Source organism: Microbacterium sp. AK009, assembly GCF_013410955.1.
Lineage (GTDB): Bacteria > Actinomycetota > Actinomycetes > Actinomycetales > Microbacteriaceae > Microbacterium.
In genome coordinates this window covers 341894-396593 of record NZ_JACCCG010000004.1, presented here as the reverse complement: position 1 = coordinate 396593, position 54700 = coordinate 341894, and the positions used below count along the sequence as shown (strand labels likewise).

General features: G+C 69.8%; 58 protein-coding genes and 1 riboswitch (2 of these 59 cut by a window edge). Of the genes, 29 read left to right on the top strand and 29 right to left on the bottom strand.

Going from position 1 to position 54700, the window contains the following annotated elements; genetic code table 11:
* A protein-coding gene (locus HDC37_RS11015) for a DUF4307 domain-containing protein (RefSeq protein WP_179560428.1) crosses the window boundary here: on the bottom strand, positions 1 to 235 show its 5' portion. The gene continues 158 nt to the left of window position 1, outside the view; 235 of the gene's 393 nt are visible here — the first part of the coding sequence; its start codon is at positions 233 to 235; its stop codon lies off the left edge, out of view.
* A gap of 66 nt (positions 236 to 301) precedes the next feature.
* On the opposite strand from HDC37_RS11015, the gene HDC37_RS11010 reads away from it, so the two are divergent.
* Positions 302 to 541, top strand: coding sequence for a hypothetical protein (locus tag HDC37_RS11010; protein WP_179560427.1), 240 nt, complete (start codon positions 302 to 304; stop codon positions 539 to 541).
* Between the two features lie 5 nt (positions 542 to 546).
* On the opposite strand, the gene HDC37_RS11005 is transcribed toward HDC37_RS11010, so the two are convergent.
* Positions 547 to 1236: a hemolysin III family protein gene (locus tag HDC37_RS11005; RefSeq protein WP_179560540.1), complete on the bottom strand. Its 690-nt coding sequence runs from the start codon at positions 1234 to 1236 to the stop codon at positions 547 to 549.
* Between the two features lie 136 nt (positions 1237 to 1372).
* On the opposite strand from HDC37_RS11005, the gene HDC37_RS11000 reads away from it, so the two are divergent.
* Both HDC37_RS11000 and HDC37_RS10995 read left to right on the top strand, forming a co-directional pair.
* Positions 1373 to 2152, top strand: a complete 780-nt coding sequence (locus HDC37_RS11000) for an isoprenyl transferase (RefSeq protein WP_179560426.1) — start codon at positions 1373 to 1375, stop codon at positions 2150 to 2152.
* 213 nt (positions 2153 to 2365) lie between these two features.
* Positions 2366 to 3721 (top strand): PhoH family protein, encoded by a 1356-nt coding sequence (locus HDC37_RS10995; protein WP_374939170.1) that lies wholly within the window; start codon positions 2366 to 2368, stop codon positions 3719 to 3721.
* A 178-nt stretch (positions 3722 to 3899) separates the two neighbouring features.
* On the opposite strand, the gene HDC37_RS10990 is transcribed toward HDC37_RS10995, so the two are convergent.
* The 7 genes from HDC37_RS10990 to xseA form a co-directional block, all read right to left on the bottom strand.
* Entirely contained in the window at positions 3900 to 4556 is a 657-nt protein-coding gene (locus tag HDC37_RS10990; RefSeq protein WP_179560425.1) for a response regulator transcription factor, read from the bottom strand.
* Positions 4553 to 6025, bottom strand: coding sequence for a cell wall metabolism sensor histidine kinase WalK (locus HDC37_RS10985; protein WP_179560424.1), 1473 nt, complete (start codon positions 6023 to 6025; stop codon positions 4553 to 4555). The genes HDC37_RS10990 and HDC37_RS10985 overlap by 4 nt, the downstream gene beginning before the upstream one ends.
* Before the next feature lie 66 nt (positions 6026 to 6091).
* Entirely contained in the window at positions 6092 to 7486 is a 1395-nt protein-coding gene (locus tag HDC37_RS10980) for an aspartate ammonia-lyase (RefSeq protein ID WP_179560423.1), read from the bottom strand.
* 70 nt (positions 7487 to 7556) lie between these two features.
* Positions 7557 to 8174, bottom strand: a complete 618-nt coding sequence (locus HDC37_RS10975; RefSeq protein ID WP_179560538.1) for a carbonic anhydrase — start codon at positions 8172 to 8174, stop codon at positions 7557 to 7559.
* 32 nt (positions 8175 to 8206) lie between these two features.
* Positions 8207 to 8851, bottom strand: coding sequence for a DUF4245 family protein (locus tag HDC37_RS10970; RefSeq protein ID WP_179560422.1), 645 nt, complete (start codon positions 8849 to 8851; stop codon positions 8207 to 8209).
* Positions 8851 to 9096: an exodeoxyribonuclease VII small subunit gene (locus HDC37_RS10965; RefSeq protein WP_374939169.1), complete on the bottom strand. Its 246-nt coding sequence runs from the start codon at positions 9094 to 9096 to the stop codon at positions 8851 to 8853. The genes HDC37_RS10970 and HDC37_RS10965 overlap by 1 nt, the downstream gene beginning before the upstream one ends.
* Entirely contained in the window at positions 9093 to 10415 is a 1323-nt protein-coding gene (xseA, locus tag HDC37_RS10960) for an exodeoxyribonuclease VII large subunit (protein ID WP_179560420.1), read from the bottom strand. Before xseA ends, HDC37_RS10965 begins: the two co-directional genes overlap by 4 nt.
* Positions 10416 to 10473: 58 nt before the next feature.
* Here xseA and HDC37_RS10955 point away from each other — a divergent pair, with 58 nt between their 5' ends.
* From HDC37_RS10955 to HDC37_RS10940, 4 genes are read left to right on the top strand one after another with little or no spacing between them, the layout of a single operon-like run.
* The gene (locus HDC37_RS10955) at positions 10474 to 11535 is read left to right on the top strand and encodes a 4-hydroxy-3-methylbut-2-enyl diphosphate reductase (protein ID WP_179560419.1); all 1062 of its coding nucleotides are present in this window, start codon (positions 10474 to 10476) and stop codon (positions 11533 to 11535) included.
* A complete protein-coding gene (locus HDC37_RS10950; RefSeq protein WP_179560418.1) occupies positions 11532 to 12098 on the top strand; it encodes a DUF6264 family protein in 567 nt (188 codons plus the stop codon). The genes HDC37_RS10955 and HDC37_RS10950 overlap by 4 nt, the downstream gene beginning before the upstream one ends.
* Positions 12095 to 12835 (top strand): formylglycine-generating enzyme family protein, encoded by a 741-nt coding sequence (locus tag HDC37_RS10945; protein WP_179560417.1) that lies wholly within the window; start codon positions 12095 to 12097, stop codon positions 12833 to 12835. Before HDC37_RS10950 ends, HDC37_RS10945 begins: the two co-directional genes overlap by 4 nt.
* 28 nt (positions 12836 to 12863) lie before the next feature.
* Positions 12864 to 13412 (top strand): MOSC domain-containing protein, encoded by a 549-nt coding sequence (locus tag HDC37_RS10940; RefSeq protein ID WP_179560416.1) that lies wholly within the window; start codon positions 12864 to 12866, stop codon positions 13410 to 13412.
* A gap of 20 nt (positions 13413 to 13432) precedes the next feature.
* Here HDC37_RS10940 and fbaA read toward each other — a convergent pair whose 3' ends face one another.
* Complete coding sequence (gene fbaA, locus HDC37_RS10935; protein ID WP_179560415.1) at positions 13433 to 14464, bottom strand: class II fructose-bisphosphate aldolase; 1032 nt, start codon at positions 14462 to 14464, stop codon at positions 13433 to 13435.
* Between the two features lie 219 nt (positions 14465 to 14683).
* On the opposite strand from fbaA, the gene glpX reads away from it, so the two are divergent.
* Both glpX and HDC37_RS10925 read left to right on the top strand, forming a co-directional pair.
* Positions 14684 to 15673, top strand: coding sequence for a class II fructose-bisphosphatase (gene glpX / locus HDC37_RS10930; RefSeq protein WP_179560414.1), 990 nt, complete (start codon positions 14684 to 14686; stop codon positions 15671 to 15673).
* Between the two features lie 159 nt (positions 15674 to 15832).
* Positions 15833 to 16036: a UDP-N-acetylmuramyl pentapeptide phosphotransferase gene (locus HDC37_RS10925; RefSeq protein WP_179560413.1), complete on the top strand. Its 204-nt coding sequence runs from the start codon at positions 15833 to 15835 to the stop codon at positions 16034 to 16036.
* A gap of 3 nt (positions 16037 to 16039) precedes the next feature.
* On the opposite strand, the gene HDC37_RS10920 is transcribed toward HDC37_RS10925, so the two are convergent.
* Positions 16040 to 17344 carry a DNA recombination protein RmuC gene (locus tag HDC37_RS10920; protein WP_179560412.1) on the bottom strand — a complete coding sequence of 435 codons (1305 nt, stop codon included), beginning with the start codon at positions 17342 to 17344 and terminating at the stop codon, positions 16040 to 16042.
* A gap of 57 nt (positions 17345 to 17401) precedes the next feature.
* A complete protein-coding gene (locus HDC37_RS10915; RefSeq protein ID WP_179560411.1) occupies positions 17402 to 18019 on the bottom strand; it encodes an exonuclease domain-containing protein in 618 nt (205 codons plus the stop codon).
* A gap of 82 nt (positions 18020 to 18101) precedes the next feature.
* Between HDC37_RS10915 and HDC37_RS10910 the strand changes: the two genes are divergently transcribed.
* Positions 18102 to 18848: a class I SAM-dependent methyltransferase gene (locus tag HDC37_RS10910; protein WP_179560410.1), complete on the top strand. Its 747-nt coding sequence runs from the start codon at positions 18102 to 18104 to the stop codon at positions 18846 to 18848.
* Between the two features lie 42 nt (positions 18849 to 18890).
* Positions 18891 to 19964 (top strand): redox-regulated ATPase YchF, encoded by a 1074-nt coding sequence (gene ychF, locus HDC37_RS10905; protein ID WP_179560409.1) that lies wholly within the window; start codon positions 18891 to 18893, stop codon positions 19962 to 19964.
* Here the strand turns inward: ychF and HDC37_RS10900 are convergent.
* Complete coding sequence (locus HDC37_RS10900) at positions 19916 to 20563, bottom strand: DUF4386 domain-containing protein (RefSeq protein WP_179560408.1); 648 nt, start codon at positions 20561 to 20563, stop codon at positions 19916 to 19918. The two genes, ychF and HDC37_RS10900, sit on opposite strands and share 49 nt — an antisense overlap.
* Before the next feature lie 69 nt (positions 20564 to 20632).
* Between HDC37_RS10900 and HDC37_RS10895 the strand changes: the two genes are divergently transcribed.
* Positions 20633 to 21301: a TetR/AcrR family transcriptional regulator C-terminal domain-containing protein gene (locus HDC37_RS10895; protein ID WP_179560407.1), complete on the top strand. Its 669-nt coding sequence runs from the start codon at positions 20633 to 20635 to the stop codon at positions 21299 to 21301.
* Positions 21302 to 21318: 17 nt separating this feature from the next.
* Here HDC37_RS10895 and HDC37_RS10890 read toward each other — a convergent pair whose 3' ends face one another.
* Positions 21319 to 21984, bottom strand: a complete 666-nt coding sequence (locus tag HDC37_RS10890) for a class F sortase (protein ID WP_308472180.1) — start codon at positions 21982 to 21984, stop codon at positions 21319 to 21321.
* Positions 21981 to 22694: a CHRD domain-containing protein gene (locus HDC37_RS10885; protein ID WP_179560406.1), complete on the bottom strand. Its 714-nt coding sequence runs from the start codon at positions 22692 to 22694 to the stop codon at positions 21981 to 21983. Before HDC37_RS10885 ends, HDC37_RS10890 begins: the two co-directional genes overlap by 4 nt.
* A 225-nt stretch (positions 22695 to 22919) precedes the next feature.
* On the opposite strand from HDC37_RS10885, the gene HDC37_RS10880 reads away from it, so the two are divergent.
* The 3 genes from HDC37_RS10880 to HDC37_RS10870 all read left to right on the top strand — a co-directional run bounded on the left by HDC37_RS10880 (position 22920) and on the right by HDC37_RS10870 (position 24779).
* Positions 22920 to 23432 (top strand): sigma-70 family RNA polymerase sigma factor, encoded by a 513-nt coding sequence (locus HDC37_RS10880; protein WP_179560405.1) that lies wholly within the window; start codon positions 22920 to 22922, stop codon positions 23430 to 23432.
* On the top strand, positions 23432 to 24142 hold the full coding sequence (locus HDC37_RS10875; protein ID WP_218869582.1) for a hypothetical protein: 711 nt from the start codon (positions 23432 to 23434) through the stop codon (positions 24140 to 24142). The genes HDC37_RS10880 and HDC37_RS10875 overlap by 1 nt, the downstream gene beginning before the upstream one ends.
* A 73-nt stretch (positions 24143 to 24215) precedes the next feature.
* Positions 24216 to 24779 carry an alpha/beta fold hydrolase gene (locus tag HDC37_RS10870; RefSeq protein ID WP_179560403.1) on the top strand — a complete coding sequence of 188 codons (564 nt, stop codon included), beginning with the start codon at positions 24216 to 24218 and terminating at the stop codon, positions 24777 to 24779.
* Between the two features lie 11 nt (positions 24780 to 24790).
* Here HDC37_RS10870 and HDC37_RS10865 read toward each other — a convergent pair whose 3' ends face one another.
* Entirely contained in the window at positions 24791 to 25183 is a 393-nt protein-coding gene (locus HDC37_RS10865) for a PPOX class F420-dependent oxidoreductase (RefSeq protein WP_179560402.1), read from the bottom strand.
* A 98-nt stretch (positions 25184 to 25281) separates the two neighbouring features.
* Here HDC37_RS10865 and HDC37_RS10860 point away from each other — a divergent pair, with 98 nt between their 5' ends.
* Both HDC37_RS10860 and HDC37_RS10855 read left to right on the top strand, forming a co-directional pair.
* The gene (locus HDC37_RS10860; RefSeq protein ID WP_179560401.1) at positions 25282 to 25509 is read left to right on the top strand and encodes a hypothetical protein; all 228 of its coding nucleotides are present in this window, start codon (positions 25282 to 25284) and stop codon (positions 25507 to 25509) included.
* A gap of 92 nt (positions 25510 to 25601) precedes the next feature.
* Positions 25602 to 25931 (top strand): hypothetical protein, encoded by a 330-nt coding sequence (locus tag HDC37_RS10855; protein ID WP_179560400.1) that lies wholly within the window; start codon positions 25602 to 25604, stop codon positions 25929 to 25931.
* Here the strand turns inward: HDC37_RS10855 and HDC37_RS10850 are convergent.
* Positions 25928 to 26290, bottom strand: a complete 363-nt coding sequence (locus HDC37_RS10850; RefSeq protein WP_179560399.1) for a hypothetical protein — start codon at positions 26288 to 26290, stop codon at positions 25928 to 25930. The genes HDC37_RS10855 and HDC37_RS10850 overlap by 4 nt on opposite strands.
* A 57-nt stretch (positions 26291 to 26347) precedes the next feature.
* On the opposite strand from HDC37_RS10850, the gene HDC37_RS10845 reads away from it, so the two are divergent.
* Together HDC37_RS10845 and HDC37_RS10840 are read left to right on the top strand one after the other, a co-directional pair.
* Entirely contained in the window at positions 26348 to 27196 is an 849-nt protein-coding gene (locus HDC37_RS10845) for an Fpg/Nei family DNA glycosylase (RefSeq protein WP_179560398.1), read from the top strand.
* A gap of 41 nt (positions 27197 to 27237) precedes the next feature.
* Positions 27238 to 27378: a hypothetical protein gene (locus HDC37_RS10840; protein WP_179560397.1), complete on the top strand. Its 141-nt coding sequence runs from the start codon at positions 27238 to 27240 to the stop codon at positions 27376 to 27378.
* Between the two features lie 37 nt (positions 27379 to 27415).
* Here the strand turns inward: HDC37_RS10840 and HDC37_RS10835 are convergent, their stop codons facing one another.
* The 3 genes from HDC37_RS10835 to HDC37_RS10825 all read right to left on the bottom strand — a co-directional run bounded on the left by HDC37_RS10835 (position 27416) and on the right by HDC37_RS10825 (position 29918).
* Positions 27416 to 27964 carry a type 1 glutamine amidotransferase domain-containing protein gene (locus HDC37_RS10835; RefSeq protein ID WP_179560396.1) on the bottom strand — a complete coding sequence of 183 codons (549 nt, stop codon included), beginning with the start codon at positions 27962 to 27964 and terminating at the stop codon, positions 27416 to 27418.
* 88 nt (positions 27965 to 28052) lie between these two features.
* Positions 28053 to 29570 carry an MDR family MFS transporter gene (locus HDC37_RS10830; protein ID WP_308472179.1) on the bottom strand — a complete coding sequence of 506 codons (1518 nt, stop codon included), beginning with the start codon at positions 29568 to 29570 and terminating at the stop codon, positions 28053 to 28055.
* Between the two features lie 138 nt (positions 29571 to 29708).
* Positions 29709 to 29918 carry a hypothetical protein gene (locus tag HDC37_RS10825; RefSeq protein WP_179560394.1) on the bottom strand — a complete coding sequence of 70 codons (210 nt, stop codon included), beginning with the start codon at positions 29916 to 29918 and terminating at the stop codon, positions 29709 to 29711.
* A 57-nt stretch (positions 29919 to 29975) separates the two neighbouring features.
* Between HDC37_RS10825 and HDC37_RS10820 the strand changes: the two genes are divergently transcribed.
* A complete protein-coding gene (locus tag HDC37_RS10820; protein ID WP_179560536.1) occupies positions 29976 to 32021 on the top strand; it encodes an ABC transporter ATP-binding protein in 2046 nt (681 codons plus the stop codon).
* A gap of 21 nt (positions 32022 to 32042) precedes the next feature.
* On the opposite strand, the gene HDC37_RS10815 is transcribed toward HDC37_RS10820, so the two are convergent.
* From HDC37_RS10815 to HDC37_RS10790, 6 genes are read right to left on the bottom strand one after another with little or no spacing between them, the layout of a single operon-like run.
* Entirely contained in the window at positions 32043 to 32984 is a 942-nt protein-coding gene (locus HDC37_RS10815) for a glycosyltransferase family 2 protein (RefSeq protein ID WP_179560393.1), read from the bottom strand.
* Complete coding sequence (locus HDC37_RS10810; protein ID WP_179560535.1) at positions 32981 to 34120, bottom strand: cysteine desulfurase family protein; 1140 nt, start codon at positions 34118 to 34120, stop codon at positions 32981 to 32983. Before HDC37_RS10810 ends, HDC37_RS10815 begins: the two co-directional genes overlap by 4 nt.
* A 17-nt stretch (positions 34121 to 34137) precedes the next feature.
* Positions 34138 to 35004 (bottom strand): carboxylating nicotinate-nucleotide diphosphorylase, encoded by an 867-nt coding sequence (gene nadC / locus HDC37_RS10805; protein WP_179560392.1) that lies wholly within the window; start codon positions 35002 to 35004, stop codon positions 34138 to 34140.
* On the bottom strand, positions 34998 to 36608 hold the full coding sequence (gene nadB, locus HDC37_RS10800; protein WP_179560391.1) for an L-aspartate oxidase: 1611 nt from the start codon (positions 36606 to 36608) through the stop codon (positions 34998 to 35000). The genes nadC and nadB overlap by 7 nt, the downstream gene beginning before the upstream one ends.
* Positions 36605 to 37924: a quinolinate synthase NadA gene (gene nadA / locus HDC37_RS10795; RefSeq protein ID WP_179560390.1), complete on the bottom strand. Its 1320-nt coding sequence runs from the start codon at positions 37922 to 37924 to the stop codon at positions 36605 to 36607. Before nadA ends, nadB begins: the two co-directional genes overlap by 4 nt.
* Complete coding sequence (locus HDC37_RS10790; protein WP_179560389.1) at positions 37921 to 38613, bottom strand: NUDIX domain-containing protein; 693 nt, start codon at positions 38611 to 38613, stop codon at positions 37921 to 37923. Before HDC37_RS10790 ends, nadA begins: the two co-directional genes overlap by 4 nt.
* Before the next feature lie 135 nt (positions 38614 to 38748).
* On the opposite strand from HDC37_RS10790, the gene HDC37_RS10785 reads away from it, so the two are divergent.
* From HDC37_RS10785 to gcvP, 4 genes are all read left to right on the top strand, one after another.
* A complete protein-coding gene (locus tag HDC37_RS10785) occupies positions 38749 to 39930 on the top strand; it encodes a MarP family serine protease (RefSeq protein ID WP_218869581.1) in 1182 nt (393 codons plus the stop codon).
* Between the two features lie 89 nt (positions 39931 to 40019).
* A riboswitch (glycine riboswitch) is annotated at positions 40020 to 40116 on the top strand.
* Positions 40117 to 40268: 152 nt separating this feature from the next.
* A complete protein-coding gene (locus tag HDC37_RS10780; RefSeq protein ID WP_179560387.1) occupies positions 40269 to 41423 on the top strand; it encodes a glycine cleavage system aminomethyltransferase GcvT in 1155 nt (384 codons plus the stop codon).
* Positions 41420 to 41800, top strand: a complete 381-nt coding sequence (gcvH, locus tag HDC37_RS10775) for a glycine cleavage system protein GcvH (RefSeq protein WP_179560386.1) — start codon at positions 41420 to 41422, stop codon at positions 41798 to 41800. Before HDC37_RS10780 ends, gcvH begins: the two co-directional genes overlap by 4 nt.
* Positions 41800 to 44679: an aminomethyl-transferring glycine dehydrogenase gene (gcvP, locus tag HDC37_RS10770; protein WP_179560385.1), complete on the top strand. Its 2880-nt coding sequence runs from the start codon at positions 41800 to 41802 to the stop codon at positions 44677 to 44679. The genes gcvH and gcvP overlap by 1 nt, the downstream gene beginning before the upstream one ends.
* Positions 44680 to 44749: 70 nt before the next feature.
* Here the strand turns inward: gcvP and HDC37_RS10765 are convergent, their stop codons facing one another.
* Both HDC37_RS10765 and HDC37_RS10760 read right to left on the bottom strand, forming a co-directional pair.
* A complete protein-coding gene (locus HDC37_RS10765; RefSeq protein WP_179560384.1) occupies positions 44750 to 45742 on the bottom strand; it encodes a hypothetical protein in 993 nt (330 codons plus the stop codon).
* 231 nt (positions 45743 to 45973) lie between these two features.
* Positions 45974 to 46834: a CPBP family intramembrane glutamic endopeptidase gene (locus HDC37_RS10760; RefSeq protein ID WP_257021433.1), complete on the bottom strand. Its 861-nt coding sequence runs from the start codon at positions 46832 to 46834 to the stop codon at positions 45974 to 45976.
* A gap of 166 nt (positions 46835 to 47000) precedes the next feature.
* Between HDC37_RS10760 and HDC37_RS10755 the strand changes: the two genes are divergently transcribed.
* The 3 genes from HDC37_RS10755 to HDC37_RS10745 all read left to right on the top strand — a co-directional run bounded on the left by HDC37_RS10755 (position 47001) and on the right by HDC37_RS10745 (position 51741).
* Entirely contained in the window at positions 47001 to 48836 is a 1836-nt protein-coding gene (locus HDC37_RS10755) for an ABC transporter family substrate-binding protein (RefSeq protein WP_179560383.1), read from the top strand.
* Between the two features lie 185 nt (positions 48837 to 49021).
* Complete coding sequence (locus HDC37_RS10750; protein WP_179560382.1) at positions 49022 to 50539, top strand: ABC transporter permease; 1518 nt, start codon at positions 49022 to 49024, stop codon at positions 50537 to 50539.
* Entirely contained in the window at positions 50539 to 51741 is a 1203-nt protein-coding gene (locus HDC37_RS10745; protein ID WP_179560381.1) for an ABC transporter permease, read from the top strand. The genes HDC37_RS10750 and HDC37_RS10745 overlap by 1 nt, the downstream gene beginning before the upstream one ends.
* Positions 51742 to 51750: 9 nt before the next feature.
* Here HDC37_RS10745 and HDC37_RS10740 read toward each other — a convergent pair whose 3' ends face one another.
* Complete coding sequence (locus HDC37_RS10740) at positions 51751 to 52359, bottom strand: PH domain-containing protein (protein ID WP_179560380.1); 609 nt, start codon at positions 52357 to 52359, stop codon at positions 51751 to 51753.
* Positions 52360 to 52391: 32 nt separating this feature from the next.
* Here HDC37_RS10740 and HDC37_RS10735 point away from each other — a divergent pair, with 32 nt between their 5' ends.
* Together HDC37_RS10735 and typA are read left to right on the top strand one after the other, a co-directional pair.
* The gene (locus tag HDC37_RS10735) at positions 52392 to 54161 is read left to right on the top strand and encodes an ABC transporter ATP-binding protein (RefSeq protein WP_179560379.1); all 1770 of its coding nucleotides are present in this window, start codon (positions 52392 to 52394) and stop codon (positions 54159 to 54161) included.
* Between the two features lie 105 nt (positions 54162 to 54266).
* A protein-coding gene (typA, locus tag HDC37_RS10730; RefSeq protein WP_179560378.1) for a translational GTPase TypA crosses the window boundary here: on the top strand, positions 54267 to 54700 show its start. 1480 nt of this gene lie beyond the right edge of the window; only the first 434 of its 1914 coding nucleotides appear in the window; its start codon is at positions 54267 to 54269; its stop codon lies beyond the right edge, outside the window.

Genomic DNA, 54700 nt, shown 5'->3' with positions numbered 1-54700 from the left:
CGACCCCGCGCCCGGCGGGCGCCGTGACCTGGAAGTCGATGCGGACGGAGGTGTCGTCCACGAGCTGGAATCCGGTGGTGCGGACGTCGACGTCGTCCAGAGCGCCTGCCACCGTCATCCATCCGGCGCCGATGACCACCGCGGCAGCTACGCCGATGCCCGCGGCGATCAGCCAGCGCGGCGCGCGGGAACGGGTGCGGCCGTAGCGTTCGTCGAGGATCTGGTGAGTCGTCATGTCCTTCTTCGGGGCGTCTAGGCTGGTGATCCCAGGCTAAGCGCTCCCACGCCCCGAGAGGACATCATGCAGCACGCTCTCGTGACGCTCGTCGCGGCCGCCACCCCCTCGCCGGTTCCGACGGTCGATCCCGACCTCGTCACTCCCGGCCCGGTGGGTTTCGCGGTGATCGCGTTCATCGCGCTCGCGGTCGTGTTCCTGGTCTGGGACATGATGCGTCGCATCCGCCGAGCGCGGATCCGCGGTGAGATCAACGAGCAGCTCGATGCCGAGGAGCAGATGCGCGACGACGACGGCCGGGCCTGAGCGCCTCAGGCGTGGTAGGCCGGCGCCAGCGCGATGAGCAGGCACGCCGTCCAGTGGCAGAGGAAGGCCAGCACCGTGCAGACGTGGAAGATCTCGTGGAACCCGAAGTGCCCGGGCCAGGGGTTGGGGCGTTTGAGGGCGTAGACGACGGCACCGGCGGTGTAGAGCAGACCGCCCACGACGACGAGCACCATCATGGCGGCGTTGGCGGCGAGGAGATCGACGAAGTACATCACCGCCGCCCAGCCGAGCACCAGGTAGAGGGCGACGTACAGCCAGCGCGGAGCGTGGATCCAGAACACCCGGAACAGGATCCCCAGGATCGCTCCGCCCCAGACGAGGGAGAGCAGGAGGACCGCCTTCCCGGTCGGCAGCGCCAGGACCGCGATGGGGGTGTAGGTGCCGGCGATGAGCAGCAGGATGTTCGCGTGATCGATGCGTTTGAGTACGACCTTCGTGCGCGGTGACCAGTCGAAGCGGTGGTAGAGCGCGGAGTTGCCGAAGAGCAGCAGTGAGGTGGCCATGAAGACGGCGGAGGACCACTTGGCCGCCGCGCCGTCGGCGAGGACGATGAGAAGGATGCCGGCGGCGATCGCCACCGGGAAGGTTCCCGCGTGGATCCAACCGCGCCAGGTCGGCTTCACCTGGGTGTGGGCGTCGACCGCTGCGGCGTCCAGCAGGGGCAGCTGCGGCATGTCCGGTCCGTCGGGCGAGAGGTCGGTGTCCGGGCTGGGGGTCATCCTCCCAAGGGTACGGCGCTGCGCATGCCGTCGGACGCACGAGAGCGCAGGGCGGGCACGAACGGCGCGATCTCGGGAGTAGCGTAGATGTGTGAGTGCGACGGACGAGGGGCGGGGGCCGCTCTACCGGCTGTACATCTCCCGGCTGCGTCGCAGCCTCACACCCGATGTCGTGCCTCATCACATCGCGATGATGATCGACGGGAACCGGAGGTGGGCGCGGCAGCTCGGGTACGACTCCGCGGCCCACGGCCACCGTGCCGGAGCGGCGAAGATGCGGGAGTTCCTGCGCTGGTGCGACGATATCGGCGTCAAAGTCGTCTCGCTCTACCTGCTCTCCACCGACAACCTCCGCCGGCGCGACTCCCGCGAGCTGACCGATCTGCTGGAGATCATCGCCGAACTCGCCCACGAGCTCTCCCACGAGCGCGACTGGCGGGTGCAGCACGTCGGTCGCGCTGATCTGCTCCCTGCCGAGCTCGCCGACGTCCTGGGGCTGGCCGAGGAGCGCACCCGCGGCCACGGGGGTCTGCACGTGAACCTCGCCGTCGGCTACGGCGGGCGCAGCGAGATCGTCGACGCCGTGCGCTCCATCATCGCCACGCACGATCGCGAGGGCGGATCTCTGGAGGAGCTGGCGGCGAGCCTGACCCCCGAGCAGATCGGCGAACACCTCTACACCGGCGGGCAGCCCGATCCCGACCTGGTGATCCGCACCTCGGGTGAGCAGCGCCTGAGCGACTTCCTGCTGTGGCAGAGCGCGCACAGCGAGTTCTACTTCGTCGAGGCCCTGGGTCCCGACCTCCGCGAAGTCGATCTCCTCCGAGCCGTGCGCGACTTCGCCCGCCGCGATCGGCGCTTCGGTCGGTGAGCGGAGCGGTCGCCTCCTCACCGCCGGCGCGTTCGCAGAACTTCATCTGCCCGTAACCCACCGACAGCGTGTCTGCGACCCGCAGGCCCCGGAACCGTCGTACCTTCATCTCACCGGGCAAGGTGCCCGGTCGGGTCGGCCTTTCGGATCGCGACTCGTGACCCACGGTCGACTCGAGACTGCCGGGTGACACGCCCGGGGCAGGAGTGGGTTGTGACCACACGAGCACCGCACGACCAGCGCCGCGAGCAGTACATCGACGAGGACACGCTGTCGCAGGATCTGCGCACGTACGTCCTGGACACGTCGGTGCTGCTGAGTGATCCGCGCGCGTTCTTCCGGTTCGCCGAGCACAGCATCGTCATCCCGGTGGTGGTGATCACGGAGCTGGAGAAGAAGCGTCACGATCCCGAGATCGGTTACTTCGCCCGGCAGGCGCTGCGCCATCTCGACGAGCTGCGCATCGAGCACGGGCGTCTGGACTTCCCCGTTCCGGTGGGAGCGGGAGGAACGCTCCGGGTGGAGCTGAACAACACCGATCCGACGGTCCTGCCCTCGGGAATGCGCCTGGGCGACAACGACACCCGCATCCTCGCCGTCGCCATGCATCTGGCCCAGGACGGTCAGGATGTCACCGTCGTGTCCAAAGACCTCCCGATGCGCGTGAAGGCCGCCTCGCTCGGCATCGTGGCGGAGGAGTATCTCGCCGAGCAGGCCGTGGACTCCGGCTGGACCGGCATCGCCGCCATCGACCTGTCCGGCGACGAAGTCAGCGACCTCTACGAGAGCGAGGTCGCCACCGCCGACGCCGTGCACGGGCTGCCCGTCAACACCGGGCTCATCATCCACTCCGAGCGCGGCTCCGCCCTCGGCCGGGTGACCGGCGACGGGGCCTTCCGGCTCGTGCGGGGCGACCGCGACGCCTTCGGCCTGCATGGGCGATCGGCCGAGCAGCGGATCGCGATCGACCTGCTTCTCGACCCCGACGTGGGCATCGTGTCGCTCGGAGGGCGAGCGGGAACGGGGAAGTCCGCGCTCGCCCTGTGCGCGGGACTCGAGGCGGTCCTGGAGCGTCAGCAGCAGAAGCGGATCATCGTCTTCCGGCCCTTGTTCGCCGTCGGGGGCCAGGAGCTGGGCTACCTCCCCGGCGACCAGGCGGAGAAGATGAACCCCTGGGGTCAGGCGGTGTTCGACACCCTCGGTTCCGTCGTGTCGTCGAATGTGATCGAGGAGGTGATCCAGCGCGGCATCCTCGAGGTGCTCCCGCTCACCCACATCCGCGGTCGCTCCCTCCACGATGCCTTCGTGATCGTCGACGAGGCGCAGTCGCTGGAGCGCAACGTGCTGCTGACGGTGCTCAGTCGCATCGGCCAGCATTCGCGCGTGGTCCTCACCCACGACGTCGGTCAGCGGGACAACCTCCGGGTGGGGCGCCACGACGGCATCGCCTCGGTGATCGAGACGCTGAAGGGCCATGACCTGTTCGGTCACGTCACCCTCACCCGTTCGGAGCGGTCCGCCATCGCCGCGCTGGTGACGGATCTCCTGGAGGCGGGCGAGCTGGCGTGAGCGGTCGCCGTCTCCCAACGTGAGAAGAGTCTCATCTGCCGCAGTGCCGGTGAGCGCGGCCGGTCTGCCACCATGGGGGACACGGCCGCGAATCCCCCAAATCGCACGCGGCCGGTGACCGGGCCCCCAACCCGGATCTAGCCCCCGGTGTTCCCCCAACGCCGGGGGCTCTCACGTGTCACTCCCAGCGGTAGCCCGCACCCCGGACGGTGACGATGTGATGGGCGCCGAGCTTGGCACGAAGGTAACGGACGTAGACGTCGACGACGTTCGACCCCGGGTCGAAGTCCAGCGACCACACGCGGCTGAGCAGCTGCTCGCGACTGAGGACCCGGCCGGGGCTGCGCAGGAACTGCTCGGCCAGCGCGAACTCGCGCGCCGAGAGTTCGACCTCGTCGCCGGCCACCGTGGCGCGACGGCCGAGCAGATCGAGCATCACATCGCCGTGACGCAGCGTCATCCCCGCAGGCATGGGGTTCTCGCGCAGGCGCGAACGCACCCTCGCCAGCAGCTCCTCGAAAGTGAAGGGCTTTCGGACGTAGTCGTTCGCCCCGGCGTCGAGTCCCTCGACGGTGTCGCGGGTGCTCGTGCGGGCCGTCAGCATGATCACGGGGACGGACGATCCTCGCGCGCGCAGCTCGCGCAGCACCTCGAAACCGTCCATCGTCGGAAGCCCGACATCCAGCAGGACGAGATCCACACCGTCGCGGAGCGCGACGGTGAGCGCCTCGCCGCCATCGGCGACGAGGAGGGTCGTGAAGCCGGCATTCTCCAGGCCCCGGCTGACGAAGGCGGCGATGCGCGGTTCGTCTTCGGCGATGAGGATCGTCGTCATGTGCTGGACTCCCGCTGCAGCACGTCGCCCGCGCGCACCGGAGCGGGAAGCTCCGCCGTCGCCGGGGGGACGTGAATGGTGAAGGTGGCCCCGCCGCCGGGGGTATCGGTGACCGCGCAGTAGCCGTCGTGGCCTTTCGCGATCGCGTCGACGATGGCGAGCCCCAGACCCGAACCCCCGGCCAGTCTGGCACCGTCGGCGCGATCGAAGCGGCGGAAGATCCGGTGCCGGAAGGCCGGAGGGATGCCGCTGCCGTGATCTCGCACGTACAGCCGCGTGCCCGCGGCATCCCAGGTGCTCCCCAGCTCGATCGGCGAACCGGCGGGGGTGTACTTCGCGGCGTTGTCGGCGAGTTGGAGCCACGCCTGGAGCAGCCGGTCGGCGTCGCCCGGGATCGTGCCCTCGGCGACCTCGTCGATCCGCCACCGGTGCCCCGGGATCACCGCCACGAGTTCGCCGATCCGGGCGGTGAGGAGGGCCAGGTCGACCTCGCCCATCGCGAAGGAGTCGCCCTCGACCGCAGCCAGGAGGTCGATGTCCTCGACAAGTCGGGTCATCCTGTCGAGCTCGGCGATGCTGATCTCCCGCGCCGAGGTGACGTCCGAGACATCCCTCGGGTTCATCATCTCCAGGTGTCCGCGAACGATCGTGATCGGCGTCTTCAGCTCGTGTCGGACGTCGTCCAGGAGCTGGCGCTGCACGTCGACAGAACCCTCGAGGCGGTCGAGCATGGAGTTGACGGTGCGGTTGAGGTCGGAGATGTCGTCGGTGCCCTCGGCCGGAAGGCGAGGGGACAGGTCGGTGAGGGTGATGGCGTCGGCGGTCTCGCGGAGCCGGCGAATGGGGGAGAGCAGCCGGCCGGTGACGAACCACCCGACCACCCCGATCGCCGCGAGCACGGCGACCGCGGTGATGCCGTAAGTGACGAGCGCCGAGGCCACCGGACGAAGCGCCGCCCCGAGCTCGACCGACCGCACCACGACGCCCCTCGAAGGGTCGGCCGGCAGCGACACCGGAACGGCGATGTAGCGCAGGGTCCCCGCGGGTGTGACCGCCGTCGTCGGGGCGACGGCGACACCGCGCTCCACGCCGCTGAGGACGCGCGCGATGAAGGCGTCGTCTGCGGAGATGTCGATGCCCGAGTCCACGCCCGGACCGATGAGGGTCGTACCGTCGAGGATCGCGAGAGCGGCCTCGTTGCGGGAGGGCACCGTGCGGTCCATCGCCGCGCGCAGGAACTCCTCCACCGTGGCGAAGTCGTCGATCTGGGCGACGTCGTCTTCGGACTCCGCGACGGAGAGCAGACTCCCGGCCTGCCCTTCCAGCCGGTCATCGATCTCGCTCAGCACCATCTCCCGCTGAACGAGGAAGGTCACGCTGCCTACCAGGGTCAACCCGACGCACGCGACGGCGAGGACGGCCGCGAGGATGCGCGTTCTCGCCGACAGCGGGCGGGGGATACGGACCACGCTGTTGATTATCGCCCCCCGGGGACCGCGGGGGCGGATCCGGAGTTCAGGCGCGGTGCGCCAGGCTCACCCCGGTCGCGTCATGGACAGCAGGTCCAGCCGCTCGTCCAGCTGCGCCTCGGTGAGCTCACCGCGCTCGACGTAGCCGAGGTCGATGACCGCGTCGCGCACGGTGATCCCCTGAGCGACGGCGTGCTTGGCGATCTTCGCCGCCGCCTCGTATCCGATGAGCTTGTTCAGCGGGGTGACGATCGACGGCGACATGCCGGCGTAGGCCGCGGCCCGCTCGACGTTGGCCTCCAGCCCGCGAACGGTCTTGTCGGCGAGAAGCCGCACGGCGTTGGCGAGCAGCCGGATGGACTCCAGCACGGCGGTGCCCATGACGGGGATCGCGACGTTCAGCTCGAACGTTCCGGAGGCACCCGCCCAGGCGACGGTGGCGTCGTTGCCGATGACCCGTGCGCACACCATGAGGTTCGCCTCGGGGACGACCGGGTTGACCTTGCCCGGCATGATCGACGATCCGGGCTGCAGGTCGGGGATGTGCAGCTCCGCGAGGCCGGTGTTCGGCCCCGAGCCCATCCAGCGGATGTCGTTGTTGATCTTCGTCAGCGACACCGCAATGGTGCGCAGGGCTCCGGATGCCTCCACGAGGCCGTCGCGCGCACCCTGCGCTTCGAAGTGATCCTTCGCCTCGGTGATGGGCAGGTCGGTCTCGGCGACGATGAGTTCGAGGACGCGCTGGGGGAAGCCCACGGGGGTGTTGATCCCGGTACCGGTCGCCGTGCCGCCCAGGGGGACTTCGGCGACGCGGGGGAGGACGGACTGCACGCGTTCGATTCCCAGGCGCATCTGCCGGGCGTAGCCGCCGAACTCCTGCCCGAGGGTGACCGGCGTGGCATCCATCAAGTGGGTCCGGCCGGACTTCACCACCTCGGCCCATGTGACGGCCTTGTCTTCAAGGGCGACGGCCAGGTGGTCCAGCGCCGGGATCAGGTCATCGATGAGCTCCTGGGTCACTGCGATGTGGACCGAGGTGGGGAAGACGTCGTTCGAGGACTGCGAAGCGTTGACGTGGTCGTTGGGGTGAACCGTCCGGCCGAGATCGCGCGTGGCGAGGGTGGCGAGCACCTCGTTCATGTTCATGTTCGACGAGGTGCCGCTGCCGGTCTGATAGACGTCGATCGGGAACTGGTCGGCATGCTCTCCGGCGATGATGCGGTCGGCCGCGCGCGCGATGGCGTCGGCGATCTCGCCGTCCAGTGTGCCGAGCTCCTTGTTCGCCAGCGCCGCGGCCTTCTTGATGCGCGCCAGCGCGACGACCTGCGACGGATCGAGCGGATCGCCCGAGATCGGGAAGTTCTCCACGGCGCGCTGGGTCTGCGCGGCGTACAGCGCGTCCTTGGGCACCCGCACCTCGCCCATGGTGTCGTGTTCGATGCGGTATTCGATGTCGGTCACGTCGTTGTCCTCCGAGGTGTGACGGTTGCCGCAGGGCGCGGCGAAGGGTCGGTCTGGGTACGGCGTCCGGTCAGGCGGCCGAGGTGGTGAGGTCGTCCGAGACGGCGCCCACGATGACTTCGGGAACGGCCACGCCTTCGGACAAGCGGTAGTTGGCCCCGATGACAGCGAGGCGGCCCTCCGCGACGGCGGCGCTGATCAGCTCCGAGGTCTGCAAGATGTCGCCGACGGTGTCGCGCAGGTGCTCGCGCCCCACCGCCTCACCGTCGATGACGGTCGAGGAGGGGGCGGCCCGCACGACCCGCTGCACGGCCGGGACGATCGGAGCGATCAGCCGCCAGATGTGCGGCGGCAGCGCGGGCGCGTCGGGGCGGACGGAGTCGATGGCGGCCCTAACCGCCCCGCACTCGTCGTGGGCGAGGACGATGATCAGGGGCACGCCGAGCACGGCGACGGCGTACTCGAGGCTGCCGATGACCGAGTCCGAGACCACCTGCCCCGCGTTGCGGACGACGAAGAGATCGCCCAGTCCCTTGTCGAAGATGATCTCGGCGGCCAGACGCGAGTCCGCGCACCCGAACAGCGCGGCGCGGGGGCGCTGACCGGCGGCGACCTCGTGGCGGCGCTCGGCGTCCTGTCGAGGATGGCGCGGCTCGCCTCCGACGAATCGTGCGTTGCCGCGCTTCATCTCATCCCACGCCTGCTGCGGACTGGTCTCGCTCACGGACCCTCCTCCTCGGTGGGCAGCGGCAGATCGGCGGCGACGGCGGTCGCGGCCTCTTCCAGCGCTGCCTGATCGGTGGTGCCGTAGATGAGGATGGTGTCCTCACCCGACGTGGTGCCCAGGGCGGCGGCGACATTGCCCGCGGCGGACGGGTTGCGGATCTCGTAGCGGTCCCACTCGACCCCGCCGATGGTGACGGTGTCGGCGACCTCGGCACCGCGGAGGGTGCGCGAAGGCCAGCCCTCGTCTGCCCCGAACCCCTGTGCCACCCGGACGAAGCCCCGGTCCTCCGCCGGGACGTAGACGATCGTCCAGGCCCGGACGGAGTCGCCCTCGACGGTTGCGGCGTTGACCTGCCACTCGGCGGGGACGTCGGGGACGACCAGGGCCCGGTTCTCGTTGGCAGAGATGCGCGCGGCGACGCCGGCGACATCGATGGGTTCGCGCTCGGGGGGAGTGCCGCGGGGCACGGCGAGGATGATCACGAGGACCACGGCGAGCGTCGCGATGAGCGCGGCGATGAGGTTGCGGGTGTTCTGGCTCGCGCGGTAGGTGCGCGAGGAGGCGGCCTTGCGGTCCGCGGCCTCGTCGGGGGTCTCGGGACGCCCCAGTTCGGCGACGATCTTCGGGTCGCGGGCCATCAGCTCCCCTGTCCGGCGGCGACGGCCGAGCGGGCGGCGTCCAGACGGCGCTTGGCGCCCAGCAGCCACTCCTCGCAGCGGGCGGCGAGGGCCTCGCCCCGTTCCCACAGGGCGAGGGAGTGCTCGAGGGTCGGAGTGCCCTGCTCGAGTTCGGCGACCACGCGGACGAGCTCATCGCGAGCCTGTTCGAACGTCATCGCCTGGATGTCGGCCACGCCCTCGCTCGCCCCGGTCATACCCGTCATTCTAGTTCGGCTCCGCCGCGCCCATCCCGCGCGCCGTCGCCGGCGACGGTGACATCGGACACACCCTCCGACCGTGCCGCGATGATCCCCCGCTCCACGGTGATGACGAGCTTCGTCCCGGCCGGCGCGTCGGAGGCGTCGCGGACGACATGGCCGTCCTCGCCCTGCGCGATGGCGTACCCGCGGGCGAGCGTGGAGGCGGGGGAGAGCGCGCGCAGCGAGGCGCGCAGCTCGGCGGTCGCGCGCTCCGCGGCGTGCACAGCCCGGTCGACGACGTCGCGGCCGCGCGCGGTGGCAAGCCACACCTGCTGGGCCCTCGCGTCCACCAGCTGCTCCGGGAACCTCAGCACGGGGCGGGAGCGCAGCTGCTCCAGCTGGGAGATGTCGTGCGACACGCGCTGAGTCAGGCGCGAGGTGATCCGCGATCTCAGCTGCCCGATGAGCGCCCGCTGCTCCGCGACATCCGGCACCACCCGCTTGGCGGCATCGGTGGGCGTGGAGGCGCGCAGATCGGCGACGTCGTCGAGGAGCGGGTGGTCGTTCTCGTGCCCGATGGCGCTGACCACCGGGGTGCGCGCCTCCGCGACCGCCCGGAGCAGGCGCTCGTCGCTGAAGCCCAGCAGCGTCTGGGGGTCCCCTCCGCCGCGCGCGATGATGATGACATCCACCTCGGGGTCGGCATCCAGCGCCTTCAGCGCCCCGATCGTCTCCGGTACGCAGCGATCGCCCTGCACCGCGGCGTAGGCCGTGCGGAAGAGCACCTGGGGCCAGCGCAATTCGGCGTTGCGGTGCACGTCCTTCTCCGCGTCGGATCGTTCGCCGGTGATGAGGCCGATGGTGCGCGGCAGGAATGGCAGCGACTTCTTGCGTGACGGGTCGAACAACCCTTCGGCGCGCAGCTTCTGGCGCAGTCTCTCGAGTTTCTCGAGCTGATCACCCAAGCCCACATGCCGCATCGCCGAGACCGCGAAGGTGAAATCGCCGGTGCGGACGAAGTAGTCCGCCTTGACGCAGGCGATGACGTGGTCGCCGACCTTCAGGTCGCGGGGGAGGCGCTGCAGCGTGGAAGACCAGACGCGGAAGGACACCGTCGAATCGGTCGCCAGGTCCTTCATGCGGCCGAAGACGTTCCCCCCGCGCACGTTCCACGAGGTGACCTCGCCCTCGACCCACACCGAGCCCCAGCGTTCGATGAACCCCCGGATGGTGTCGTTCAGCCGGGAGACCGAGGTCGGGGCCTCCGAACGGGAATCGCGGGGGTGCACCGAGTCGGGGGGCGGCGCTTCGCCCGGGACCGCGGCGGGCTGGAAGGTCGTCATGGGGACTCCATCGGTCGATCGGGGTCGTCAGGGCCGGTTGCCCCGTAGAATCGAGGGGATGAGCACTCCGACCGTGAGCCTTCCCGTTCCCCGCATACCGGGGCGCCGCGGGCGGCTCCAGGATATCCCGGTGTCCGGACCGAAGAAGGTGCTCCTTGCGGCTCCGCGCGGCTACTGCGCCGGCGTCGACCGAGCGGTGATCGCGGTCGAGAAGGCGCTCGAGCGTTACGGCGCGCCGGTGTACGTCCGCAAGCAGATCGTGCACAACATCCACGTCGTGACGGAGCTGGAGCAGAAGGGCGCGATCTTCGTCGAAGAGGTCGACGAAGTCCCCGAGGGTGCCCATGTGGTCTTCAGTGCGCACGGCGTGTCGCCGGCCGTGGTGTCCGCCGCCGCCGAGCGCGGCCTGCAGGCCATCGATGCGACCTGTCCGCTGGTGACCAAGGTGCACCGCGAGGCGGTGCGGTTCGCCCGAGACGACTTCGAGATCCTGCTCGTGGGCCACGAGGGCCACGAAGAGGTCGAAGGCACCGCGGGGGAGGCCCCCGACCATGTGACGGTGGTGAATTCGCCCGATGAGGCCGACCTCGTCGAGGTGCGCGACCCCTCGAAGGTCGTGTGGCTCTCGCAGACGACGCTCTCCGTCGACGAGACGATGGAGACCGTCCGACGTCTTCGCACGCGGTTCCCGCAGCTGCAGGACCCGCCCTCCGACGACATCTGCTACGCCACGCAGAACCGGCAGGTCGCCATCAAGAAGGTCGCGAAGGACGCCGATCTCGTGATCGTGGTGGGCTCGGCGAATTCTTCCAACAGCGTCCGCCTCGTCGAGGTCGCCCTCGAGTACGGCGCGAAAGCGGCCTACCGGGTCGACTACGTCGACGAGGTCAAGCAGGAGTGGCTGGACGGCGTGCAGACGGTGGGCGTGACCAGCGGTGCCTCGGTGCCCGAGGTGCTCGTCCAGGAGGTGCTCGCCGAGCTCTCCGGGGCCGGGTACCGCGATGTCGAGGAGGTGCGCACGGCCGAGGAGGATCTGATGTTCTCCCTCCCCAAGGAGCTGCGAACCGACCCTGCGGGTCGTCGTGACGAGCGCGCGCTGGGCGGCCGGGGTCGCGCGTGACCGACGAGTCCGATCCTCGGCCGCGACCGCAGTACGGCGAGTACGCCACCCCTGAGGAACAGCGAGCGCGGATCCAGCAGCCGGACGTCACCGTCGCGTTGGAGACCGGCGTAGCACCGTCCGAGGCCGCAGCCAGCGCGCCGACAACGACGCCGACGCCGACGAAAGATGGCGCACCCGAACTCATCGCCTCGCGACGCCGGTTCTTCGACCGGGTCCTGACGATCGCCCTGCTCGTCTACGCGGTCTTCTCCGTCGCAACGGCCATCCCGGCGCTGGTGGACTACAACGGCTACGTTCAGACGCTCTTCGAGTTCATGGGCGTGGCAGAGGCGCCCGATCCGAGCCTCGACGGCCGGGCGTGGGGTGTCGCGGCTTCCCTGTTGCTCGGAGTCGGTCTTCTCCTCACCGCCGCCGTGTCGTGGATCATGCTCCAGCGCGGGAAGCTCACGTTCTGGGTGCCGATCGTGGGAGGCGTGGTGTTCAACCTCCTCTCGGGCGTCCTTCTGATGGTGCCGCTCTTGAGCGATCCCGCGCTCATGGGGGCTCTGCTGTCGCAGTGACGGAGTTCGCGCTCGCTGCGATCCCCGGTGGCACCGTGGTCCTGCACGACGCGCGGCGGAAGACACGCCGCACGGTCGAGCTGTCGCCGTTCGAGATCGGCGTGTACCCCGTCACCGAGGAGCAGGTCGCGCAGATGCTCGACGGGGGGCGTCACTCGCGCCGGCCTGCCTCGGAGGTGAGCTGGCTCCGCGCCGTCCGCTTCTGCAACGCCGCGTCGGAGTGGGAGGGCCTCGACCCGGCCTACACCTACGACGGCGAGCAGGTCACGTGGCATGTCGACGCCGACGGGTACCGTCTTCCCACCGAGGCGGAGTGGGAGTTCGCCTGCCGAGCGGGTTCGAGCGGCCCCCACTACGGACCGCTCGCCGATGTCGCCTGGACGAGTGCCGACGGCGTCAGGGGTCCCCAGGACGTCGGCGGCAAGCATCCGAATCTCTTCGGCCTGTTCGACACGCTGGGAAACGTGTGGGAGTGGTGCTGGGACTATCTCGACCCGGCCCGTTACGCCGACTACCGCGTCTTCCGGGGTGGCGGATTCGCGGACGACGCGTGGAGCGTGCGAGCGTCCACCCGCCGTGGCGGACCACCCAGGTCGTCGCACGACGACGTCGGGTTCCGCATCGCTCGCGGTGGTTTCGACGCCGATGGTGCAGCCCAGGGATGGTCGGCCCAGGCCGATCTGCAGCGGGCGGAGATGGATGGTCCCGTGCCCTTCGGCTGGACGCCGCTGCGCTGATCCCGGCTCATCGCCCTAGGCTGATCGGATGCCTCGCCTGCTCGCCGTCTGTGCGGTCCATCAGCTTCGTCCCGATGCCGGGAGCAACGGCGTCACCGCCATCGACAAGCGCCCGATCGAGGGGACGGCGGCCGTCGGCCGCTACGGCGTCCGCGGCGATGTCCAGGCCAACCGCAAGCACCACGGCGGGTTGGACAAGGCGGTCTACGCGTACGCGCAGGAGGATGCCGACTTCTGGGCGGGCCAGCTCAGCCGCGAGCTTCCGCCGGGATGGTTCGGTGAGAACCTCCGAGTGGACGGCATCGATCTCGGCGCTGCCCGCGTCGGCGAGGTCTGGCGCGTCGGGGATCGCCTGGAACTCGAGGTGACGATGCCCCGCACGCCGTGCGCCACCTTCGCCCGCTGGGTCGGTGGCAGCCACGCACGGGGGTGGGTCAAGCGCTTCTCCGAGGAGGGACGCTTGGGCGCCTACCTGCGGGTTCGCAGGACCGGATCCGTCACCGCGGGAGACCCCCTGGAGGTGCGGGAGCGCCCCGAGGGGGCGCCCACCGTCCTGGAGGTCTACCGCGGCGTCTGAGGAGTCGGCGCGGGGCGCGCTCAGGCGCCGAGCGACCGGCCGGCCGAGCCCAGCTGGTGAGTCGCCTCGACGACGCGCGCGGCCATCGCCGACTCGGCGATCTTGCCCCAGGCGCGGGGGTCGTACTGCTTCTTGTTGCCCACTTCGCCGTCGACCTTGAGGACGCCGTCGTAGTGGGAGAGCATGTAGCCCGCGACCGAGCGGGTGAAGGCGTACTGGGTGTCGGTGTCGATGTTCATCTTCACCACGCCGTTGGCCACGGCCAGGGCGATCTCCTCGTCGCTGGATCCGCTGCCGCCATGGAACACCAGGTCCAGGGGCTTCGGACCGGTGCCGAAGCGCGAGGCGATGCCCTCCTGGATCTCACCGAGGAGCTCGGGGCGCAGCTTGACGTTGCCGGGCTTGTACACGCCGTGGACGTTGCCGAAGGTGAGCGCAGAGATGTAGCGGCCGTTCTCGCCGAGCCCGAGCGCCTCGACGGCCTTGGTCACATCGCCGACGGTGGTGTAGAGGGCTTCATTCGACCCCTCGTGCGCGACACCGTCCTCCTCGCCGCCGACCACGCCGACCTCGATCTCGAGGATCGCGTTGATGTTCTTCAGGCGGGGCAGCAGGTCCTTCGCGATGTCGATGTTCTCATCGAGGGGCACGGCCGAACCGTCCCACATGTGCGACTGGAAGAGGGGGTTCCGGCCCGCTCTGACCTCCTCCTCCGACGCCTCGATCAGCGGCAGCACGAAGTTCGGCAGCGCCTCCTTGGGGCAGTGATCGGTGTGCAGGGCGACGGTGATCGGGTAGTTCTTGGCGACCTCGGTGGCGAACCTGGCGAAGGCGAGGGCACCGGCCGCGCGAGCCTTGACGGTGTGACCGGCGAAGTAGTCCGCACCGCCGGTGGTGACCTGGATGATTCCGTCCGAACCGGCCTCGGTCAGTCCCTGGAGCACCGCGTTGATCGTCTGCGAGCTCGACACGTTGATCGCCGGGTACGCGAACCCTCCGGCCTTGGCGCGGTCGAGCATGTCGGCGTACTGATCCGGGGTGGCAACGGGCATGAGGACTCCTGGTTGTCGAATGGCCTGGGAGGGGTGGTCGTGCGGGCTCCGCGCAACGCGGGTCGAACGAAACTCTAGCGAAGGCATCCGCCGCGTGCCCGTCTGCACCGTGGACGGCGAGAGGTGGGGATTTGACGACGGTGAAAGAACGGGCTTTCCTTCGCTCTTCGCCCGGCCCGATGCCGGTCGCTGTTCTCGGGCGCTGGCTAGGCTGGGGCCATGGTGAGCATCACCGGCGACATGAGCCCCTTGCACCCCGACCGCAACCTCGCTCTGGAGTTGGTGAGAGCAACGGAAGCCGCAGCCATCCGCGCCGTGCCCTTCATCGGCCGAGGGATGAAGGAGGCCGCCGACGGCGCCGCCGTCGACGCCATGCGCGCCTTCCTCACCACGGTGAACTTCGACGGCACGATCGTGATCGGCGAGGGCGAGAAGGATGATGCTCCGATGCTGTTCAACGGCGAGCGCGTCGGCAACGGCCGCGGCCCCCAGTGCGACATCGCCGTCGACCCGATCGACGGCACCTCGCTGACGGCCGCCGGACGCAACAACGCCCTGTCGGTGATCGCGGTGTCCGACCGCGGATCGATGCTCGACGCCTCCGCGGTCTTCTACATGGACAAGCTCGTCACAGGACCCGCAGGGGTCGGCGTGGTCGACATCCGTCTTCCCATCGGTGAGAACATCCGGCTGTTAGCCAAGGCGCTCGGAAAGCCGGTCGACGAGGTGGTGGTGTCGGTGCTCAACCGTCCGCGGCACGAGCAGCTGATCGCGCAGATCCGCGAAGCCGGGGCCGGCACCCGCCTGATGAGCGACGGCGACGTCGCCGGCGGGATCAATGCGGCGCGTCACAATGCCCGGACCGACATGTGCGTGGGCATCGGAGGCAGCCCGGAGGGCATCGTGACCGCGTGCGCGATCAAGGCCCTGGGTGGCCACATCCAGGGTCGGCTGTGGCCCCGCGACGACGACGAGAAGCAGAAGGGCATCGACGCCGGACTTCTCCTGGACGACCATGTGTACGAGGCAGACGACCTGGTCAAGGGCAGCAACACCATCTTCGTCGCCACCGGTGTCACCGACGGTCAGCTCGTCGACGGCGTGCGTCGCGAAGGAGACCATGTCTACACCGAGAGCGTCGTGCTCCGCGGCGCCTCGGGGACGCTCCGCCGCATCACCTCGGAGCACCTGACCTCGAAATGGCTCTGAATCAGACCCGGTCGCGCGGGGACGCAGGCACGGACGGCGAACTCTAGCAAAACAACGATCGTGACGCAGTCGTGACGGGTATCTGTGGACGGTTCTGGCACAATTGACCTCAGTGCCAACGGAGTCACGTGTCGTTCGTCCACAGCAGGGGGTCACTCCATGTCGGTACAGTCCGTGGGTCCGCAGACGGGAGCTCAGGCGGTCATCGCTGACGCCGTCGACCCCGCCCGCCGCCCCGATGTGTTGTTCCGGGTGCGTCGGGATGAAGACCACCAGCTCTCGCCGTGGTGGATGATCGGCGCGTTCGCCGGGGTGTCCATCGCCGTCATCACCCTGCTCAGCTTCGTCCCGGGCGGGGCCTGAGTTTCAGCGGCGATCCGGCCCGAGTCGATCTCGGAGGACGCCGATGTCGGCCGTCACGCCAGGCGCCTCGTCATCCGATGCCGTGGAGGTCGTGTCGATCCCATCGAGGAGTTCGGGCGCGGTGAAGCGACGAGGCCCGGAATCGATGGCCGCGGGGGCGCGCAGTGCGTCGATCTTCGTCTCGTCGATGCCCGGGAACTTCCTCGCGGTCACCAGGACGCGCGACTCGAGCGATCCGACCAGGCCGTTGTAGGCGTCGAGGGTGCGCTCCAGAGCCCGGCGCAGGTCGTCGGCGTGACCGGCGAGCGTGCCGAGGCGGTCGTACAGCTGGGTGCCCAGGTCGAACAGCACGCGGGCGTCGGCCGAGACGTCCTGCTGCGTCCAGGTGTAGGCCACCGTCTTCAGCACAGCCCAGAGGTTCACCGGCGACGCGATCGCCACGCGCCGGCCGAAGGCGTAGTCCGGGAGTGACGGATCGTCCTCGAGCGCCGCGGCCAGAAGCGACTCGCTCGGCATGAAGCAGATGACGAATTCGGGGCTCGAGCCGAGCCCCGCCCAGTAGGCCTTCTTCGAGAGGGCGTCCACGTGCGCCCGCACCGCTCTGACGTGCTTGTCGCGGAGTGCGCGCCGGCGCACCGCCGGCTCTCCGGAGGCCCCGTCGGGGATCGCGGAGGCCTCGAGGTAGGCGTCCAGCGGAACCTTCGCGTCCACCGGGATCGCCTTGTCGCCGGGAAGTCGGATCACCATGTCGGGACGCCCGCCACCGGCATCCGATCTCACCGCGCTCTGCAGATCGAAGTCGACGTGCCGTGTGAGTCCGGCAGCTTCGACGACCCGACGGAGCTGGGTCTCGCCCCACACCCCACGCGTGGTTCCCGACCGCAGGGCCGACGCGAGCGACTCGGTCGTGGCGCGCAGGGCCTCGTCGGACTGCTGTGCACGCCGGAGCTGCTCGGCGAGACTGCCGAACTGCTCCTGCCGCTCACGTTCGATCTCGCCGACGCGATGCTGCATCGTCTGAAGGGTCTCGGCGACCGGGGCGAGGGCCCGAAGGACCGCCTGCTCGCGGCGCTCCCGTTCCTCTCGGGTGGCCTGCTCGGCACGGGACTGCGCGACGAAGTCCCGGTAGAGCCGAAGCTGCTCGGCGAGCTGTGCCTCGGTCGCCGCCTTCGAGGCTTCGGCGGCCGCCAGGCGCTCGCGGACCGCAACCGTGCGGGAGTGCGCGCGCACCGCTGCGAGCGTCCAGCCGGCGAGGGCCCCGGCGAGAAGGCTCACGGTGACGAGGAAGGGAACAAGGAGCGCGTCCATGACCTCACCCTGCCGGAGGGGTCGGACATCGCCTGCGCGACGCGCGAGGTCTGCGGCCTAGGCGACGGCTCCGAACGACAACGAACGCCGCGGCGCCGGTGCGTCGGCGACGGCGATCTGCGAGACCCGGACACCGGTCCATGCCGCCAGGTCGTCGATATCGTCGGCGGCGACCCGTCGCGCGGCGTCGATCATCACGTGCGCACACGCGAGGGCATCGGCCACGGCGTTGTGATGGGCGAACTCGGCGAATCCCGCCTCAGCGGCGACGAAGGGCAGTCGATACGACGGCAGCTGGTACACCTTGCGCGCCACCTGGAGGCTGCAGGCGTATCGGTAGGGCGGGCACTCGTCGCCGGTCGCCTCGCACGCGCGGGTGAGCACGGCCATGTCGAAGCCGGCGTTGTGCGCCACGAGGACGTCGCCGCCGGCGAATCCGGCGAGATCGCCGAGCTGCTCGGACCAGCTGGGGGCGTGGGCGACGTCTTCCGGGCGGATGCCGTGGATGCGCATGTTGATGTCGAAGAAGTGGTCGTGGCCGGCGGGCGGGCGGATGAGCCACCCCGCGGTGGCGACGACCTCTCCGGCGCGCACCCGCGCGAGGCCGACCGCACACGCCGAAGCGCTACTGGAGTTCGCCGTTTCGAAATCGATCGCGGTGAAGTCCAGGGGCACGGCTTCACCCTCTCCGTCGCCCGGCCGCCGGTGTCCGAGGCGCGCCGGAATTCGTCGGATCGCGTCGGCGTAGGCTCGGGGCATGGCCAGCCGTGAGGAGATGTCCACGTCATTCGGACGCGAGGCCGCCCGGTACGAGAGCGGCCGCCCCGACTACCCCGCGGACGCGGTCGCGTGGCTCCTCGAGCCCGTCGCCGCACCCGGTCGGCGTCCGCGCGTCGCCGACGTGGGCGCGGGAACGGGCAAGCTCACCAGAGTCCTCCGCGAGCTCGAAGCGGAGGTCGTCGCGGTCGACCCCGACGCCGACATGCTGGCGGAACTGCGCCGACGGGTTCGGGGAACCCCCGCCTTCGTCGGAACAGCCGAGCGGATGCCGCTGTCCGACGCGTCGGTCGACGCCGTCGTCGGCGGCCAGGCCTGGCACTGGGTCGATCCGGTGGCCGGCGCCGTCGAAGCGGGCCGGGTGCTGCGGGAGGGCGGCGTCCTGGGACTCGTCTGGAACGTCCGCGACGAACGCGTCGCCTGGGTGCACGATCTCACCGGGATCATGCACGGGTCCTCGGCGGAACAGCTCATCGCGGAGGGCGGTCCGACGCCGCATCCGCCGTTCGAAGCGTTCGAGACCCGCGTCTGGGAGTGGCATCGGCCCCTCACCCGGGAGGCGTTCATCGATATGGCCGCATCACGCAGCTACGTCATCACCGCCGAGGAGACCGCGCGTCGGAGGATCCTCGACGAGGTCGGCGCACTGTTCGACGAACGCGCTGAGAACGGCATCGTCGAGCTTCCCTACCGCACCGAGGCCTTCCGCGCAGTCCTGCGCCGTTGACCGCGTCGGCGACGCCGCGCTCCGCCGGTAGGCTGGATGCCCGTGGCTCTCACCATCGGAATCGTCGGTCTTCCCAACGTCGGCAAGTCGACGCTCTTCAACGCCCTCACCAAGAACCAGGTGCTCGCAGCGAACTACCCGTTCGCGACGATCGAGCCGAACGTCGGGGTGGTGAACCTGCCCGATCCGCGCCTGACCGCCCTCGCCGAGGTCTTCCACAGCGAGCGCGTGGTGCCCGCTGCGGTGTCGTTCGTCGACATCGCCGGCATCGTCCGTGGCGCCAGCGAGGGGGAGGGCCTGGGCAACCAGTTCCTGGCCAACATCCGCGAGGCCGACGCCATCGCCCAGGTCGTGCGCGGATTCGCCGACGATGACGTGGTGCACGTCGACGGAGCGGTGAACCCCGCGGGCGACATGGAGACGATCAACGCCGAGCTGCAGCTCGCCGACCTCCAGACGCTGGAGAAGGCCATCACCCGGTACGAGAAGGAGGTCAAGGGCAAGAAGCTCGACCCCGCCGTGCTCGAGACCGCCGTCGCCGCCCAGGACGCGCTGCAGAAGGGTGTGCTGCTGTCGGCCTCGGGACTCGACCTGTCACCGATCAGGGAATTGGGCCTTCTCACGGCCAAGCCGTTCATCTTCGTCTTCAACGTCGACGAGGCCGTCCTCACCGATGAGGCACGCAAGGCCGAGCTCGCCGCCCTGGTGGCCCCGGCGCAGGCGGTCTTCCTCGACGCGAAGATCGAGTCGGAGCTGATCGATCTCGACCCCGAGGATGCCGCTGAGCTGCTGGCCTCCACCGGGCAGACCGAATCGGGACTCGACCAGCTCGCCCGCATCGGCTTCGCCACCCTGGGCCTTCAGACCTACCTCACCGCGGGGCCGAAGGAGGCTCGCGCCTGGACGATCGGCAAGGGCTGGAAGGCGCCCCAGGCTGCCGGCGTCATCCACACCGACTTCGAGAAGGGCTTCATCAAGGCCGAAGTGATCTCCTTCGACGACCTCGTCGCCCTCGGCTCCGTCGCCGAAGCCCGCGCGAAGGGCAAGGCGCGCCTCGAGGGCAAGGACTACGTCATGCAGGACGGCGACGTCGTGGAGTTCCGTTTCAACAACTGATCGCGCCGCGGCCGCAGGCCCACCGCGATGAGGTGGACGGCCAACCAGACCTCGAACGCGAAGACCGGCAGTGCGCAGATCGCCGCGATCGTTCCGCCCTGCGGAATCAGGCTGAACAGCTGTGCGGTGTTGCTCAGCCCGACCAGCACCCCACCGGCGATGCCGAGCACCGCGAGAAAGCGGGGGACGACGCCGGCATCGAGAAGCAGCCAGCCCAGGATGACGGTGTTCACGCTGATCACCAGCCCCTGTCCGACCAGGAAGGCCGCGGAGTGCAGGGCCAGGAGGGCTTCGGTGTTCGGCCCGGGTGCGGTCAGGTGCACCAGAGCGAGCATGGGGAGTGTTCCCGCAGCGATGACCGCGGCCTCCAGCGCCCGCAGTCCGGCGAACGTCGCCGCGCGGGCAGGTCCGAACGGGCGCAGCAGCAGCCACAGGAGGATTCCCGTGCCCACGCATCCGAGCGCGAGGATCAGTTCGAGCGCGACGCCGACGACCAGTGCGTTCGACGCGTACGCCGCGACTGCGGTCACCGACGTGACGTGGGTGACGAGGTAGAGGATGCCGGCGGTGCGCGCGTATGTGCGGGAGCGAGGGGTCATGATCGTCCTGATTCGGGAAGGTATACGCCGTAAACCGACGCGCTCCCACCTTAGGTATACGCTGTACACATGTCAATTCCCGTGCCTCGCCGGACACTCGATCGCGAGCGGGTGCTGGATGCCGCCGTGGCTTCCGCTGATGAGGTCGGCCTCGAAGCGACCAGCATGCGGCGGGTCGCGGATGCGCTCGGGGTCACGGCGATGGCCCTGTACAAGCACGTCGCGAACCGTGAGGAGCTCGTCGACGGCATGCTCGATCGACTGGTGGCGAGCATCGACGTGCCGGCCGACGGACTCTCCTGGCAGGACGCGCTGCGCGCCCGCATCCGGTCGGCACGCGCGGTGATGGGCCGGCATCGATGGGCGCAGGCAGCGATAGAGTCGCGGACGGCGGCGAGCCCGACCGTCCTGGCCTACATGGACTCGCTCATGGCGATCATGTTCGACGGAGGGCTCTCCGCGGACCTCGTGCATCACGCCATGCATGCGTTGAGCACGCGGATGTGGGGGATCACGCGCGATGTCCTGCCTACTCCGACGATCCCGGCCGACCCGGGTCTGCGGGCGCAGGCGATGGCGCAGTTCGCGGTGTCCTACCCGGCGATCGTGCGGATGGCGACGACCGCTCCGCACGCGGGCTCGGCATGCGACGAGGATGCGGAATTCAGCTTCGCGCTGGACCTCATGATCGACGGCTTCTCGAGACTGCACGAGGCGGGATGGGTCTCCGTTCCCTGAGGGATCGCGAGAATCCGTCACCCCGCGCGGACGGCGTAGACGACCCGGTTGTCCAGGTACGACCCGGCCGCCTGGTCGAACACACCGCCGCAGGTGATGAGTCGGAGCTCGTCAGAGGTGACCGCTCCGAACACCGCCGCGGTCGGGAACGACGACTTCGGATAGTCCGCCGTCTCCGTCACCACGTACGCGTGCGCCGTGCCGGCCGTGTCCACGACCTCGATGAGGTCACCGACCTGCACCTCGCGGAGACGCAGGAACACGGCGGGACCGGTCGGCGAGTCGACATGCCCGGCGATCACCACCGGACCGGCTCCTCCCGGGCGACCGCCGCCGGTGAACCACCCGACCTCGTCGAAGTCGGTCGGTACCTGCATCGAGCCGTCGGCATTCAGGCCGAGATCGATCAGTGACTCGTCGAGGCCGATCGACGGTACCGAGACCCGCGCCGGGGGATGAGGCCCCGCTTCCGGTTCGGACGACGGCGGCGTCGCCGGCGTGGCGGGGGGCGGCGACACCGACGGACGCGCCGTCGTCGAGGCGGACGATGGCGTGGCCGTCGTCCCCTGCGTCGCGCACGCCGCGGTGCTGCCGACCGCCAGCACCAGCGCGGCTGCAAGCGCGCCGCGCAGCGCCCATTCTCTGCGGAATGGACGCCGCGCGGCCGATCGCAGGAAGGTCACCGAGTGGCGGCCTGCCGACGACGGGTCACGACGACCGCCGCTCCGAGCCCGAGACCGGCGACGGCCAGGGCGGCCCCGCCGACACCGAGGGGCGAGATGCCGGCGTCGGCGGTTCCTCCGGCACCGGTGTCCACCCCGCCGACGGGGATGGCCGAGAGCTGTCCGCGGACGACACCCGCCGGGTAGTCGACGGTGTGGGAGTCGCCGGTGAATCCGGCGGGGTCGGCCTCGATCTCAGCGAGGGAGAAGCCGTCGCCGGTGTCGACGCCGTCGACCTCGACGCCCGTCGTGAACGGTCCCTGGAGGCATCCCGACGAGGTGCGCGGTCCGTCGCCCACCGGCTCAGGGTTGGGGAACGCGATCCGCGGCGGCCCCGGCTGACCCGCCCCTGCCTCATGGATGTGGGTAGCCGTCTTGGCCGGGCTCTGGTAGTCGCCGCTGACACCCTCCAACCGGATGTCGTAGCAGATGATCTCCAGCTCGGAATTGATGCGGAACGTGAACGTCCCCGTTGCGCCCTCCTGGCCGGGCGCGGCGACGCCGTCGTTGTTGATGACCTGATCCGGCGTCGCCATGACCGTGAAGGCGCTGGTGAATGTGTCGGGCTCCTCGACCGCGGTCTCGGCGTGGGCGGGCATCGCGACGGTGAGGGCGGCAACGCCGGCCAGCGCACCGAGCGTCACGAGACGGGCGGATGTCTTCTTCGTCATTTCCTCGAACCTTCCGATCTGGACGCGCCGGTCGCATCCCTTGTCGGGGTCTACGAGGCCGAACGGCCGTGCGTTCATCGGCGAGGAGATTTCCTGCTCGATGAACGAATGGACGCCGCGGGCGGTACCACCTGGTGATCGCGCGGCCGTCCCGGCCCCTCGGCGATCATTAGCCTGTGAGGAGATGGGGTGGGAATCACCGCACGACGGGGCGAGGGGGAGAGGATGACCTCGGACCCGCGCCCAGCGGAGGGCTTCGATGTACGACGGGCCTTCGCCGAGAACGGCAGCGCGCTCCTGGGGTACGCCGTCAACGCCCTCCGGGACCGTCCGCTCGCCGAGGACTGCGTGCAGGAGACGTTCCTGCGCGCCTGGCGTTCCCGTGACCGCTTCGACGCCGCCCGGGCGACGGAGCGCACGTGGCTGTTCGCGATCGCCCGCAACGTCGTCGTGGACGCGCTGCGCGCCCGTGCCCGGCTTCCGCGCATCGGCGACGACGCAGAGCTCGAGACACGGATGGCGGACGCGATCGACCCCCTGGAGAGGCTTCGCATCATCGAAGGCCTGGCGGCGCTCAGTGACGCGCACCGCACGGTCGTCGTGGCGGTGCACGTCGAGGGGCGCAGCTATCAAGAGCTCGCAGACGCTACCGGCATCCCCGTCGCCACCTGGCGGACGCGGGCGTTCCATGGGCTCCGGGCCCTTCGGAGACATCTGCAGGAAACGGAGGAGGAATGATGCGCACCCCCGATGACCGCATCGCCGAACTGATGGCGGCAGCGCTCGCCGGTGAACTGACCGCGGGCGAAGCCGAGGAGTGGGAGGCGCTGCGGCGACGTCGCCCCGACGTCGAGGACGAGTTCCGCGAGTTGGCCACGCTGTCGGGGCGGCTCCGCGAAGGGGATGTCACATGGACACCGCCGCGGGATATCGACGCACTCGGTGACCGCGTCCTGCGTGCCGTCGACGCCGAGAACGAGTCGCCCGCGGCGGGATCGACGGTGACGGCGACGCCCACCCGTCGCTCGCGCCGATGGATCGCTCCGATCGCCGCTGCGGCGTGTCTGGCCGTCGGCGTGGCCATCGGGCTCTCCTGGCCCGACCCGGCGATGACCACGCCATCGGGACCGCCGGGTACGCTCGGCGCAATCGAACCGGTCGTTCTCGACGGCGTTCCCGACGATGTCGAGATCGAGGCCGACCTCGTGGCGCACACGTGGGGGACCGAGACGGTCGTCGAGGCCACGGGGCTCGACGTCGGCGCGACCTACGAGGTCGTCCTGATCGACGAGTCAGGCGTGGAGTACTCCGCGGGGGCGATGCTGGGCTCACAGGTGCCGATCGAGTGTCGCCTCAACGCCGCCGTGATGCGCACCGAGGCCGTGCGTCTGGAGGTGCGCGCGGAGGATCGGTCGGTCCTCGCCCGGGCAGACCTGCCCGAGGCCTGAAGCGCCACCGGGTAGGCTCCTCGAGGCATTGTCCGGCGCTGAGCGCCCACCGCCCCGAATCGAGAGGATCCCGATGCCCGACCTGCAGAGCGTCACGCGCGACGCGCGCGTCATCCCGTTCATCGACGAGGGCGAAGGGCCGGTCTCGCTCGTCCTGATCCCCGAGCACAGCCTCGAGGGTGACGCACTGGGCGCCATCGCGCACTACCTGGCCGAGGAGGCCGGGTTCCGCATCCTCCGCATCGATGAGCCCGCCGGCGGTGACGCGAGCGTCGCCGAGCGCGTGGCGGACGTCATGGCCGTCCTCGACCACGTGGGTCTGGACGACACCTGGGTCGGTGGACACGGCCCCGGAGGCACCGTCGCCCGGGCGGTGGCGGCTGAGCACACCGCGCGGGTCGACGGGCTGCTGCTCCTCGGCGCGGAGGACACCGATCTTCCGCTGGCACCCGGCATCCCGATCCTGATCATCCAGGGCACCGACGACCAGGAGACCCCGCCCGGGAACGGTGAGCGTCTCCAGGCGTCGGCTGCCGACCGGGCGACGGTCCGCACGGTCTCGGGCGATCATCTCTTCCCGATGTCGCATCCGATCGAGACGGCGCTGTTCATCGAGGAGTATCTCGACTGGGACTGATCAGCGGCGACTCAGCCGTCGAGATGGAGCATGACGCGAGTCGTCCGATCGCGACTCAGCACCCGCCCGAACCCGAGAATCAGGCGGGCCTGAAGACCGTACTTGGCATGGAAGAGGGCGGTGCACCGCTCGATCTCGTCCGGGTCGCGCTGGATCGTCGCGGTCGCCTGCACGACCACAGCGTCGGGGGCGACCTTGCCGGCGCGATCGCTGCGGCGCAGAGTCACCGCAGGATTGTTGCGGATCCGCTTCACCTTTCCACTGTCGGCGCCCGTGGTGACCACGAGACGGTCTCCGTCACGGGCCACCCAGACGGTGGTCGGCACGCCGACGCCGTTGCGCCGGAAGGTGGTGAGCGAGACGAAGTCCTCGGCCGCGAGGGCGATCAGATCATCGGAGGCCATTCTCGGCACGCTACCCGCTGTGCAGCGCGTGGGGGCGAGATCGCCGATTCCCAGCGGGATCCCACCCGTGGATGCCGCCCGGCTGGCACACTCGGCTCATGTCCATGGCTGATCCGTTCCTTCCCGTCCCTCCGCCTCGCGACGATGACCGGCCGTTCCAGCGCGGGAACCATTCGCGCAGCGATGAATCCGAGCCGGATGTCTTCATCGAGCCGGAGGACGGCAGTGCACCCGAGAGCGGAGAGCCGCCGCTGCTGCCGACGCACTTCCGCACGCCGACCGGTCAGAGCGTCGATCCCGAGCAGGACATCGACCCCGGCGCCTGAGCCGGACGATTCCGTTGCCGGCACGAGTACCGCGCCGACGCCGGGTTTGCAAGGGGCCCCCTCGGGCGGAGGCCCCGGAGTAGACAGGAGGCATGAAAGTCATCGTCTACGCCGGGAGCGAGTTCCTGACGGGGGATGACCTCGCCACAGCCCTCCTCGAATACAGCGAATCCCTCGGCGCTGCCCACGCGGCACACATCGTGGAGATCCCGGTCCGAGAGCCCGACGGCTCCACGGTCGGGGCGACGTTCCTGGTGGGGCCTGCCAGTCAGATCGTGGTGAAGGACGCCCCGCTGTCGGGGGCGGAGCTGTCGGCACCTGACGTCGTGGCGCAGCTGCAGTCCCTGACGCGCGAGCAGCGACCCGTGATGCGGGTCGCCTCCGAGTCGGGTGAGGGGTTGCACTGGGGCGAGGAGTTCTAGATCGACGACTCAGCGGCCCCGTCGCACCAGCCGTACGTGTTGAACCATGCGGCACGGTGTGCGGCGTCGCGGTCGTCCGTCGGCCCGGTGTACGCGTCGTGCTCACCGAGCGCACCGCCCTCGATCGCGACGAAATCCCAGCAGACAGGACACACCGCTCTGCCGCTGGGGAATCCGCCCGGCAGAGACGGCACGGCGGACGCCCTCCGGCCGCTCCCCGCACAGCGCGGCGCGTCGGCCTGCGCGTTCGTCCACATCCGCCCTGTGCCGACTCGGTTGTGAAGACCCGGGTGACCGGTGGGACGGGTGCAGACGGCGCCCGCACTCCTGCTCCGGCACCAGATCGTCGCGGTCGCCATGCGGCGATTCTAGACACGCGGATGCCGCATCGCGGCCGTCGATGAAAGGATGACCGCATGCCCGAGTCGCCCGAAGTGCAGGTTCTCGCCGACGTTCTCGACGACGCGGTGACCCATCGCCGGATCATCGGCGTGGACGTGGGTGAGTTCCGCTCGTGGAAGACGCGGGACCGGCCGGCAGAGGGACTCATCGGCGCGACGATCACCGGCGTCACGCGCTTCGGCAAGCACCTCGACATCGACACCGATCGAGGAGACCTCGTCGTCACCCTCGGTCGTGCTGGGTGGGTCCGACATCGGGTCGAGGGGGAGGGCGGCGACGACGAGACCGTCGGGCTGCCTGATTCCTCGTCACCTCCGGCCGCGGTGATCGCCACGCTCGACCTCGATGACGACACCGCACTGGAGTTCACCGACGCCGGCGAGTGGCTCTCCCTCGCCCTGTCGCTCGTCGATCACCCCCAGGACGTGCCGGCGGTGAAGAAACTCGGACCCGACCCGATGTCACCGACGTACACGCGGGCCGACTTTGACCGGATCACCCTCGGTCGGCGCAAGCAGCTCAAAGCTCTCCTGCAGGAGCAGGAGAGCATCTCCGGTATCGGCAACGCCTACTCCGACGAGATCCTGCATCGCGCGAGGATCGCCCCGACGACGCATGCGGCCGCCCTCGACGACACCGAGCGCGAGGTGCTGTTCGAGGCGATCCGCGACGAGCTGTCCGAGGCGGTGCGCGCACGACGCAGCATTCCCCTGCCCCGCCTGAAGCAGGCCAAAGCCGCGTCGATGAGAGTGCACGGGCGGACGGGCGAGGCCTGTCCGGTCTGCGGGGGCATCGTGGAGGATGTGCCGGGGTCGAAGGGTGCAGCCCAGTACTGCCCGGTCTGTCAGGGTCCCATCGACTGAGCCGAGCGTCCGCGCGCGGGGGATCGGATTAGCATGGTGGAATGACTGCTCAGACCTCCGCCACCGAGATCCCCGCCGCGCAGACCGTCGAGGACGCCAAGCCCCTCGTCCCGGGCGAGAACCTTCTGGGTGCGCCGGCCGCAGCCGGATCGTGCTGCGGGGGCAGCGCCTGCGGCGTCTGACCGCTCAGGCCCCGCCTCACCACCCCCGCGACGCCGGTCAGATCGTCTGGCCGGCGTGCTTCCCCTCGGCGATCTCCTCGACCACCTTGGCGTTGAAAGCCGGCAGGTCATCCGGTGTCCGGCTCGATACCAAGCCCTGATCGACGACGACCTCCTCGTCCACCCATTCGGCCCCGGCATTGGTCAGGTCGGTCTTCAGGCTCGGGTAGCTCGTGAGGGTTCGGCCGTCCACCGCGCCCGCTTCGATGAGGATCCAGGCGCCGTGGCAGATGACGCCGACCGGCTTGTGCTGGGAGAAGAAGTCGCGTGCGAAGGCCACCGACGCGTCATCCATCCGCAGGTGATCGGCGTTGACGACGCCCCCGGGCAACACGAGCGCGTCGTAGGACGCCGCGTCGGCATCGGAGACCGACACGTCGACCGCCTGCTCGTGTCCCTTCTTGCCGGTCACGCTCCCCGATGCGGGGGAGACCAGCTGCGCCCGCGCGCCGGCGTCGGTCACCGCCTGCCAGGGACTGGTCAACTCGCTGTCCTCGTAGCCGTCGGTGAGGAGGAACGCGACGGTCTTGCCGTTCAGATCGGCCATGACACTTCCTTTCGTGGGGTGCCCCACGCTAGGTCGGTCCACCGCCTCGGCGCCCGGGCTTGCCCCGGACGCCCTCGACGGCTACGACTCAGTGGCCGGCCGGCAGCGGCAGTCCTTCGTCGGCGGGCTTGCGCACCAGGAATGCGCTGAAAAGCAATGGCAGCGACACGATCGCGGCGAGAAGGAAGGCTGCGTGTGCGCCCTGCGCGCCCGCGTCGGAGGCCCCGGCCGCCTCCGCGGCGGACTGGACGCTGGACATCACCGTGATGAACAGGGCGATGCCGGCGGCTCCGGCGACCTGCTGCACGGTCCCGACGACGGCAGAGCCGTAGGAGTAGTACTTCCGGTCGAGGGAGGCCAGCGATGCGGTGAAGAGCGGAGTGAACGACAGCGCCAGTCCGATCGACAGCGCGGTCTGCCCCACAGCGATGGCCCAGATCGGCGTCGTCGCGGTGAATGTCGTGAAGACCCACAGCATGCCGACGGCGATGATGGTGCCGGGGACGAGGAGCACGCGGGTGCCGTACCGGTCGTAGATGCGCCCCACGATGGGTCCGGCCAGACCCATCGCCAGGGCGCCCGGGAGGACGATGAGTCCCGACATGAACGGATCGAGCCCGACCACGTTCTGCGCGTAGAGCGGCAGCACGGTGATGATGCCGAAGAACGCCGCCGAAAGAAGCGTCATATGACCGGTGGCGAAGCTGAAGTTGCGGAAGGTGAACACCCGCAGATCGAGGAGGGCGTCGTCGCTGCGCTGCAGCCGGATCTGCCGCCACGCGAAGAGCGCCAGCGCGACCACGCCGACCGAGAACGCCACGATGAGCGAGACGGTCGCGGTGGCGGACGCCGTCGCCGCTTCGGCGGCGGTGCCGCCGTGGGCCTGCGCGGCGCCCCCGATCTGGCTCAGGCCGTAGACCAGGCCGCCGAAGCCGAGGGCGGAGAGGATCACGGAGAGCACGTCGATCGGCGCGCGCGTGGTCTCGCCGAGGTTGCGGATCCAGATCGCGCCGACGGCGAGGGCGACCAGGGCGATCGGGAGGACGACGCCGAAGTTCCAGCGCCAGCCGACGGTGTCGATGAGGAAGCCCGACAGCGACGGGCCGATGGCCGGGGCGAGCGAGATGACGATGCTGACCCGGCCCATCATGCGCCCGCGGGACTGCGGCGGGACGACGTTCATGATCGTCGTCATGAGCAGCGGCATCATGATGGCCGTTCCCGATGCCTGCACGACGCGCGCGACCAGGAGCATCGGGAAGCCGGGGGACAGGAAGGCGATGAGCGTACCGACCGAGAACAGGCTCATCGCGGCGATGAACATCTGTCGGGTGGTGAATCGGCGGAGGAGGAAGCCGGTGATGGGAATGACGACGGCCATCGTCAGCATGAAGGCGGTCGTCAGCCACTGCGCGGCGACGGCGGTGATGCCGAGGTCGACGATCAGACGTGGGATCGCGATGCCCATCGTGGTCTCGTTCAGGATCGCGACGAACGCGGCCGCCAGCAGCAGCCAGATGATGCGGCTCTCGAGCGGGCTGAGCGTCGCGGGCGGCGCGGAGTCGCGAACGGCGCCGGCGGTGGGAACGGTGTCGGTGGCTGCCACGGGGCTCCTCGGGACGAGCGGAACAAGGCGAAGGTGACGGATGGCGCGGGCACGCGTCATCCGTGAGGACTGTCTGAAGCTAACCGCCACCTCCGACAGGGCATTCCCGTCGGAGGTGAATCGGTCGGAGCCGGCCTGTCAGTGCTCGGCGGTCGGCTCCATGTCGTCGTCGTCCGCCGACCCGATCGGATCCGTGGGCTCGGGCTCCGGCTCGGCGGCGAGGAGGCCCGCGGGGGTCGGCGAGACCAGCTCCTCCTCCGGCACGGCCTTCAGCTCGTCGATCTCGGCGCGGATCTCGGCGAGGTCCTCCCCGTCGCGGGCGGGCTGTTCCGGCGTGGTCTCGCTCATGCCTCTCACCCTACCGAGCCGGTGGGGGTGGGCGTCAGTAGGCTGGCGAAGGTGAGCATGCGCGGAGGTGGTGGCGGCGGGGGAGCCTCCGGCGGCTTCCGGCCCGTCGACATCGAGGCCCAGCGCCGGCTGAACGCCGAGGCGCCGAAGATCCCGAACCTGGGTCGCCGGGTCGTCGCGCTCTTCCGACCGTACCTCGGCAGGATCACGCTCACCGGCATCCTCGTCATCGTCGGTGCCGGTGTCGCGGTGATCCCTCCGCTGCTGGTGCAGCGGATCTTCGACGACGCCCTGTTCCCCGTCGGGGGCGGATCCCCCGACATCCCGCTCCTCGCCCGGCTCGTCGCGATCATGATCGGGCTGTTCCTCCTCTCCGCCGTGCTCGGGGTCGTCCAGACGTGGCTGACCTCGACGGTCGGCAACCGGGTCACCGGCGACCTGCGGGTGCGCCTGTTCGACCACCTCCAGGCGATGGAACTCGCGTTCTTCACCCGGACCAAGACCGGGGTCATCCAGTCCCGCCTGCAGAACGACGTCGGCGGCGTGTCCGGAGTGCTCACGAACACCGTCACCAGCATCCTCGGCAACGTCGTCACCGTCATCGCATCGCTCGTCGCGATGATCATCATCGACTGGCGGCTCACGATCATCGCCGTCATCATGATGCCGTTCCTCGTCATCGTGCAGCGGCGTGTGGGGCAGGTGCGCGCGCGGATCGCCGGCGAGACCCAGGAGTCGCTGTCGGAACTGACCTCCATCACGCAGGAGACACTGAGCGTCTCGGGCATCCTGCTGTCGAAGTCCTTCAACCGGCAGCGCACCGAGTCGGCGCGCTACGCCGACGAGAACGTCAACCAGGTGCGGCTGCAGGTCCGCCGCGCGATGAGCGGTCAGGGGTTCTTCGCCGTCGTGCAGGTGCTCATGTCCAGCGTGCCCGCCCTCATCTACCTGGTCGCGGGGGTCCTGGTCACCGGCGGTGCGGACGCGATCACCGCGGGGACGATCGTGGCCTTCACGACGGTGCAGGCGCGACTGCTCATGCCGCTCATGGGTCTCATGCGCGTGGCCCTGGATCTGCAGACCTCTGCGGCGCTCTTCGCCCGCATCTTCGAGTATCTCGACCTCACCCCCGCCATCAGCGACGCTCCCGATGCGATCGACGTCGCCGATGCGCCGGGGCCGGAGGGGCGGATCGAGTTCCGCGACGTGGTGTTCCGCTACCCCGACGCCGCGCCCGAGACCCGGCCCACCCTGGCAGGGATCTCCTTCGTGGCCGAGCCCGGACAGCATGTGGCGTTCGTCGGTCCGTCGGGGGCAGGGAAGACCACCGTGCTCTACCTCACTCCTCGTCTCTACGAGGTCAGCGACGGCGCCGTGCTCTTCGCCGGAGAGGACGTGCGCCGTCTCACCCAGGAGTCGATCATCGACCGCATCGGGATCGTCTCCCAGGAGACGTATCTCTTCCACGCGACGATCCGGCAGAACCTCCGGTACGCAAAGCCCGACGCGACCGACGACGAACTGGAAGCGGCGTGCCGGGCCGCCAACATCCACCACGTCATCGCCGGCTTCGAGCGCGGATACGACACCGTGGTCGGGGAGCGCGGATACCGGCTCTCGGGCGGTGAGAAGCAGCGCATCGCCATCGCGCGGGTGCTGCTGAAGGACCCGCCCGTCCTGCTTCTGGACGAGGCGACCTCGGCCCTCGACACCGTTTCGGAGCGGGTCGTGCAGGAGGCGCTGGACGCCGCCGCTCGGGGGCGCACGACCCTCTCGATCGCCCACCGCCTGTCGACGGTGATCGCCGCCGACGTCATCCACGTGATCGAGGCCGGTCGGATCGTGGAGTCGGGGACGCACAGCGAGCTCGTGGCCGAGGGAGGACTCTACGCGGAGCTCGCCGCGCAGCAGCTGGCGACGACGCGCGTGCTCGAGGCGGAGGCGGGCGACGAGCCCGCCGATCTCCCGGACCGCCGAGCCGATCGTGCGCCGGACGAGGCGGGGGATCGGCAGATCGACGCCGAACTGCGACGCGATCGCGAAGAGGTCGCTCGCCTTCTCGCCGAGCCCGCCGTCGTCCTCCCCGACCGCCCTCTTCCCTGATCTCACCAGAGCGCAGCGGTCTCACCAGAGGGCGGCGGCCGACATCTCCGGCGTGACGGCCCGGTCCAGACCCCGCCCCTGCAGGTCGCGGACGAAGGCTCCCAGCGCCCGCCGGTAGGCGTCGTCATGATGCGATCGCGCGACGGTGATCAGGGGCGGGAGGTCCAGGGTCAGGATGAGCTCGATCCGCGCGCGCACAGCGGCCGGGAGCCCCGCGGCATCGAGGATCTCCAGACCGCCGCGGAGTCCGTCGAGATAGTCGCGCAGCACCGGCAGGGCCTCCGTGTGCTGGGTGATGGAGGACCCGTCCGCGCGTTCGCGCCACTCCACGACGACGTCGGGGATGACATCGAACGACCGCGCGGCCCCGTACATCCGTTGGGCGAGGATCTGGTCTTCGTATAGTCGCCCTTCGGGAAAGCGCAGGCCCGTGCGCTGCCAGAAATCGTGCCTGCTGACCTTGGACCAGGCGACGATGTTGCCGGATGCCGCGGGATGCTCTTCGAGGGAGGTGCGTCGACGCTCCGGGTCGGTCGCGGCAGCGACCCAGGGCTGAACCGGTCCTGCGGCATAGGCCCCGGTCTCGTCGGCCCGGAGCCGCACGTAGGCGCCGACGACGAAGTCGCTGCCGGTGTCGTCGAGGACGGTGACGAGGCGCTCGAGGGCGGTGGGGGTGAATCGATCGTCGCCGTCGAGAAAGGCCAGGTAGGGGGTGTCGACCGCGTCGAGTCCGGTGTTGCGCGCGGCGGCGAGGCCCCGCCGTTCGGGGTGGCGGATGACCGAGAACCGCTCGTCCTCCGCGGCGGCGCGCGTGAAGATCGCGAGGGTGTCGTCGGTGGAGGCGTCGTCGACGAGGACGGCGCGCCACTGACGGAACGTCTGGGACTGCAGTGATGCCAGCGCCTCGCCCACCCAGGGCCCGACGTCGAAGCCTGGGACGATGACGGTGAGGGCGGATGTCACGGGGCCGATCGTACCGCCCGGACGGCTGCTGCGACGTGGTCGGCCAGCCCGTCGGCCTCCACGTCGGAGCGGGGGGAGAAGCTGAACCGCACGGCGGTCTGCGCGACCTCGGGTGCGTACCCCATCGCGAGCAGCACGTGCGAGGGTTCGTCGCTGCCTGCCGCACACGCCGATCCGCTGGAGGACACCACGCCCCGGCGCTCGAGCTCGAGCAGGATCGCTTCCCCGGAGGTGCCCGGGAACACGAAGCTCGCGGTCCCGGGAAGCCGCTCAGCGGGGTGGCCCGTGAGGCGGGCCTCGGGCACCCGGGTGCGCACAGCTGAGATGAAGCGATCCCGCGTGGCACTCACCCGGGCGCTGCTCGTGGCCCGCTCGGCCTCGGCGAGGTCGAGCGCCGTCGCGAGCGCCACCGCGCCCGCGACGTCCTCGGTGCCGCTGCGCCGCCCTCTCTCCTGACCACCGCCGTGGAACAGCGGTTCGAGGGGGACACGGCCACGTACGGCGAGGACTCCGGTTCCCTTGGGCGCGCCGAGCTTGTGGCCGGCGATCGCGAGACTGTCGGCGCCGGTACCGGCGAGGGGCAGCCACCCCGCGGCCTGCACTGCATCGAGATGAAGGGGGATGCGTCGCGCGCCGGTCACGGCGGCGATCGCCGTGACGTCCTGCACCGTGCCCACTTCGTTGTTGGCGTAGCCGATGGCGACGAGCGCCGTGTCATTCCGGAGAGCGCGGGAGACCTCCGCGGGGTCGATCCGGCCGTCGTGGTCGACGGGAAGCATGGTCACCGCGAAGCCGTGGATGCGCCGGAGGTAATCCACCGACTCCAGGATGGCCTCGTGCTCGATGGGCGCGGTCACCACGTGTCGTGCGTCGCGATGCTGCTGGCCCGCGATGGCGATCCCCTTCACCGCGAGGTTGTCGGCCTCGGTGCCGCCCGAGGTGAAGACGATGTCGCCGGGCCGCATCCCCACGACGCGTGCGACGCGCGCGCGGGCATCTTCGAGGGCGTCGGCGGCCGCCTCGCCGACGGTGTGGTGGCTCGACGGGTTTCCGAACCACCGGGTGAGGTAGGGCGCCATGGCCTCGAGGACCTCCGGGCGCACCGGGGTGGTCGCTGCGTTGTCGAGGTAGAGCAGTGACATCGGGCGCTCCGTCAGGTCGTTTCGGCGGTCGAGACCCGGATGTCCAGCCCCAGATCCAGCGCGCGGGCCGAATGCGTGAGGGCTCCCACCGAGATGACGTCGACCCCGGTCTCGGCGATGGCGCCCACCGTCTGGAGCGACACCCCGCCCGACGCCTCGACGATGGCGCGTCCGGCGACGATCTCGACCCCGCGACGGAGATCATCCAGGGAGAAGTTGTCGAGCATGATCGTGTTCACGCGCGCGGCGAGCACGGGTTCGATCTGATCGAGGCGGTCGACCTCGACCTCGACATGGGTGGTGTGGGGGAGGCTCGCCATCGGGGTGCGGAGGGCTTCGGTGACCGACGCGCCGCCCGCGGTCAGGACGGCCAGATGGTTGTCCTTGACCATCACCGCGTCCGACAGCGAGAAGCGGTGGTTGTATCCGCCGCCGTCGCGGACCGCCTGGCGCTCGAGCGCGCGCAGGCCCGGCGTGGTCTTCCGGGTGTCTGCGATCCGGGCCCGTGTGTGCGCGACCTCCGAGACGTACCGCGCGGTCAGGGTGGCGATCCCCGACATCCGCTGCGTCAGATTCAACGCGACCCGCTCGGCCGTGAGGATTCCGCGGGCAGGCCCCTCGACGACGGCGAGCACGGCACCGGGCTCGAAGCGGGCCCCGTCCTCCACCTGAGTGGTCACCGTGATGACGGGGTCGGTGAGCCGGAAGGCCGTGGCGAAGACGGAGAGGCCGCTGGCGACACCGGCTTCGCGGGCGATGAGCTCGGCGCGCGCCGTCGCCGCCTCGGGGATGAACGCGGTGCTGGTCAGATCGCCCCACGGTGCGTCTTCGGAAAGGGCCGCGGCGACGACACGGTCGATCGAGGCCGGCGTCAGCATGATGCCGCCCGGGCCATCGGCTCGGCCGGAACCGAGGCGGCCGACGTCGTCGCGTCAGCGCGGACGTGCGCCCCGACGGACTCCCGACGTGCGCGTGCTGCCGTGACGAGGTGCGCGCCGACGAGGAGGAGGTTCGCATCCTCGTATTCCCGCTCGGTCGACGCGGGCGCGGCCGCAGAGCTCCAGGCGCGGAGGACGGCTGCGGCCTCGGCGAGGCCCCGCTCCGTGCGAACGAGCCCCGCATGCGTCCAGAGGAGATCCTGCAGGGCTGCGCGGTCGAAGGGAGGAGGAGCGACCACGGCGCTCGGAAGGGCCGGTGCGGCGTTCGCAGCGACGCCCGGCGCGGACGGCCACTCGCGCGCGGCGTCCGCGGCGATCGTGTCACCCGCCCGTGCGCCGAACACCGCGCCCTCGAGCAGGGAGTTCGAGGCCAGCCGGTTCGCGCCGTGGACGCCGGTGCGCGCCACCTCGCCGACGGCGTAGAGACCGGGGAGAGAGGTGCGCCCGTGGAGGTCGGTCACGACGCCCCCCATGAGGTAGTGCGCCGCAGGTGTGACAGGCACGGGCTCGGCCGCCCAGTCCCACCCTCGGCGGTGCACGGCGGCGTCGATGGTGGGGAAGCGCCGAGCCAGGAACGCGCGTCGCTCGGCGAGGGTGGGCCGCAGGTGCGTGGCGTCGAGCCTCGCGGGACGCCCGCCCTGCCGGGCCATCCGATCCGCGATCGCTGCCGCGACGACATCGCGCGGAGCGAGTTCTCCGTCGGGATGGACGTCGAAGACGAAGCGGCGCCCGGCATCGTCGATGAGCGTGGCGCCCTCTCCTCGCACCGCCTCGGAGACGAGGAAGGCCTCGCCCTGATCGTCCTCGGGAAGGACGGTGGGATGGAACTGGACGAACTCCAGGTCGGCGACGGCGGCGCCGGCGCGCAGCGCCGCGGCGATGCCGTCGCCGGTGGCCACCGACGGGTTCGTGGAGTGGGAGTACAGCTCTCCCGCGCCTCCGGTCGCGAGCACCACCGCGTCGGCGGCGAGGGTCCGGCGCTCACCGGTCCGGTCTCCGGACTCGCCGACGAGCAGCTCCACCCCCCGCACCCGCCCCTCATCGACCGCGAGGTCGACGAGGAACGCGTGCTCGATCACCGTCACGCCGCTTTCGCGCAGCCGGGCGACGAGCGCCTTCTCGACCGCCGTGCCCGTGGCATCCCCCCCGGCGTGGAGGATGCGCGGGTAGGAGTGGGCCGCCTCGAGCCCTTTCACGAGGGTGCCGTCGGGTGCTCGGTCGAACGCCACGCCGAGCGCGATCAGATCGCGGATGCGCGCGGGGCCTTCCTCGGCGAGGACGCGGACGGCGTCGGGTTCGCTGAGACCCGCCCCGGCGGTGATCGTGTCGCGGATGTGGTCTTCGACGCGGTCGTCGTCGAACATCACCCCGGCGATGCCGCCCTGGGCGTAGCGGGTATTGGCGTGCTCGAGGACGTCCTTGGTGACGAGGGTCACCCGGCAGCCGCGTGTCACGGCGTGTAGTGCGGCGGTGAGGCCGGCGATCCCGCTGCCGACGACGACGGCGTGCACGGTGGGTGGGGTGGGTGCGGTGATGGCGTTCATGAGGGCTTGGCCGCCAGCATCCGCTCGAGTGCCACCCGGGCGGGGTCGGCGACGTCTGCGGGAACCGTGATCCGGTTCTGCACCTCGCCGCGGACGAGTCCTTCGAGCACCCACGCGAGGTACCCGGGGTGGATGCGGTACATCGTCGAGCACGGGCACACCACGGGATCGAGGCAGAAGACGGTGTGCTGCGGATGCTCGGCGGCGAGCCGCTGCACCAGGTTGATCTCGGTGCCGATGGCGAACGTGGTCGGCTCGGTCGCGGCCTGGATGGCCTTGCGGATGTAGTCGGTCGAGCCGGCCTCGTCGGCGGCGTCGACGACCGCCATCGGACACTCGGGATGGACGATGACGCGGACGCCCGGGTGCTCGGCGCGCGCGCGGTCGATCTGGTCGACGGTGAAACGACGGTGCACCGAGCAGAAGCCGTGCCAAAGGATGACGCGGGCGTCGGCGAGCTCGTCGGCGGTGCTGCCCCCCAGCGGCTTCCGCGGGTTCCACATCGGCATCTGCTCGAGCGGCACGCCCATCGCCTTGGCGGTGTTGCGCCCGAGGTGCTGGTCGGGGAAGAACAGCACCCGGCGCCCGCGCGCGAAGGCCCACTCCAGCACGGTGCGCGCGTTGGAGGAGGTGCAGACGATCCCGCCGTGGCGGCCGACGAACCCCTTGATCGCCGCGGAGGAGTTCATGTAGGTGACCGGGATGACGGGGACCAGCCCGTCCTCGTCGGGGGTGTCGAGATCGCCGTACACCTCGGCGAGCTGCTCCCAGCACTCCTCGACCTGGTCGATGTCGGCCATGTCGGCCATCGAGCACCCTGCGGCGAGGTTCGGCAGGATGACGGCCTGCTCGGGCCGCGAGAGGAGGTCGGCCGTCTCTGCCATGAAGTGCACACCGCAGAAGACGATCGCCTCGGCGCGGGGGTGCGCCAGTGCGGCATTGGCGAGCTGGAAGGAGTCGCCGACGTAGTCGGCGTGGGCGATCACCTCTTCGCGCTGGTAGAAGTGGCCGAGCACGACGACCCGGTCGCCGAGGGTGGCCTTGGCGGCCCGGATCCGGTCGGCGAGCTCGGCCTCGGAGGCCTCGCGGTACTCGCGGGGGAGCTCGCCCTGGCGCGGCGCGCCGGTGGGGATCACATCGCCCATCGACGACCCGGGTCCGTAGCCGGGCCGGGCGTCGAAGTCCCAGGGGCCGGCGGCGAGGTCGGTCGCGCAGGTCTCGGTCGTGGATCTCCCCGACACGATCGCCTGGATCTCGTGATCGACCGAGGGGTCGACGGGCTCGCGGAGCGCGGGGGTGGGAAGGAGGGTGGTCATCGGACACTCGTTTCGGGCGATCGCGACAGGGGCCCGCGGTCGGCGAGCTCCACATCGCGGTTGTAGCGGTACAGGCGGGCGGGTCGGTGACTGCCGGTGCGGAACCGGTCGGTGGGAATGAGGGTTGCGGACGTGTCGACCTGGCGCCGGAAGTTCGCCGGGTCGAGCTTGCGGTCGAGGATCGCCTCGTACACCTCGCGGAGCTCGGCCAGGGTGAACTCGTCGGCGAGCAGGCCGTGCGCGATGCGGCTGTAGCCGACCTTGTTGCGCAGGCGCCACAGCGCGTAGTCGACGATCTCGTTGTGGTCGAACGCCAGGCGGGGGAGGTCGGCGGCGTCGAACCACTCGACGTTCTCGACGTCGGAGACCTCCTCGGGTCGCAGCAGCGCCCAGTACACGATCGACACGACACGGGTCGGCGAGCGGTCCACCGCGCCGAACGCATACAGCTGCTCGAGGTAGCTCGGGGCGAGTCCGGTGGTCTCGCCTAGAGTGCGGGATGCCGCGGCATCCAGCCCCTCGGAGATATCCAGCCATCCGCCCGGCAGCGCCCACAGGCCCTCAAAGGGATCCCGGGTGCGCTTCACGAGCGGGAGGACGACCGACGGCGCGAGCCCGGGCCGGCGCGCGCGCAGCGAGAAGATCACGGTCGACACCGCGACGCGGGTCTCATCGGTTCCGGGAGCCATGTTCTTGTCATCCTGACTCTAAGTGCTGCTGCCATCTTATTGTCATCTCGACCTGAAGGCAAATGCGACGCCGTACGGCGCCGCCTCGGTGATGTCACAGGCGCGCGCCGTACGCTGGTGGCTCCCTGCCGAAGGATGGCCGTGCTGCTCGTCGATCTGTTCCTCATCGCCCTGCTGGTGGTGGCGCTCGTCGTCGGGCTTCAGCGTGGTCTCGTCGCGAGCCTCGGGACGCTGCTGGGTCTGGCAGCCGGAGGAGTCGCGGCCTGGTGGCTGGCCCCCGTCATCAACGACGCGTGGCCGTGGCAGGAGTGGCGGCCGCTCGTGGTGATCGTGGCGTCCTTCCTCCTCCTCGTCGTCGGCGGCACGGTCGGCGGGGTCCTCGGCGGAATGGTGCGGCGCGGCGTCGATCGCGTGAAGCTGCGGGTCATCGACCGGCTCCTCGGCGGCGCGGTGAGCGTCGTCGTCGCCGCGCTGGCGCTGTCACTCGTGGGACAGAGCGTCGCGAACACGGGGGCACCGGTTCTCGGACCGGCGGTTGCCTCGTCGCGGGTGATGACCTTCATCAACGGGGCGATCCCTCGGCCCGTGGCCGACACCCTCGCGCAGTGGCGGAGCTTCGTCACCGACGACGGCCTGCCGCGGCTGGGGGGCCTTCTCACCCCGGAGGTCGCGCCCGGCACGGCGACGCCGGTCGAGGCAGGCGACCCCGAACTCGAGCTCGCCGCGGCATCCGTCCTACGGGTCTCGGGCACCGCCTTCGCCTGCGGCACGAGTTCGACCGGCTCGGGATTCGTCGTCGCCCCCGACCGCGTGGTCACCAACGCCCACGTGGTGGCCGGCGTCGACACCCCCGTCGTGCAGTCGAACGGCGGCACCGCCGTCGAGGGGCGCGTGGTGTACTTCGATCCGATCGACGACCTGGCCGTCATCGCCGTGGACGGATTGGGTGTGGCTCCGCTCGGTCTCAGCGGCACGCTCTCCGCGGGCACCGCAGCACAGGTGCAGGGATACCCCTTGGGAGGCCCCTGGGATGCGAAGGCCGCCGAGGTCCTCTCAGTCGGGACGGTGCCGGTTCCCGACATTTACGACGACACCGCCAACCCCCGAGAGATCTATCAGCTCTTCGCTGAGGTGCGTCCCGGCAACTCGGGCGGGCCGCTCCTGACCGGTGACGGTGAAGTGGCCGGCGTGGTCTTCGCGCGGGCCGACGGCGACGACACGCGGGGATTCGCGATGACCAACGCCGAACTCGAACCCGTCGCCGCCGGTGCCCCGGGGCTCAACGACCGGGTGTCGACCGGGAACTGCCTGGGCTGACGCGCGTGACCCGGGGGTCTGGGTCAACGCGCCTTCCGCCGCTATGCTGGGCCCACCGGCCTTGCCGGGACACAACTGCATACCGGCCCATGACACGGACGGGAGAGCCTCGACGCCGCGGCGACGAGCACCGAAGGAGCAAGCCTCCCCGCCAATCTCTCAGGTACCGCGTACCGTCCTTGCCGGCCGACTCTGAAAAAGGATGCCGCCGCTTTCTGCGTCATCCGCCGACGGTGAAAGCCCGGGCACGCCCCGGCGCGAAACTCTCAGGTCCATGACAGAGGGGGAGTTCTTCGGCACGGATCACCGTGCCGACCCGATTCGACCGGGAGAACTCCATGGACGACACAGCGCGGCGAAGTCCGCTGCATGACCGACACGCCGCCCTCGGCGCCTCGTTCACCGACTTCGGTGGCTGGCTGATGCCGGTCCGCTACACCTCCGACCTCGCCGAGCACCACGCCGTGCGCACCGCGGCGGGGCTCTTCGACATCTCGCACATGGCCGAGATCTGGGTGCAGGGCGGTGACGCGGCGGGCTTCCTCGATGACGCGCTCGCCGGCCGGGTCTCCACCATGGCGGTCGGCAAGGCCAAGTACTCGCTCGTGCTGGCCGAGGACGGCGGCATCATCGACGACGTCATCGTCTACCGCACCGGCGAGCAGTACTTCCTCGTCGTGGCGAACGCGGGGAACCGCGACGCGGTGGTCGACACTCTCGCAGAGCGCGCAGACGCGTGGCGCGCGAGCGAGGACTCCCGGATGCGCCCGGTCGAAGGCGGCCCCTTCGGATACGTCGTCGGGGGTTCGGTGCCGCGGATCGAGGACGTCACCGACCAGACCGCGCTCATCGCGGTGCAGGGGCCGCGCGCCGAGGAGATCCTCCGCGTCACGCTCGGGGTGACCCTCGAGGGCCTCGACGACCTGGGCTACTACGCGTGGCGGCAGGGCGAGTTCGAGGGCGCGCCGCTGTTCGTCGCCCGCACGGGGTACACCGGTGAGGACGGCTTCGAGCTGATGGTGCCCGTCACGGCGGCGGGTGCCCTCTGGGACGCGCTCCTGGAAGCCGGGACGCCGCGTGGACTCGTACCCGCAGGCCTCGCCGCCCGTGACACGCTGCGCCTGGAGGCCGGGATGCCGCTGTACGGACACGAGCTCGGGCGCGGCATCCGCCCCGCCCAGGCCGGGCTCGGCCGCGTGGTCGCACCCGGCAAAGCGAATGTCGCGCTGCCCGACGAGAACGCACCCGTCCTCGTCGGGCTCGTGTCGGAGGGTCGCCGCGCGGGCCGCGCCGGGTACGGCGTCTTCTCCGGCGACGCGCGGATCGGGGAGGTCACGAGCGGCGCTCTCAGCCCGACCCTGGGGCACCCCATCGCCATGGCGTACGTCTCGCCCGCCGCATCCGCTCCCGGCACCGAACTGACCATCGACGTGCGGGGCACCCGCATCCCCGCCACTGTGACCGCCCTGCCGTTCTACCGGAGGAAGAAATGACCGACACCACCGCTCTGAAGTACACCGCCGAGCACGAGTGGATCGCCCTCGACGGCGATGTCGCCACCGTCGGCATCACCGACTACGCCGCCGACAAACTCGGCGACGTCGTCTTCGTCGAGCTGCCCGTGGTCGACTCCGGCGTGAGCGCCGGGCAGGTTTGCGGTGAGATCGAGTCGACGAAGTCGGTCGGAGAGCTGTACGCCCCTGTGGCGGGAGATGTCATCGCGGTCAACGACGCCGTCGTCGACGACCCGTCGCTGGTGAACTCCTCGCCGTACGAGGACGGCTGGCTGCTGAAGCTCCGGGTCGACCCGGCGGCCGTCGAGGGGCTTCTCGACCGCGCCGCCTACGAGGCCCTCACGGGAGGCGAGTGATGGCGCGGACCTTCGCCGAACGGCACATCGGCACCGACCAGGCGGCCGAAGCGGTCATGCTCGACACCCTCGGCTACGACAGCGTCGACGCCCTGCTGACCGCCGCCGTGCCGGCATCCATCCGTGCCTCGGCGCGCGCATCGTCGTCGATCCCTCCCGCCGCGAGTGAGACCGAAGCGCTCGCCGAGCTGCGCGCGCTGGCGTCGCAGAACCGGCTCGCCCGCCCCATGATCGGGCTCGGCTACTACGACACGATCACCCCGTCGGTCATCGCCCGGAACGTGCTGGAGAACCCCTCCTGGTACACCGCGTACACGCCCTACCAGCCCGAGATCTCCCAGGGGCGGCTCGAGGCGCTCATCAACTTCCAGACGATGGTCTCCGACCTCACCGGGCTCGCGATCGCGAACGCCTCGATGCTGGACGAGTCCACCGCCGTGGTCGAAGGGATGCTGCTGGCGCGGCGGGCTTCCAAGAGCAGCGCGAACGTGTTCGCCGTCGATGCCGACGCGCTCCCGCAGACCCGGGCGCTGCTGCATGCCCGCGCCTCGGCGGTCGGGATCGAGATCATCGAGCGCGACTTCGCGCGGGGGGAGACTCTGCCCGAGGGTGCCTTCGGCGTCCTGCTGCAGTACCCCGGCGCGACCGGGCGGGTGTGGGATCCCTCCGGGGTCATCGACGCCGTCCACGTCGCCGGCGGCCTCGCCGTCGTCGCTGCGGATCTTCTCGCCCTGACGCTCCTGGCCTCACCCGGTTCGCTCGGCGCCGACATCGCCGTCGGAACCACACAGCGTTTCGGCGTGCCCCTCGGGTTCGGCGGTCCCCACGCCGGGTTCATGGCGGTTCGCCAGGGCCTCGAGCGCCAGCTGCCAGGGCGCCTGGTCGGTGTGTCGCAGGACGCCGCCGGTCATCCGGCCTACCGGCTGTCGCTGCAGACCCGCGAGCAGCACATCCGCCGCGAGAAGGCGACGTCCAACATCTGCACGGCCCAGGTTCTGCTCGCCGTCATGGCGTCGATGTACGCGGTCTATCACGGTCCGGATGGGCTGCGTGCGATCGCCACCGAGGTGGCGCAGAAGACCGAGGCGCTCGCCGAGCACCTCCGCGCGTACGGGCTGCACCTCGTGTCGGATTCGTTCTTCGACACCCTGCGGGTCGTGACGCCGGGGCCCGCGGAGCGGGTCATCGAGCGAGCCCGTGCGAAGGGCTACCAGCTGTTCTGGGCGGATGACGCCGCCGTCGGCGTCTCGGTCGACGAGACCACCACCGCCGCCGACCTCGCGGCCGTGGCGTGGGCGTTCGGCCTCCCTGATGCGGAGCCCGACGGATCGCGCGAGGTACCCTTCGCCGGGGTGGAGGGGCTGCGCGGGGTGCCGGCCGCGCTGCGTCGGGAGGACGCCTACCTGCAGCATCCGGTCTTCTCTCAGCACCGGAGCGAGACGGCGATGATGCGGTACCTGCACCAGCTCGCCGACCGCGACTACGCCCTCGACCGCGGGATGATCCCGCTCGGTTCGTGCACGATGAAGCTCAACGCCGCCACTGAGATGGCGGCGGTGTCGTGGCCGGAGTTCGCGCGCGTGCATCCGTTCGCCCCCGCCCACGACGTGCACGGCTATGCCGCGCTGATCGAGCAGCTCGAGAGCTGGCTGGCCGAGCTCACCGGGTACGACGCGGTCTCGCTGCAGCCGAACGCCGGCTCGCAGGGCGAGCTGGCCGGGCTGCTGGCCATCCGTGGTTGGCATCGCGCCAACGGCGACACAGGGCGCGTGGTGTGCCTCATCCCGTCGTCGGCGCACGGGACGAACGCCGCTTCGGCCGTGCTGGCGGGGATGCGGGTCGTCGTCGTGGCGTGCGACGAGGCGGGCAACGTCGACCTCGACGATCTGCGCGCGAAGGTCGCCGCGCACGCCGACGAGCTCGCAGCGCTCATGATCACCTACCCGTCCACGCACGGGGTGTACGAGCACGACGTGCTGGAGATCACCCAGGCCGTGCACGACGCCGGCGGTCAGGTGTACATCGACGGGGCGAACCTCAACGCCCTCCTCGGCTATGCCCGATTCGGCGAACTCGGGGGCGATGTGTCGCACCTGAACCTGCACAAGACCTTCGCGATCCCGCACGGCGGGGGCGGCCCGGGTGTGGGTCCGGTGGCGGCCAAGGCGCACCTCGCGCCCTACCTCCCCTCGCACCCGTTCTCGCAGTGGGCCGATCACTCCGGCGGCTTCCGGTTCGATGGCGGTGCGGTCTCGGCGGCTCCGCACGGGTCGGCGGGGATCCTGCCGATCTCGTGGGCGTACATCCGGATGATGGGGGAGCAGGGCCTCACCCGGGCGACCGCGTCGGCGGTGCTCGCCGCGAACTACATCGCCGCGCGGCTGCGCGACCACTTCCCGGTGCTGTACACCGGCGAAGGGGGGCTGGTCGCGCACGAGTGCATCCTCGATCTGCGGCCGCTGCGCGAGGAGACCGGTGTGACCGTGGACGATGTGGCCAAGCGCCTGATCGACTACGGCTTCCACGCTCCGACGATGTCGTTCCCCGTGGCGGGGACGCTCATGGTCGAGCCGACGGAGTCGGAGGATCTCGCCGAGATCGACCGCTTCGTCGACGCGATGATCGCGATCCGCGCCGAGGCGGCGCGCGTCGCGGCCGGCGAGTGGCCCGCCGACGACAACCCGCTGGTGAACGCCCCGCACACGGCCGAGTCGATCGTCGACGCCGAGTGGCGGCATCCGTACTCGCGTGAGGAAGCGGTGTACCCGGTGCGCGCGCTCGTGCGCACGAAGTACTGGCCGCCGGTGCGCCGGATCGACCAGGCGTACGGCGACCGCAACCTCACCTGCGCCTGCCCCCCGATCGAGGCGTTCGCCTAGCCCCGCCGGCCGCGCGTCGCGCGCGCCGCCTGGTCAGCGAGAGTGCATCTGGGCGCCGAGGATGCGGGTTTCACCCGTGCTCTCGGCGCCCCGTTGCATTCTCGCGAAAGAGGATGCGACGGACGGCGACGAGTTCGGCCGTGTTCTCCGGTGCGATCGGGCGAAGACCGACGCTGCGCAGAGTCGCTCGAAGCGGCGCGACGGCAGCGACATCACTCCATCCCCAGTGCGCGGTCGCCGCGATGCTTTCGAGAAGACGCTGATCGCGATGACCTTGTCGTCGGAAGATCTCGATGGGGTTCCCATATCGACCGTCGTACTTGACGTCGCCGTCGGCTTCGCCGACGACACCCAGGGTCGGCCAGTGGAAGTCCGCACGATCTTCCACACCCGCACCAGAGCGGAAGACGACCTGCAGGTCGGGTTCCGGGAATCCGAGCCACTCGATCACGGCACGACTGACCGACTCGAGGACGGTCTCAGCGACCGGCGTCGCCCGCGAAAGGGCCCAACGAGCCGCCCCGCGCCCCCGGCCGCTGATCCGCGCCGCATTGCGGCCGAGGAGTTCATCCGGGCTCAGGCCGGCGTCGGATCGGAGCGCGAAGTCGCTCATCGCCAGCCCGAGCGCCGAGTGACGATAGCGGGCAAGGTCAACCGCCGTGTCGGCCAGGCTCGTGATCGCGAATCCGTGCGCGACGAGGACGTCGCGGTCCGTGCCGGATCGGTGGGTGCGGACGCCGCCGCCGAACCGCGAGGTGTCGGCGGTGCCGACCAGGACGTGTACGACCTGGGGGTCACCGAAGACCGGTCCGCCGAGGAGGGCTGCGGCGGACTCGTGACTGAACACCGCGTCCGGATGCGTGAGACGCACGGCGTGCACACGAGCCAGGTAGCGGTCCCAGGGTGCGAGATCACGCCACTGCTCCGCGGGCGCATACACGCCTCTGCGGAGGCGGATGAGAGCGCCGCGCGCGACCTCACGTTCGGGATGCGGAACGCTCCGCGCCCGCAGAAGCGGCAACGGACTCGGAGCGACCCCGAGCGTCGGTGGGGAGGTGAACATCCGTTTACCCTGGCGGTGCGCCCGACGCCGGTGCGAGGGTCTCGGCAGATTGTGGATGACTCGCGGTCGGACCGGCCTGTGCAGGAACCTCGCCGGCCCCGCGCGTGCCTCCGAGAATCCATCTCGGCGCCGAGGACGCGGGATGACCCCGAATTCTCGGCGCCCAGATGCACTCTCGCCGGAGAGTGGGGGAGTGAGGGAGGACGCAGGGGCGGGGGCGCGGGCGCGGGATCAGGGGGAGGCGGTCGGCGTGGGCGTCGGGGTGGGGGTCGGGGAAGGGATGACGGGGGCGAAGACGCCGGGGAAGAAGGCGACGGCGAGCGGGTAGCCGACGAAGGCCACGATGTCGATGAGGGTGTGGGTGATCACCAGCGGCATCACGCGTCCCCAACGGCGGTAGCACCAGCCGAAGACGAGCCCCATGACGAAGTTGCCGATGATCGCACCGACGCCCTGATACGCGTGATAGGCCGCGCGAAGCCCCGCGGTGGCGAGGATGATCGCCCACCACGACCAGCCGACGCGCCTCAGCCGGTCGAAGAGGTAGCCGAGGAAGATGACCTCCTCGGTGAGTCCTGCCCGCAGGGCCGCGAGGAGAAGAAGAGGCACCGTGTACCACGCGGCATTCAGCGGCGAGGCGACCACGGCCACCGTCACCCCGAGCGCACGGCCGAGGACGTAGAGGCCGAGGCCGGGGACGCCGATGACGAGGCCGAGCAGCACGGCGCGACCCAGATCGCCCCCGAAGCGACGGAAGTCGAGCCCGATCTTGGCGAAGGCGCTCTTGCCCGGTTCCCACAGCAGGTAGATCACCAGGGCGACCAGGGCCAGAGAGAAGAGGATGTCCAGGAGCTGGTAGACGAGATCCCAGATGGCCGCGGCGTCGCGGGACGGATTCAACTGCGCCTGCTGATCGGAGAGCCGCCGCTCCTCCTCGAGGGCGCGGATGATCGAGCGGACGAAGGACAGCACACTGTAGATCGCGCTCTGACCGACCGTGATGGCCAGCACGATGCCGATCTCCCACCACGTCCGAGCCCGGGGGATCGCCGTGGGCTTTCTCACATCATCCGGGGGCATCACGGCGGCCATCTTGTCAGATTGTCACATCGTGGTCGCACTGAGTTAAGGCTCTGTAACGTTTTGGGCCACCCTTTTGACCATCCGCGGAGGGCGTGCTTAGTGTTTCGGTATCCGCGCGGCGTAAGGTCCAGGCCTTTTCGCGTGCGCACAACCCTGCACAGGAGGAACAGTGAGAATGAAGCGCTTCTCGATCGCGGTGGGACTCACCGCGGTCGGCGCACTCGTGATCTCGGGCTGCGCCCCGGGCGGCGGCGGCGACGCCGGCGACGACTCGGGTCTGGTCGAAGGATCGTCCATCACCGCGGCGTGGAACCAGGCGTTCTACTCCATGAACGGCAACACGTCGTTCGGAAACGCCACGGCCAACAACAACATCAACTACCTGGTGTTGGACGGCTTCAACTACTACAACAACACGCCCGAGCTCGTGGAGAACACCTCGTTCGGCACCTACGAGCTCGTCAGTGAGGACCCGCTGACCGTCACGTTCACGGTGAACGAGGGTGTGAACTGGTCCGACGGCACCCCGATCGACGCCGCCGACCTCATGCTCAACTGGGCCGCCCTGTCGCGGGCGCTCGACACTCCGGACTTCGACCCGGCCGAGTTCACCGACCCGGAGACCGGCGAGTTCACCGACGCGTTCCCCACGGACGTCGTGTACTTCGACTCCGGCGCTACGCCCGAGTCGGGTATGGGCCTCGTCAGCGAAACCCCCGAGGTCGGCGAAGACGGTCGCAGCATCACCATGACCTTCGACCAGCCCTTCGTGGACTGGGAGCTCGTCTTCACCTCGCCGCTTCCCGCGCACGTCGTCGCGAAGAACGCCCTCGGCCTCGAGGACAACGAGGAAGCCAAGCAGGCCGTTCTCGACGCGATCGAGGGCAACGACGCAGCCGCGCTCGCGCCGATGGCCTCGTTCTGGAACTCGGGCTTCAACTTCACCTCGATGCCCGACGACCCCGAGCTCGTCACCGCCAGCGGCCCGTACATGATCAGCGATTTCGTCGCCGACGAGTACATCACCCTGACGGCCAACCCCGAGTACGCCGGTGACAACACCGCGAACATCGAGGAGATCACCGTCCGCTTCATCCCCGACCCGCTCGCGGCGGTGCAGGCGCTCGAGAACGGCGAGGTGGACATCATCCAGCCGCAGGCGACCGCCGACATCACCACCGCGCTCGAGGGCATCGACGGCATCACCGTGAACACCGGTCTCGGTGGCACGTACGAGCACGTCGACCTGCAGTTCGACCAGGGCCGCAACCCGGAGAACATCTTCTCCAACCCGCTGGTGCGTGAGGCCTTCATGAAGACCATCCCGCGCCAGGAGATCGTCGACACCCTCATCAAGCCGATCATCGGCGACGACGCGATCCTCCGTGACTCGCAGCTGTTCGTCCCCGGTGCCGCGGGCTACGACGAGGCCGCCTCGACCAACACCTCGGCCGAGTACGCCGAGGTCGACATCGAAGGCGCACGCCAGCTCCTCCAGGAGTCGGGCGTCACCAACACCGAGGTCTGCATCCTGTACGCCTCGAACAACCCGCGCCGTGTCAACGAGTTCGCGCTCATTCAGCAGTCGGCCAACGAGGCCGGCTTCAACGTCACCGACTGTGGCTCCGAGGACTGGGGTGGCCTGCTCGGCACCCCCGGCGCCTACGACGCCTCGCTGTTCGGGTGGCAGTCGACGAGCCTGGGTGTCACCAACTCGCTGCCGACCTTCGTCACCGGTGGTATCAACAACCTCAACTTCTACTCGAACGAGCGGGTTGACGAGATCATCGCCGAGCTGAACACCACCTTCGACGAGGAGACCCAGATCGAGCTCCAGGTCGAGATGGACCGTCTGCTGTGGGAGGACTTCTACGGCGTGACGATCTACCAGTTCCCCGAGGTCACTGCCTTCAGCGACCGCGTCACGAACATCGACCCGTCGATCCTCGCGCCGACCATCTTCTGGAACGCGTGGGACTGGGAAGTCACGGACGCCGGCTCGGAGGAGTAAGCGAGGCCACGGTCTGACTCAGGCGCACGCCGCCTGAATCCGCACCAAGGTCGGGGGGTGCAGATTCCTCGGAATCTGCACCCCTCCCGCTTGTTAGACTTCTCCCCGCGGCAGCCGCGCGCCCGAGCCGCATCCCCCGCTCTTGCGCGCGCCGTGCCGACTCATCGATAGGCAGGCAGCCTCATATGGCTTCATTCATCATCCGGCGGTTGATCGCATCGATCTTCGTGCTCTTCGCCGCCACGTTCTTGATGTACATCCTGGTCTCGCTCTCGGGTGACCCGCTCGAAGAGCTGAGACAGTCCAATGCTCCCAACAAGGCGGAGCTCATGGAGGCCCGTACGCGGCTTCTCAACCTTGATGTCCCCGCGCCGCTGCGTTACTTCCTCTGGCTCGGCGGCCTCTTCCGCGGCGACCTCGGCATCAGCATCCAGAACCAGTCGGTCAACGCCCTCCTCTCCAACGCACTGACGTCGACGCTGACGCTGGTGACGACGGCGACGGTCGTGGCGATCGTCCTCGGCATCACGGTCGGGATCATCTCGGCGCTTCGCCAGTACACCGGCTTCGACTACTCCGTCACCCTCATCGCCTTCCTCTTCTTCTCCCTGCCGATCTTCTGGGTCGCCGTGCTGCTGAAGCAGTACGGCGCGATCCAGTTGAACTCGTGGCTGGCAGATCCGACGATCGCGATACCGGCGATCGTGGTGATATCGCTCATCGCGGGTGTGCTGTGGATGTCGCTGATCGGCGGCCACTGGAAGCGGCGCCTCATCGTGTTCGGCGCGGCGACCCTCGCCACCGCGGGAGTCCTGGCCTATCTGTCGGCGACCCAGTGGTTCGCCGACCCGAGCATCGGCATCGTGGTGTACGCGGCGCTCGTCATCGGCATCGCCTTCGGCATCACCGCGATCTCCACGGGCCTCCGCAACCGCAAGGCGCTGTATGCGGCGCTGACTGTTGCGGCGCTCGGCATCGCGCTGTACTTCCCGATGATGAACTACATCCTCAATGGGATGACGCTGGGCTTCTTCGTGCTGCTGATCGTCCTCACGATCGTGGTCACCGGCGCCATCGGGTGGTTCTTCGGCGCACCCGACCGCGGCCCGGTGATTCGGACGGCGATCCTCGTCGGGGTGTTCGCCGCGGGCCTCATCGCTCTCGACAAGTACATGTCGTACTGGGAGGCCTACGCCAACTCCAGCCGCATCCGCGGTCGGCCGATCGCGACGGTCGGCGCCCAGACGCCTGGCCTGGGCGGCAACTTCTGGGTGCAGGGCATCGACCTCTACACCCACCTGCTGCTCCCGACGATCGCCATCATCCTGATCTCGTTCGCCTCGTACACCCGGTACTCCCGCGCGAGCCTGCTCGAGGTGATGAACCAGGACTACATCCGCACGGCACGCTCGAAGGGCTTGACCGAGCGCACCGTGGTCGTGCGCCACGCGTTCCGCAACGCCCTCATCCCGATCACGACGATCATCGCCTTCGACGTGGGTGCGGTGGTCGGCGGTGCGGTGGTCACGGAGACGATCTTCGGCTGGACGGGAATGGGGCGTCTGTTCGTGGACGCGCTGCGGGTGTCCGATCCGAACCCGATCATGGCGTTCTTCGTCGTCACCGGGACGCTGGCCGTGTTGTTCAATCTCATCGCGGACCTCGTCTACGCCGCGCTCGACCCGAGAATCAAGGTGGGCTGATGAGCACCGTCACACAAGGACCTGACAACCGCGAGGCAGAGGCCACCGCGGAGATCTCCATCGAGCAGCGCGAGACCGAGGGCCTCAGCCAGGGTCAGATCGTCCGCCGCCGATTCTTCCGGCACCGCGCGGCCGTCACCTCGATGATCGTGCTCGTCTTCATCGTCGTCCTCGCGTTCACCTCCGTGGGCATTGACCTCTGGGGGATTCGTATTCCAGGTTGGTGGCAGTACGACTGGCGGGAGATTCCGCCCGTCGAGAACCGCGGCGCGCCGACACTGAGTCTGATCCCCGAGTTCCTCGGCGGCGCCGGCATCGCCTTCGGCAATCACCCATTCGGTCAGGACGAAGTCGGGCGAGACACCTTCGCGGTCGTCATGCGCGGTGCGCAGCAGTCGATCATGGTCATGGTCATCGCCGGTGTCGTGGCGACGATCATCGGCGTCGTGATCGGCGCATTGGCCGGTTACTACCGCAAGTGGGCCGACTCGGTGCTGATGCGCTTCACCGACATCATCATCACCATCCCGCTCATCGTCATCGGCGCCGTGCTCGGAAACGCGCTCGGCAACCTCGGAGCCGCCGTTCTCGGCGTCGTCATCGGTCTGTTCGCCTGGACGACGATGGCCCGCCTCGTGCGCGGTGAGTTCTTGACGCTTCGCGAGCGCGAGTTCGTCGATGCGGCCCGGGTGTCGGGTGCCCGCGATCGGCGGATCATCTTCCGCCACATCCTCCCGAACGCCGTCGGAGTGATCGTGGTCAACGCGACCCTCCTCATGGCCGGTGCGATCCTGCTGGAGTCGGCGCTGAGCTTCCTGGGCTTCGGCGTCGTGTCCCCGGACACCTCATTGGGGAAGATCGTCTCGGACAACCAGGCGGCCTTCTCCACCCGCCCGTGGCTGTTCTGGTGGCCGGGTATCTTCATCATCGCGATCGCGCTGTGCGTGAACTTCATCGGCGATGGCCTCCGCGATGCGTTCGACCCGCGCCAGAAGAAGATGCCGAGCGAGCGGGCCATGGCCCGCGCGGGCCGCGCGAAGACGCCCTCGGGACCGATCGTCGACCGGGTCGACCCCCGCGAGCCGGCGTCGGTCACGGTCGCCGGCGAAGCGGTCTACACCGGTGACGTCGAGAATTACCACGACCCCCGCCCCGAGGAGACCGGCGACGCCGGTCATGGCCGGCTGGACCCGGAGCGCTAGATGGCGGCCCTACAGCGCGAGCCCGAGGACGGTCGCCGCGCCCGTGATGGCGAGCGCGGCGATCGTGCCCACGTGCCAGGTGACCTTCTCGGCCTCGGGGTCCTCCCCGGGGGCGAGGAGGCCCTGGGCGCGCAGCGCCTCCCACTGGCCGCGAATGAGCTGGGCGAGGTTTCCGGTCGGCGTCGAGACGGCGTCGCTCGGACGGAGCGAGCCGAACTCGCCTCGGGCGCTTTCGCCGACACCGTCGAAGTCCTTCTCGGCAAGGCCGAGTGCGCGGTGCCGGCCGGGGGCGGGCGCCGCCCACACCGGCACCTTGCCGCGACCGGTCCGCAGCGTCAGCGCGAAGCGCGTGTCGATGTCGCGGATCGCCGGCCACGGCACGAAGTGCGTGCGCAGCACGTTCACCACCGTCACTCCGTGCGGCTCGACCTTCAGGCGCGGACGCCAGAAGAAGGTCCACGCCAGCACGGCGATGAACACCAGGGGCCACGAGTAGCGCAGCCCCGACCCCGGGTCATCGACCCACAGCGCGATGATCCCCCCCGCGCACAACACCACGGTCACGACAGCGAGGATGCGGCCGAACATCGGCCTGTAGTCGACCTCCTGGAACGCCATGACCTCAAGCTTCTCAGATGGGATGCCACCGCATGACTGACACCACCGCCAATTCCGGCGCCCCCGAGACGATCCTCGAGGTCGACGGGCTGAACGTCGACTTCTGGGTGGACGGGGAGTTCTACCCCGCCGCGGTCGACATGAACTACACCGTCCGCCGCGGCGAGGTCCTCGCCATCGTGGGCGAGTCGGGGTCGGGCAAGTCCACCAGCTCGATGTCGCTCCTCGGCCTCCTGCCCGACAACGCCCGCGTCACCGGCTCGATCAAGCTGCTCGGCCGTGAGCTTCGCGGCGTCGACCAGGCCACCATCCGGGCGCTCCGCGGAAACGAGATCGCGGTGATCTTCCAGGAGCCGATGACGGCGCTGAACCCGGTGTACACGATCGGCTTCCAGATCGTCGAGGCGCTGCGCTCGCACGACCGTTCGCTCGCCCCGTCGGCGGCGAAGGAGCGCGCCATCGAGCTGCTGAGCCTGGTGGAGATGCCCAACCCCGAGCAGTCCTTCCACAAGTACCCGCACCAGCTCTCCGGCGGTCAGCGTCAGCGCGCGATGATCGCGCAGTCGATCTCGTGCGACCCGCTGCTGCTCATCGCCGACGAGCCGACCACGGCCCTCGATGTCACGGTGCAGGCCGAGATCCTCGACCTGCTCCGCAACCTCCACAAGCGGCTGGACTCGGCGATCATCCTCATCACCCACGACATGGGCGTCGTCGCCGACCTCGCCGACCGCATCATGGTGATGAAGAACGGCATCGTCGTGGAGTCGGGTTCGGTGGACGACATCTTCCACCACCCCGCCCACCCCTACACCCAGCAGCTGCTGGCCTCGGTGCCGCACCTCGGCCTGGGCGTGCTCGAACCCATCGACGAGGCCGCCGCCGACGAGGTCGTCAGCGAGACCTCGACGGTCCCGACCATCGCGTCCATCCGCGAGCACGCCAACACCCAGCGCGTGGTCGAGACGCGCGACCCGGTGCTGTCGTTCGAGGATGTCGCGATCGAGTACCCCAAGCGGGGACGCATCCCCGCCTTCCGCGCGGCGGAGCACATCGATCTGCAGATCTACCCCGGCGAGATCATGGGGCTGGTGGGGGAGTCGGGCTCGGGCAAGACCACCATCGGTCGCGCCGCGATCGGTCTGATCCCGATCGCGGATGGCAAGCTCACCACCGTCGGCACCGACATCTCGCACGCCACCCAGAAGGACCTCTTCGCCATCCGGCGCAGGACGGGCATCGTCTTCCAGGACCCGGCGTCGTCGCTGAACCCGCGGATGCCGATCGGTCAGTCGATCGGCGAGCCGATCCTCCTCGCCGGCGAGGCCAAGGGCAAGGACCTCGATCGCCGCGTCGAAGACCTCCTCGACCAGGTCGAGCTTCCCCGCTCGTACCGGAACCGGTTCCCGCATGAGCTGTCCGGCGGTCAGCGCCAGCGCGTGGGTATCGCCCGCGCCCTGGCCCTCGCGCCCGAGCTGCTCGTCGCCGATGAGCCGACCTCGGCCCTGGATGTCTCGGTGCAGGCGCGCTTCCTGGACCTCCTCCAGGAGCTGCAGCAGGAGCTGCAGTTCGCGTGCCTGTTCATCAGCCACGACCTGGCGGTGGTCGACATCCTCGCCCACCGCATCAGCGTGATGCACCTGGGGAAGCTCGTGGAGACCGGCACGCGGGACGAGATCCTCCGCGGAGCGAAGGATCCGTACACGCAGCGCCTCATCGCCGCGGTTCCGGTGCCCGACCCCGACGCGCAGCGGGAGCGCCGCGAGGCGCGCGCCGCCCTCCTCGGCCGCTCGGCGAGCTGACGACCACCCGCGCCTGCGAGCCTCCTGGACGGGGCGCGCAGGCGCGGGCGGTAGGATGGGGTCCGCCCGATTCCGGGCTTCTCCCACAGCTTCAAGGATTCCCTCATGGCGCGCGCCCTCCGTCCGGACCTCCGCAACGTCGCGATCGTCGCGCACGTCGACCACGGCAAGACCACGCTCGTGGACGCCATGCTGCGACAGACCGGGTCTTTCGGCGACCACGCGCACGTCGAAGAGCGTGCGATGGACTCCAACGATCTGGAGCGCGAGAAGGGGATCACGATCCTCGCCAAGAACACCGCGATCACCTACAACGGCGCCCACACCGACGTGCCGGTGACGATCAACGTCATCGACACGCCCGGTCACGCCGACTTCGGCGGCGAGGTCGAGCGCGGACTGTCGATGGTCGACGGCGTGGTGCTGCTTGTCGACGCGAGCGAAGGCCCGCTCCCGCAGACCCGGTTCGTGCTGCGCAAGGCCTTGGAGGCCAAGCTCCCCGTCATCCTGCTGGTGAACAAGACCGACCGGCCCGACGC

Bases quoted from the DNA above. Each gene is read 5' to 3' on its own strand.
- HDC37_RS11010 (WP_179560427.1), top strand. From the start codon at position 302: ATGCAGCACGCTCTCGTGACGCTCGTCGCGGCCGCCACCCCCTCGCCG.
- HDC37_RS11005 (WP_179560540.1), bottom strand. From the start codon at position 1,236: ATGCCGCAGCTGCCCCTGCTGGACGCCGCAGCGGTCGACGCCCACACC.
- HDC37_RS10990 (WP_179560425.1), bottom strand. From the start codon at position 4,556: ATGACGACGATCCTCATCGCCGAAGACGAACCGCGCATCGCCGCCTTC.
- HDC37_RS10975 (WP_179560538.1), bottom strand. From the start codon at position 8,174: ATGAAGCGCGGCAACGCACGATTCGTCGGAGGCGAGCCGCGCCATCCT.
- HDC37_RS10970 (WP_179560422.1), bottom strand. From the start codon at position 8,851: ATGGCCCGCGACCCGAAGATCGTCGCCGAACTGGGGCGTCCCGAGACC.
- HDC37_RS10965 (WP_374939169.1), bottom strand. From the start codon at position 9,096: ATGACGGGTATGACCGGGGCGAGCGAGGGCGTGGCCGACATCCAGGCG.
- xseA (WP_179560420.1), bottom strand. From the start codon at position 10,415: ATGACGACCTTCCAGCCCGCCGCGGTCCCGGGCGAAGCGCCGCCCCCC.
- HDC37_RS10955 (WP_179560419.1), top strand. From the start codon at position 10,474: ATGAGCACTCCGACCGTGAGCCTTCCCGTTCCCCGCATACCGGGGCGC.
- HDC37_RS10940 (WP_179560416.1), top strand. From the start codon at position 12,864: ATGCCTCGCCTGCTCGCCGTCTGTGCGGTCCATCAGCTTCGTCCCGAT.
- fbaA (WP_179560415.1), bottom strand. From the start codon at position 14,464: ATGCCCGTTGCCACCCCGGATCAGTACGCCGACATGCTCGACCGCGCC.
- glpX (WP_179560414.1), top strand. From the start codon at position 14,684: ATGGTGAGCATCACCGGCGACATGAGCCCCTTGCACCCCGACCGCAAC.
- HDC37_RS10925 (WP_179560413.1), top strand. From the start codon at position 15,833: ATGTCGGTACAGTCCGTGGGTCCGCAGACGGGAGCTCAGGCGGTCATC.
- HDC37_RS10920 (WP_179560412.1), bottom strand. From the start codon at position 17,344: ATGGACGCGCTCCTTGTTCCCTTCCTCGTCACCGTGAGCCTTCTCGCC.
- HDC37_RS10910 (WP_179560410.1), top strand. From the start codon at position 18,102: ATGGCCAGCCGTGAGGAGATGTCCACGTCATTCGGACGCGAGGCCGCC.
- HDC37_RS10900 (WP_179560408.1), bottom strand. From the start codon at position 20,563: ATGACCCCTCGCTCCCGCACATACGCGCGCACCGCCGGCATCCTCTAC.
- HDC37_RS10895 (WP_179560407.1), top strand. From the start codon at position 20,633: ATGTCAATTCCCGTGCCTCGCCGGACACTCGATCGCGAGCGGGTGCTG.
- HDC37_RS10885 (WP_179560406.1), bottom strand. From the start codon at position 22,694: ATGACGAAGAAGACATCCGCCCGTCTCGTGACGCTCGGTGCGCTGGCC.
- HDC37_RS10880 (WP_179560405.1), top strand. From the start codon at position 22,920: ATGACCTCGGACCCGCGCCCAGCGGAGGGCTTCGATGTACGACGGGCC.
- HDC37_RS10875 (WP_218869582.1), top strand. From the start codon at position 23,432: ATGCGCACCCCCGATGACCGCATCGCCGAACTGATGGCGGCAGCGCTC.
- HDC37_RS10870 (WP_179560403.1), top strand. From the start codon at position 24,216: ATGCCCGACCTGCAGAGCGTCACGCGCGACGCGCGCGTCATCCCGTTC.
- HDC37_RS10865 (WP_179560402.1), bottom strand. From the start codon at position 25,183: ATGGCCTCCGATGATCTGATCGCCCTCGCGGCCGAGGACTTCGTCTCG.
- HDC37_RS10860 (WP_179560401.1), top strand. From the start codon at position 25,282: ATGTCCATGGCTGATCCGTTCCTTCCCGTCCCTCCGCCTCGCGACGAT.
- HDC37_RS10855 (WP_179560400.1), top strand. From the start codon at position 25,602: ATGAAAGTCATCGTCTACGCCGGGAGCGAGTTCCTGACGGGGGATGAC.
- HDC37_RS10850 (WP_179560399.1), bottom strand. From the start codon at position 26,290: ATGGCGACCGCGACGATCTGGTGCCGGAGCAGGAGTGCGGGCGCCGTC.
- HDC37_RS10845 (WP_179560398.1), top strand. From the start codon at position 26,348: ATGCCCGAGTCGCCCGAAGTGCAGGTTCTCGCCGACGTTCTCGACGAC.
- HDC37_RS10840 (WP_179560397.1), top strand. From the start codon at position 27,238: ATGACTGCTCAGACCTCCGCCACCGAGATCCCCGCCGCGCAGACCGTC.
- HDC37_RS10835 (WP_179560396.1), bottom strand. From the start codon at position 27,964: ATGGCCGATCTGAACGGCAAGACCGTCGCGTTCCTCCTCACCGACGGC.
- HDC37_RS10825 (WP_179560394.1), bottom strand. From the start codon at position 29,918: ATGAGCGAGACCACGCCGGAACAGCCCGCCCGCGACGGGGAGGACCTC.
- HDC37_RS10820 (WP_179560536.1), top strand. From the start codon at position 29,976: ATGCGCGGAGGTGGTGGCGGCGGGGGAGCCTCCGGCGGCTTCCGGCCC.
- nadC (WP_179560392.1), bottom strand. From the start codon at position 35,004: ATGCTGACGCCGGCCTCGATCGACCGTGTCGTCGCCGCGGCCCTTTCC.
- nadB (WP_179560391.1), bottom strand. From the start codon at position 36,608: ATGAACGCCATCACCGCACCCACCCCACCCACCGTGCACGCCGTCGTC.
- nadA (WP_179560390.1), bottom strand. From the start codon at position 37,924: ATGACCACCCTCCTTCCCACCCCCGCGCTCCGCGAGCCCGTCGACCCC.
- HDC37_RS10790 (WP_179560389.1), bottom strand. From the start codon at position 38,613: ATGGCTCCCGGAACCGATGAGACCCGCGTCGCGGTGTCGACCGTGATC.
- HDC37_RS10785 (WP_218869581.1), top strand. From the start codon at position 38,749: ATGGCCGTGCTGCTCGTCGATCTGTTCCTCATCGCCCTGCTGGTGGTG.
- HDC37_RS10780 (WP_179560387.1), top strand. From the start codon at position 40,269: ATGGACGACACAGCGCGGCGAAGTCCGCTGCATGACCGACACGCCGCC.
- gcvH (WP_179560386.1), top strand. From the start codon at position 41,420: ATGACCGACACCACCGCTCTGAAGTACACCGCCGAGCACGAGTGGATC.
- gcvP (WP_179560385.1), top strand. From the start codon at position 41,800: ATGGCGCGGACCTTCGCCGAACGGCACATCGGCACCGACCAGGCGGCC.
- HDC37_RS10765 (WP_179560384.1), bottom strand. From the start codon at position 45,742: ATGTTCACCTCCCCACCGACGCTCGGGGTCGCTCCGAGTCCGTTGCCG.
- HDC37_RS10760 (WP_257021433.1), bottom strand. From the start codon at position 46,834: ATGGCCGCCGTGATGCCCCCGGATGATGTGAGAAAGCCCACGGCGATC.
- HDC37_RS10755 (WP_179560383.1), top strand. From the start codon at position 47,001: ATGAAGCGCTTCTCGATCGCGGTGGGACTCACCGCGGTCGGCGCACTC.
- HDC37_RS10750 (WP_179560382.1), top strand. From the start codon at position 49,022: ATGGCTTCATTCATCATCCGGCGGTTGATCGCATCGATCTTCGTGCTC.
- HDC37_RS10745 (WP_179560381.1), top strand. From the start codon at position 50,539: ATGAGCACCGTCACACAAGGACCTGACAACCGCGAGGCAGAGGCCACC.
- HDC37_RS10740 (WP_179560380.1), bottom strand. From the start codon at position 52,359: ATGGCGTTCCAGGAGGTCGACTACAGGCCGATGTTCGGCCGCATCCTC.
- HDC37_RS10735 (WP_179560379.1), top strand. From the start codon at position 52,392: ATGACTGACACCACCGCCAATTCCGGCGCCCCCGAGACGATCCTCGAG.